This is a genomic window from Xenorhabdus sp. PR6a (genome assembly GCF_028599065.1).
Taxonomy (GTDB): domain Bacteria; phylum Pseudomonadota; class Gammaproteobacteria; order Enterobacterales; family Enterobacteriaceae; genus Xenorhabdus; species Xenorhabdus doucetiae.
Genome location: NZ_JAQRFJ010000020.1, coordinates 1 through 52,339 on the forward strand (window position 1 = coordinate 1; position 52,339 = coordinate 52,339).

Genomic DNA, 52,339 nt, shown 5'->3' on the forward strand with positions numbered 1-52,339 from the left:
AGGGTTGCCATCGCTATGAATCATTTATTGATGGTGATAATTTTATTACTATAGAAATATGGGAAAATCAGCGTCTTTTAGATATTCATTTAGAACAAGAACATGTCAATAAATATGTGCCTAAAATGAGGGTATGTGTTGTTGATGGTGTATTCGATGTAACATTTATAACTAATGGAACCGTAACACAAACTAAAATTTAAATGTTGTCTATAAAAATCATGGTGATATAAAGAGCTATCATCATTCATCACTTATTAAAAATTAGTCGCTTTCCTGTCCATATAAGCCGGAGTGTTGCTTTTTTTACATTGATAGCTTCCGATGAAATCCACCGTAAATTCCTTTCATTAGGTCAGAACGTATAATGTACTGACCTATATCATATTGCGTTCCTGATGAGCTTTGGTACGTGGCAGAGTGGGCATGAAGAGTCTGGCATTTAGTTTAAGTGAGGAACAGGAGCAGCGCCTTAAGGCGTTTAATGGGATATAACGCAAAAAGTTAAGAGGTTTTACTGATTCGCTTATTGAATTTGATAAACCAATTCATTAAAGTGCTCCTGCCATTGGCAAAATCCAATGGTAAGGTTTCGCAGCCTTGTAAGGATTACCCACTGGTAGTAAGTTCCTCTACCAGTGCGTCTGCTATCACCCTTTCAATGGTGGTTCAGGCGGGGGAGGCTTCGGCCTCGCCGGATGGTAATCCCCGGTACTGCGAACCCTGTCTGAATCGCCACCATCAATGTTTAATTAATGGAAGGGGTAGCAGGAATGAATAACGTTAGAAATGACTGGCATCAAGCCGATATTATTGCGGCATTACGTAAACGTGGTACAACGCTTGCCGCAGTCTCCCGCGAAGCTGGACTAAGTTCTTCTACATTAGCAAATGTGTTATCACGCCCTTGGCCTAAAGGGGAATGGATCGTTGCTAATTATCTCAACATTCACCCATCTGAAATCTGGCCTAGCCGTTATTTTGATATGAACGGTAATCTTATAGAACGCAAAGTTCGCGATAAGTCAGCAAAATAATTATTCTGATACCGAAAAACATCAGGGAAATAGTCACCTCGTCTAATTACTCGCTGTGTTATTGGTTTTGATGAGGTGGCACTATCGGTGATTTTGTTACGGAAAGGTCAGGTGATAACCGTGACGGGGAAATCTTCTTACTGGCAGGGCTATCAGTTGGCTGTTACTACAATCTCTTAATAGTTACAGACGGAATGCGTCGCGACCTCCATAGGTCGGAACGTTTTATGTACTGACCACTTTTATTTATCACAAATTCACTCTTAATTCTTTTCTTTCTTTTATATTGTTCTTATCTTATGTTTTGTTTATAGGTTCGTTCAGTGTTTTATGTGTAAACAATTATATAAACAAGTAGTGAAAACTTAGTTAATAAATAAAATTTAATTATTTAATATCAAGTGGTTATGTCTTAACTGTAAGTGAAGACTATATATATTTACTCAAGGCAGTTTTCATGGCGTATACTGACGCACTATTTTCGTTTTTTGTTTAGTGAATTGATGCGGTATACATGGCTGGAAAAAAACCAACTAACAACAGTATGGCTGAACCAAAAGATCGCCAAGTGGAAGGGCTGAAACTTCCACCACACTCTTTGGAAGCAGAGCAATCCGTGTTAGGCGGTTTGATGCTGGATAATGAACGTTGGGATAATGTCTCCGAGCGGGTGACCAGCAATGATTTCTTCAGCCGTCCACACAGGCGTATTTTCGCTGAAATGCAGCGTTTGCTCGAAACGGGCAAGCCTATTGACCTGATCACATTATCGGAATCCCTTGAACAAAATGGCGAACTCGATAATGTCGGCGGGTTCGCTTATCTGGCCGAATTGTCAAAAAACACCCCAAGTGCGGCGAATATCAACGCTTATGCTGATATTGTCCGTGAACGTGCCGTCGTACGGGATATGATCGCGGTGGCAAATGAAATTGCGGATGCGGGTTATGATCCACAAGGGCGAACCAGCGAAGAACTGCTGGATTTGGCAGAATCACGGGTATTCCAGATTGCAGAAAATCGGGCAAATAAAGATGAAGGCCCGAAAGGGATTGAACAGATCCTGGAAGAAACCGTTGAGCGCATTGAGAAGCTCTATCAACAGCCACATGACGGCGTAACAGGGGTTTCTACCGGCTACCAAGATCTGGATAAGAAGACCGCGGGTTTGCAGAAATCAGATTTAATTATCGTGGCGGCGCGTCCTTCAATGGGTAAAACGACCTTTGCGATGAACCTGTGTGAAAACGCCGCCATGATGCAGGATAAACCTGTTCTGATTTTCAGCCTTGAGATGCCCGGCAATCAGATCATGACGCGTATGCTGGCGTCCCTGTCCCGTGTTGATCAAACACGTATTCGTACTGGTCAGCTTGATGATGAAGATTGGGCGCGCCTTTCTAGCACCATGGGAATTTTGCTGGAAAAACGCAATATGTATATTGATGACTCATCAGGTCTGACACCAACCGAAGTGCGTTCCCGTGCGCGGCGGGTTTTCCGCGAACACGGCGGGCTTAGCTTAATTATGATCGACTACCTGCAATTGATGCGGGTGCCTTCTTTATCTGACAACCGAACACTGGAAATTGCGGAAATCTCCCGCTCACTGAAAGCACTGGCAAAAGAGCTTCAAGTGCCGGTTGTTGCACTCTCCCAGCTTAACCGTAGTTTGGAACAGCGAGCCGATAAGCGTCCGGTTAACTCTGACTTGCGTGAATCAGGCTCTATCGAACAGGATGCCGACTTGATCATGTTTATCTATCGTGACGAGGTTTATCACGATAACAGTGAACTGAAAGGCGTGGCAGAAATCATCATTGGTAAGCAGCGTAACGGTCCTATCGGTACAACAAGGCTGACGTTTAATGGTCAATTTTCACGTTTCGATAATTATGCTGGCCCAAGTTATAGCGACGAATAAACCTAAACATAAAAAAAGGGGATGAAATGAAAGCGGCAACTGCTGTTATCGACCGCCGCGCTCTGCGACACAATTTGCAACAGGTGAGGGCGCAAGCGCCTGACAGTAAACTGATTGCAGTTGTGAAAGCAAACGCTTATGGACATGGTTTATTAGAAACTGCGTACACCATGGAAGAGGCTGATTGTTTCGGCGTCGCTCGCATTGGGGAAGCACTTGCCTTGCGCAGTGGAGGGGTTGTTAAGCCCATCTTGCTGTTAGAAGGTTTTTTTGACGCGGCGGATCTTCCCGTTTTAGTCGTCAATCATATTGAAACCGTGGTGCACAGTATTGAACAGCTTGAAGCGTTGGAACAGGCGGATTTATCCCATCCCATTAAAGTGTGGATGAAACTCGATACCGGCATGCATCGTCTGGGGGTCAGGATCGATGAAGCAGACGCATTTTATCAACGTCTGAGCCGCTGTCGTAACGTTGAGCAACCCGTCAATATCATCAGCCATTTTAGCCGTGCAGATGAGCCTACCGTTGAAACGACTCAGCAACAAATTGAGCGCTTTATGGCATTTATCTCGGATAAGACCGGCGAAAAATCCATCTCTGCATCAGGCGGGATTTTATTATGGCCAGAGGCGCATTTGGATTGGGTGCGTCCCGGCATCATGCTGTACGGGGCATCACCAATGGCAGATAACACGGCTGCTGACTTCAATTTACTCCCTGCCATGACGCTGAAATCCAGCTTAATCGCCGTAAGGCAACACAAAGCAGGTGAAGCCGTGGGATATGGTGGTACATGGCGCAGTGAACGTGACACCTGCCTTGGTGTTGTGGCGATGGGATATGGTGATGGCTATCCCCGCAGTGCGCCGGTCGGAACACCTGTCTTTATCAATGGTCGGGAAGTGCCACTGGTTGGCCGTGTTTCCATGGATATGATTACGGTGGATCTGGGGCCAGCATGTCAGGATAGAGTGGGGGATGAAGTCATCCTTTGGGGTAATCCCCTGCCGGTTGAAAAAATTGCTGAGCACTCAGGGATTAGCGCTTATGAATTGATAACGAAACTGACCTCACGTGTTGCAATGGAATATCTAGACGAATAATCCGGTAAGCTATATTGTCTATTATTACCTCTTTTAATCATTCAATAGCAGGGAGTAAACGTTAATGTTCCAACATGTTGATGCGTATGCGGGTGACCCTATCCTGTCGTTAATGGAAGAATTTAAAAACGATCCTCGCGCAGAAAAAATTAATCTGAGCATCGGGCTGTATTATGATGAGCAGGGAATAACGCCAAAATTGCAGGCTGTTGCCACGGCAGAAGAACAAATGAAAGCCTTGCCACAGTCTGCTTCCCTTTATCTCCCAATGGAAGGCTTGCTTGCCTATCGCTCCGCGGTTCAGGAATTGCTGTTCGGCAAAGATCATCCATTATTAAACCAGCAGCGTATTGCCACGATTCAAACATTGGGCGGTTCAGGTGCATTGAAAGTCGGTGCTGATTTTTTACACCGTTATTTCCCTGATTCTGAAGTCTGGTGCAGCGATCCCACATGGGAAAACCATGCTGCTATTTTTGCCGGAGCAGGCATCAAAGTGGATTATTACCCTTATTTTGATGATAAAACCAAAGGGGTAAAATTTGATGAAATGCTGGCAACATTCAAGCAATTGCCGGCAAAAAGCATTATCTTAATGCACCCTTGCTGTCATAATCCAACCGGCTCAGATCTCACCAATGACCAATGGGATCAGGTGGTTCAGGTTGCCAAAGAGCGAGAACTGATCCCTTTCCTTGATATCGCCTATCAGGGATTTGCCGATGGCATGGAACAAGATGCCTACGCGATCCGCGCAATGGCAAACGCGGGGTTACCTTGTCTGGTCAGCAACTCATTCTCGAAAATTTTCTCGCTGTATGGTGAGCGCGTCGGTGGATTATCCATTATCTGTGAGGATACAAAAGCGGCTGAACATGTCTTGGGGCAATTGAAAGCCGGTGTCCGCCGTATTTACTCCAGCCCGCCAAATTTTGGTGCACAGATTGTTGCCAGAGTCTTGGCTAACCCTGAATTAAAAAACCAATGGCTGGATGAAGTTGAACGGATGCGCTTGCGTATTCTGGAGATGCGGACAGTATTGGTCAATGCCCTACAAAAAGCCCTGCCAGAGAAAAATTTTGACCATTTATTAAGGCAGCGTGGCATGTTCAGTTATACCGGATTCAGTCAGGCACAAGTGACTAGATTGCGTGAAGAATTTGGTGTCTATCTGGTCGGTTCTGGCCGCGTTTGCATGGCTGGCGTGAATCACCATAACGTACAGCGCATTGCCGAGGCATTTACTGCGGTGAGTCAGTAATTTTATTCTCTGTGGGATTTAGAAATCTCCCTGCTCTGGTGGGTAGGGGGAAATCTCGTTAAGCAAGTATAGCCTGTAAGATTGAAAATAAATAATATCTTGCATATGGGAGAAAATGAGTTTTTATCTCATAGATATCTCTGTTATAGCTAAAAATAGAAGATTTTTATTGGTTATTTTTATTTGAAGTTTATTCTTCATATCAATCAATAACGGTTTGCTATATAGTAATCAACTCAATTTTTAACACTCCCCTTTGATTTTAATATCAAACCCAATTGAACGTTAACTTAATCTTTTTTATGAGAAGATTAACTGAATGGAAATAAAGAAAATGTAATACCAACTTTTGAGCTCTTTCATCGGTTATTTAGATGAACTTTAGTCTGTAAAGGCACTATTGCGCTTTTATTAGGATAATTACCAAAAGAGTCAAAGCATTATGGATATGCAATCAAGAAAGTATGGTAGAACGTTCCATTATCCGTTCTCGCCAGGTACAACCAGTGACGATCGTATCAACCATCATTGGTGGCACGATATGAAAAAAATTAAGCAGCTTATTCATACTGAGAAGTTAGACGGTGAGAATAACTGTTTGAATCGCTACGGAGTATTTGCCCGTTCACATGCTGCACCAACACAATCAGCATGGACGCAACAGATTCGTCAGCGTTGGCAATTGCTTAAAGATGATTTAGGCGACATTGAGATCTTTGGTGAAAATCTTTATGCCATTCACTCCATTGAATATCGTCATATTGAAGAATATTTCTTTGTGTTTGCGGTGCGCATTCAAGATTGCTGGCTCAGTTGGGAAGAGGTCAAATTTTATGCCACATTATTTGATTTTCCGACTGTGCCTGAAATCAATATTTCTGAAACACGGAATGAATCTGCATTTATACAAAATATTATTGAAACGGCAAAGCAGGACAGTTGCTTTGCTTCGTGGGATACTCAAACCAATCAACCGAGCTCGATGGAAGGTATCGTTAGCCGAGATGCAGGTGAGTATTTGGTAACTGATTTTCCGCATCATGTTTTTAAATATGTGCGAAAAAATCATGTCAAAACGGATATTCATTGGAAGCGGCATTGGCAAAGGGCTCCGTTATATTTCGAACGTACTTCTGAACCGAATAAATATAATGCGAAAGGAGAAAGAGAATGAATTGGGTATTCAGCCACCATAAATCATGGGATTATTTATCTTCAACTTTCTCTTTTATCGCTGATATGAATGGGGTTAAACAAGATCCCATTCACCATGCTGAAGGTGATGTTGCGATCCATACGCAAATGGTATTGGCTGCATTGAAACAATTACCTGAATATTCATTATTGACTCCGGAAGAACAGGAAATTCTTTGGACGGCAGCATTATTACATGATGTAGAGAAACGTAGCACGACGCGGATAGATTGGGATGGACGCATTATTTCTCCGGGACACGCGCGTAAAGGCGAATTAACGACCAGACAAATTCTGTTTCAGCAACGACCAACACCATTTGCAATACGCGAACAGATCGCCGCACTTGTCCGTTTTCATGGATTACCATTGTGGTTAATGGAAAAGCCCAGTCCACAAAAGGTATTATTGGCAGCATCATTGCGTGTTGATACTTATTTATTGACCTTACTGGCAAAAGCGGATGTATTGGGGCGGACATGTCATGATGCATCGGAATTACTGGAACGCATTGAACTATTTGAACTTTACTGCTGTGAACAGGATTGCTGGCGGAAACCACGGGGATTTTCTTCCTGTGATGCCCGTTTCCATTATTTCTCTACGAATAGTGAACAACCAGATTATCAGCCGTATGATAACTATGGCAGTCAGGTCACTTTGTTGTGTGGATTACCGGGCATGGGCAAAGACCATTTTATTTCACTGTATGGTGAAGGAATGCCTGTGATTAGCCTGGATGCGATTCGTCGTGAGTCATCAAATTAGCCCGGAAGATAAAGAGGCTAATGGTTGGGTTGTACAGCAGGTAAAGCAGCAAGCCAGAGAGAAATTACGTAGCAGGCAAAATTTCATTTGGAATGCCACAAATCTGACAAGCCAGATGCGTCAGCAACTGATCAAATTGTTTGTGAGTTATGATGCCAGAGTTAGGCTTGTTTATATTGAACAAGACTATAAGCGCTGGCGTCAACAAAACAGTAATCGCCAATATGCTGTACCGGATAAGGTGATGGATAGAATGCTTGGTAAGCTGGAGGTTCCGACACTTGAAGAGGCGCATGAAGTCTGTTATTTCATTGATTCGAAGATGTTGAATCGATAGCTGTCGAATATATTTCTGGGGATTTTGGTGAAGAGGATCTCATTGAAAATATTCGGTTGAAACCAGTTAAAAAAACAGAAAGCCGCTTAAGTTATGCCGCTTTCTGTTTGAATAATTTCAATATAACAGGATTACTTCTTTAGTAACTGGTAGAACGTTGGATTATCATCACATTGCCCACTACCACATTCCAATACGGTAGAAACCAGATTGGCTGCAATCAAAAATGCGAACAAGCTCATGGCAATTTTGCCCAATGTTGGTGGAGTGTATCTTGCTGAATCCACATTACCTGCTTTCAGGGGCATGATAGCTGCGATGGCAATAATAGTCAGAATAGAGAGAATGGCAGCCCAAGTATAAAAATGCAGGCCGAAGAAAGTTGAACCATACCCGGTATCTCCCGGCATGATATGGAGGGAAACCTGACGCATGGCAATGAAACCTGTCACAATACAGCCAAGCAGTGAAAGGCTATAATGGGCATTTTTTATGCCGAAATAAATATTAAATAAAAAGCCAAAGCCAATCATGATAATGCCTGCCCGCTGCAATAAACATAATGGGCAGGGAAGTTCAAAACGCGCTAATTGATAATAAAACGCGACGATCAAAATCACACTAATACCGAACAGACCCAGAATATTCAAGGCCATTGCGAGGTTAATATTACGCGGTGCTGACAGTGTATTATTCATTACGGCCTCCGGTTAGAAAGAAAGATTCAAGGCATCAGTTGCATGATATTTAAACCAAAATACCGTGATGATAAATAAAGCAAACCAAAGCGTATACGTCAGCTTTTTCTTGCCAGTAATGACAGCGACGATGATCACTAGCGCAATTAAGAACGGTAAAAACATATACATGTTTAATCTCCATTATAAATTTAAAGCATATGTTATGCCATTATGGCATTAATGCTTCGGCAATGTGAGTATTAATAATATTAGATCAACAATACATTGCTAATTTATCAAAGGTTGTTTCGTTCGAAATGATCGTAAAAGAAAGCATTTCCTGCACGTATGAAGATGAAATTAGATAACAATTAGCTAGAAGATGAATAAAAACTCCCCACGAAGTGGGGAGGATTGTAGGTGATTTAGTCAAGAAATTAATAAATTAAACTCGTTCAAGTATCGGCTTTAAAAAACGAGCCGTGTGAGATTTTTCACATTGAGCCACTTCTTCCGGCGTTCCTGAAACCAGTATTTCACCGCCACCGCTGCCGCCTTCCGGGCCAAGATCGACAATCCAGTCAGCCGTTTTGATCACATCCAGATTGTGCTCAATGACGACAATGGTATTGCCTTGATCACGCAATAGATGCAGAACGGACAGTAATTGCTGGATATCCGCAAAATGCAGGCCGGTTGTTGGCTCATCAAGGATATACAGGGTTTGGCCTGTACCTCGCTTGGATAATTCCCGCGCCAGTTTTACCCGTTGTGCTTCCCCGCCTGAAAGTGTCGTTGCAGATTGCCCCAGACGAATATAAGAGAGACCAACATCGATTAACGTTTGCAGTTTGCGGGAGAGGGCTGGGATCGCATCGAAAAACTCCCTCGCCTCTTCGATGGTCATATTCAGCACTTCATTAATATTTTTACCCTTATATTTGATTTCCAGCGTCTCGCGGTTGTAACGCTTGCCTTTGCATTGATCACAAGGCACATAAACATCGGGCAAAAAGTGCATCTCAACTTTAATGACGCCATCACCCTGACAGGCTTCACAACGCCCACCTTTGACGTTGAAACTGAAACGCCCCGGTGTATAGCCACGGGTACGGGATTCAGGAACGCCGGAGAATAACTCCCTGACAGGAGTGAATACGCCGGTATAAGTGGCAGGGTTTGAGCGAGGCGTTCTGCCGATCGGGCTTTGGTCGATATCGATGACTTTGTCAAAATGCTCAAGGCCTTGGATATCGACATAAGGGGCAGGGTTGATATTGGTTGCTCCGTTTAACTGACGTTGTGCGATAGGGAACAAGGTATCGTTGATCAGCGTTGATTTACCGGAACCGGAAACACCGGTGATACAAGTAAACAGGCCAACCGGCAGTTTTAATGTCACTTTTTTCAGGTTATTGCCTTTTGCCCCAATCAATTTCAGCATTTTGTCTGGATTGGCAGGCACACGCTGCGGTGGAATGGCAATTTTATGTTCGCCACTCAGGTATTTTCCGGTAAGGGATTTGGGACTATCCATGATATCGCTAATCGTGCCTTCGGCAACAATCTCACCGCCATGTACGCCTGCGCCTGGCCCGATATCAATAATATGATCAGCCGCACGGATAGCATCTTCGTCATGTTCGACAACGATCACGGTATTGCCTAAATTGCGCAGATGCAGCAATGTTTCCAGCAAACGCTCATTATCGCGTTGATGCAGACCGATGGAGGGCTCATCCAGCACATACATTACGCCGACAAGACCCGCACCAATCTGGCTCGCCAAACGGATACGCTGGGCTTCCCCGCCGGAAAGGGTTTCTGCTGAACGGGAGAGAGACAGATAATTTAATCCAACATTCACCAAGAATTTCAGGCGATCACGGATCTCTTTGATGATTTTTTCGGCAATTTTGGCGCGTTGTCCGCTCAGTTTCATATTTTGGAAAAATGCCATCGCATGGCCGATACTAAAATCCGAAATTTGCGGCAGCGTGGTATTTTCGATAAAGACAAAACGCGCTTCTTTACGCAACCGGGTGCCGTCGCAGGAGACGCAAGATCGATTACTGATATATTTGGCCAGCTCTTCCCGTACTGCGGTGGATTCCGTCTCTTTATAGCGGCGTTCCATATTATGCAGAACCCCTTCAAACGGGTGATGACGCACAGTCACATCACCACGGTCATTGGTATATTTAAATTCGATGGACTCTTTACCTGAACCGTATAAAACTACTTTCCGAATGGCCGGGCTTAATTGATTAAACGGGGCTTCAATATCGAATTTATAGTGTTCTGCCAGTGATCTCAGCATCTGGAAATAGTAGAAATTACGCCGATCCCAACCGCGGATCGCCCCTCCGGCAAGGGAGATACCTTCATTTTGGATAACCCGATCAGGATCAAAAAATTGCTGAACCCCCAGACCATCACAAGTTGGGCAAGCGCCTGCGGGGTTGTTGAAGGAAAACAGGCGCGGCTCCAGCTCACTCATACTGTAGCCACATATCGAGCAGGCAAAATTGGCGGAGAAAACCAACTCTTCGGCCTGTGTATCATCCATATTGGCAATGACGGCAGTACCACCGGAGAGCTCCAATGCAGTTTCGAAGGATTCCGCCAATCGTTGGGCGAGGTCAGCCCGTACTTTAAAACGGTCGATAACGACTTCGATGGTGTGTTTTTTCTGTAATTCGAGTTTTGGGGGATCGGAAAGGTCACACACTTCACCATCAATACGGGCGCGGATATAGCCCTGTGTCGCGAGATTATCCAGCAGCCTGGTATGCTCGCCCTTGCGTTCTTTGACGACAGGAGCCAGCAGCATCAGGCGCTGGCCTTCTGGCAGTGCAAGGACATTATCCACCATCTGACTGACAGTTTGTGCCGCCAGCGTGATATGGTGTTCGGGGCAGCGCGGTTCGCCTACCCGCGCAAATAGCAGACGCAGATAATCGTGAATTTCAGTTATCGTTCCGACCGTAGAGCGAGGGTTGTGGGAAGTGGACTTTTGCTCAATGGAAATCGCCGGGGATAGCCCCTCAATATGATCGACATCCGGTTTTTCCATTAGTGACAAAAACTGGCGGGCATAGGCAGAGAGTGATTCAACATAGCGACGTTGCCCTTCCGCATACAGGGTGTCGAAAGCCAAAGATGATTTACCAGAACCGGATAGCCCCGTAATAACGATCAGCTTGTCACGGGGAATAACTAAATTGATATTCTTGAGATTATGGGTGCGGGCGCCCCGAACTTCGATGTTATCCATGTACCACTTCCCAGATTATTAATAGAGCAAAACGCGTAAACGTATTATTATTGCACAAACGTGGCTGAATGGATATACAGTATTTGATGGCAAATCATGCTGTAACCATAGCAATGTAAAGTACGATGCACTTCGCAAAGTATAATATAACGGGTCTCTGTTTAAAGTTACTCCTCGCATGCTAAACTACTTTGCTTATAATTAGAGACATCCGTTTTTAGCAAAATTCATTTCATCAGGAGTATTCCCAATGGCCAGCAGAGGCGTAAACAAAGTTATTTTAGTGGGTAATTTGGGGCAGGACCCGGAAGTTCGCTATATGCCGAATGGCGGTGCAGTTGCCAACATTACTCTGGCAACGTCTGAGAGCTGGCGCGATAAGCAAACCGGTGAGATGAGAGAGAAAACTGAATGGCATCGTGTCGTGATTTTCGGCAAATTGGCAGAAGTCGCCGGTGAATACCTGCGCAAGGGTTCTCAGGTGTATATTGAAGGGGCTTTGCAGACTCGCAAATGGCAGGATCAGAACGGCCAGGATCGTTACACTACGGAGGTTGTCGTCAATCCTATCGGCGGCACTATGCAGATGTTGGGTAGTCGCGGTGGTGCGAGCCAAGACGCACCAGCACAAGGCGGTTGGGGACAACCACAGCAGCCACAAGCTTCTCAGCAATTCAGCGGCGGCGGTGCACCATCTCGTCCGGCTCCCTCTCCAGCGCCACAGAGCAATGAGCCACCAATGGATTTCGATGATGATATTCCGTTCTAAGTGCGCCGTTTTTCTTTGTAAATCAAGTGATTACCTCAATGCATTGGGATAATCATAGGCTGTTGGAGTGCCTATTGCAAGCCTGACTTATCCTTATCCAGTAATGGGGTTGAACCTCGAAAGAGGGAGGGGAGTGTAGCATGTCAGGAAAAGGCTGGTTGCGGGGAAATAACCTACTTTGCGCCAGTCATTGCAAGTCCCATATGGTTAAGCCTGATTGGTTGAATCATAGTTCATAGTGGGTTTCGGGGGTGAGTTTTTCCTCAGAGAAGTCATCTTTCAGATGGCGACTCATCGTGGTTTCGTGAATACGCAAGGCTTGGGCAATCATCTGAGCAGTCCAGCCCCCAGAAGCTAAAAGGACAGCTTTGGTGCGATCACGCACCCGTCCGTCACGAGTCGTATCACGCATCTTCAATGACGATGCGTGTATATAAATTATATAAGGGTTTCCATTGTTCTACTCAATCACCTAGGCGTCGTCGCGGATGCTGCGGACCAAAGCGATTGTACTAAAGGTTGCGAGGGCGATGATCAAGACGGCTGTTGTCAATCCCACTGCGCTCGCCAGAAAGCCGATTAATGCGGGACCAACAAGGACACCAACATAGCCAAGAGTCGCAACCGCCGCGATGGCAGTACTTGTTGGCATGGTACGATTGCTACCCGCCAAGCGAAAGAGAATGGGAACCACGTTTGAGGCACCCGCGCCAACCAGTGCGAGTCCGGCGAACGCAGTGATTGAAGAGCGGAATCCAACCACGATCGCTAAGCCTATTGCAGCAGTCAGCAACCCACTGCGCAGGATCGCCAATTGACCGAATTTTTTTACCATTCTATCTCCCAATAGACGTCCAACGACCATTAGACACGCAAACGTCATGTAGCCTGCACCCGCTAAGGAAACGGGAACATGCTGAGTTTTTGTCAATATGACGGCGCTCCAGTCGAGCATCATACCTTCTACGAGATAGATCATACAGGCAATAAAACCGAGTAGGACGATGGAGCCGTGCGGGACGGCGAAAGCTGGACCACTTTCACCACCATGCGACAGAAAGCGATGGGCGAATCCCAGCAAGACAACGGCAATAACTGCATCCGCAGCGAGACTCGCCTGGATAGGTGTGATCTGTAGCGACAGTAGCAGCGTCATGCCTCCTGATCCTAAGATGCCACCAACGCTAAAGAGGGCCAAAATTCCAGACATAACTGGACGTGCACAGGCGCGCTCGACCAAAGAAGCTTGAACATTCATGGCAACGCCATTGGCTCCGATCGCACTCCCAAACGCAAATAGGGCGAACGCTAGCTCCACTCTTCCGGTGCAAACAGACAGCAAGGGCAAGCTAAGGCAAAAAATTACGTCGGCGGCGCAGAGTACAACACGGCAGCCGACTCGACTGGTCAATGGACCCGCCAGAGGCATACTGATCAACGAGCCGATGCCAATGCATAGAAGGAACACTCCGAGTTCTCCAGACGTAAGGTGCAAACGCGACTGGACATAAGGTACTAGAGGGGCCCATGCTGACAGGCCAAAGCCACCAAGGAAGAAAGCAGCCCGCGCGGCATTCAGTGAGCGCGCGTCCGAAGTAGTTGAACATTGCTCTGGAACAGCTACGTTCATTGTCAAACACTCCTTTTGCAGTTGGCTATCTATGAACTAAATGAATTCCGCCGAGGGGCAATGCCTATCTCGTCGAAAAGCTTCTGGGACGAGCGAAGAAACTACCTTGATTCGCGGATGGCAAAAAAATCCCTATCCGAATTGAAGATTCATGACAGAGAAAAATACGTAACCTAACCATTTATCACAAACTCTATGCCGAGCCCTGTTTCATAAAATGAATCCTGTTGCATAAAAGATAAAAAATTAAGTTTTATTGTATTGACTGCATTATATGACACGGCGTAATCTTGCTCAACAGGCTGATTTAGCTCTACTATTAAAAATAGTAACTCAATGAACTGATTTAGTTTGTGAATTAAAAATCGTAATTTTGCAGTTGAGTTAACCGAAAAACGGATGTCTTCGTAGTTTACAAATAATATGTCTGGAAATGGATCTCATCCGTATTCGGAATCCGTCCGATACTTTGGTTTTATCGTGACATTTTGGAAACAAGAAAAACAATCTGCCACATAAGGATGACTATGCGAAATTTTATAACAAATGAGGAATATCTCGATGTATTCACTCTGGGTGAACCGCTTGCATGTGTTATGCATGCTTATCGGCGATTACCAGAAACACTAGCAGTTGGTACTATCACTATTTTCGGAGCAGGTCCGATCGGTGCGTTGCACGCGCTATATGCACGAACTCTTTACCCATTTTCTCTCGTGCAGATTGTCGAACCAGATGAGCGCCGCCAAGCGCTAATCAGTAGTAAATTGCCTTTCATTTCCGTTCACGCAACTCCGGACGGAATCCGTCAATCTAACCTGACTATAGTGGCGACCAGCGCTCCTGAGGCGCAGACTGATGCTATTAAGACAGCTGCTGATGCAGCTATCGTTATTCTTTTCTCTGGTATCAACTACAAAACGAAAGACGAATTACCGCATTACGAAGAGGAAGATCTTGAGGCTATTCACCGACGGGAGGAAGTCCGAGTCGTATCAAGAAATATCCGGCTTATCGGATCATCCGGCTATCATCCAAGAGAAATCGACTCCTCAATCGCGCATCTGCGAGCAAATCCCGATTACTACAGCATCGTGCAAACAGGAATCGTGGACGGGTTGGATGGTCGGTTGATCAACAACCTTACGACAATTGAGCCAGCTATCGTCAAACTACTCTCGGATGGCGATTTTGGTCAGAACTATCTCAAAGTATTGTTCCGGCATGACCACAATCCCGTGATTGAGTCCCGTGTTGTATTCGAAGGAGGCGAAGTTAAACTTCAAAACTTTACGCCTGAACAGCCTGGGCCTAACCAGGTCAGGGTGCGTGTTTTACGCTCCAGTATTTGTCAAACTGACCGACGGGTATTGCGTGGGTTAAAGAGCAACAGCCTTCGTGATGGGCTTATTTTTGGTCACGAAGGTGTCGGGGTTGTGCTGTCCGTAGGTCAAGGTGTTAGTGAACAACTGGTGGGAAGTGTATGTTCTATCCTGCCACATTATTTCGCGGGGGAAGACCCGCAGGTAAATATGGGAATGGGATATTTGTCAGCTTCCATGCAGCATCTGGGCATTCATGTCAACGGATGTTTCACAACATCGGCAATATTTCCCGTCAGTTGTATACGACAACACATCGACCCCGATTTTCTGTCTGGTATGGACATGGTTGGACTCAATAATGGGAGGTCTGCTCATCACGTGAGATGAAGCTAATCTTTTACGTGATTGCGAGTCTATTTTAGTTGATAGGAGGAAATTGATGAACAATCTTAGCGAGAAGGCTATTGAGGTCGATGCGATATTATTCGATATGGACGGCACTCTAATAGATTCCAGCGGTGCGTGCGCACGAATCTGGACTCGTTGGGCGCAGCATTATGGTCTGGAACCTCAGTCAGTCATCGACCAGTCGCATGGACGTAGACCAGAAGACACCGCGCGCAGCATCTTAGGAGACGATGCCGATATCAAGGCCGCAGTAGATCTTTTCACTGCTGAGGAGGCGAAAGAAAGTCATGTCACGACGATTCTTGGAGCGAAAGAACTGATTACCACGATTCCAGAAAGCAAGTGGGCAATAGTGACGTCCTCAACCGAGGATATAGCAAAAACAAGGCTCGCTTACTGCGGGATTCCCGAACCCAAGGCATTGGTAACAGCCGAAAAGGTTCAAGCTGGTAAGCCAGATCCTGAGGGATATCTGCAAGCGGCTGAAAAGCTTGGTGTTGATATTCGCCGCTGTCTGGTGGTCGAGGACGCACCGGGAGGAATAGAAGCTGGACACCGTTCGGGAGCGTTCGTCATCGCTGTGGCGACGACGTACAAGCCATCGAAGTTTCCTAGCGAGGTTATCGTGTCCGATCTCAGGGACATTATAGTTACTAATGTTGGCAAGGAAGGGCAAATGCAATTGGCGGTTAAACCAGTCAATAACCGATAACTGTCATGTCTGAGCTAGTACATATAAAGGCCGTCGGACGCTGTAAACACTCGCTCGACGGCTTCGTTTATCAATAGATGTAGTGACCTGCAATTAACGGCAGTTTTCACCCCACATTGCGTGATTCTATCCAAGGGATTTTATTATTTATTTTTATCTCAAAGAGGATCAATTTTGTCTGTCTCTTCATTCAATGCCTTATAAATAGGGTCAGCAATTCTGTCACTTTTAAGAATAGTGGTTGCGGCAGCTATTAAACCAAGTCCATAAACTTGCAGTAAATGTGCAGCAAGATTAGGTGTTTCAAACCCACGTGCTACGTTTTGCGAACGAGTTACAGCAAATTCCTTTAATTGACGAACAAGGCTATCTATTAAACTATCATTCATTCTCGTAATCCTTTTCAACAAAGAGATGGTAACTAAACTATACACAATTAACTTGAAGATGCAGGATCTAAAGTCTGGAAATTATCCGTCAGACGAGTCGTCAGTTCCTATACTTTTTCTGACAATGTGACATGAAAAAAGTGATGAGGTGTTTCACGGAGTGTTTTTGTATCCGGGAAATAGATATTGTTTCGTACCTGCTCATTCGTGTACTTCCATAATCGCTCAATCGGGTGGAGGTTAGGGCTGTAAGGCGGCAGGTATCCGAGAGCAAGAAAAGTCAGATTTAATGCAAGATAAATTAAGTACACGAGAGTATGAAGCCCCCTTCAAGGGGTAGCCAAAGAGGCAAAGACATTTAGCTTGAACGAAGAGAAAGCGGGGTCATTTAGGCGTGGTCGGTCACATTCTCTTATAGGGTAGAGCAAACCACCCGCATAGCGGGTGGTGATGATTTTAATTTTTACATTCACAATCATTGTTAGGCTGTATGTAATTCACCCAATCACTTTACCCAGCACCTGGCGAATATAGGAACCAGCACCCAATAACCCCGGCTTATCATGAGTGATCAGATACACCGGAATATCCTGCAAATAACGTGCAAATCGGCCTTTGCTTTCAAATCCCTGCCGGAATCCCGATTTTTGGAAGAAATCAAAGAAACGAGGAACGATACCACCCGCAATGTAAACGCCGCCAAATGCGCCAATATTCAGTGCCAAATTCCCGCCAAAGCGCCCTAACGCAGTACAGAAGAGTTCCAATGCCTGTTTGCAGGTCGGGCAATTTCCATTCAGTGCGCGGTCAGAAATATCACGGGGGGGAAGATCTTCGGCGGATTGGCCGTTCAGTTTCATCAGGGAACGATAAATGTTCACTAATCCGGGGCCGGAAAGGACACGCTCGGCGGAGACATGGCCAAATTCTTCCCGCAGTACGCTTAGCATGTGATCTTCTTCCACACTGTCCGGCGCAAAATCCACATGCCCCCCTTCACCGGGCAAGCTCATCCATTGGCTTCCTGTGTGAATAAGATGTGCGACGCCCAATCCCGTCCCTGCACCATAAACCGCGATAGGGCGCTTGGCATGTGGCTGTTTTCCGCCAATCTGAATCACATCCTCTGCCCCCAGAACCGGAATGGCGAGGGAAACGGCAGTAAAATCGTTAATCACCTCAAAACGTTCCCATCCCAGCGAGGCTTTCATTTGGCTAACAGAAAAACGCCAACTGTGGTTGGTCATGCTGATAACATCATCTGTCACCGGACAGGCAATGGCAATGCAGCCATAATTGACTTCACAGTTTTGCTGTTTCAGGTATTGGCGGATCACAATTTCAAGCGAGGCATAATACGCACAGGGGTAGAATTCGACTGCGCTCAGTTGCCCAGTATCCACATCACATAATGCCAGCCGTGCATTTGTCCCACCGATATCGCCTACCAGGGCATACGTTGTCATGGTTTATCTCCTTTAATTCTTAGAAATCTATCCTAATGAACCAGTCAAAAGTCGAATTGAGGAGATTCTACACAAGGTCAGGGCGAAAGGCCGCATAAAAATGTCACGCTAACGGCCCGTTTCAGTGAGGCCAAGGCCACGCCGGCCGATGGCGGTTAAGTCGATGGCAGTAAAACGATCTTTCCAGCTCTTTTCATAATCTTCACGGGAAAAATCAGCCGGAGAGATGCCGTTCTCAAGCGATTTTGCCGCTTTATGCGCATAAGCCAGATTTCTGTCGCACAGAGGGGCCGCGGGAATATACATCACATTCCCCCAGCCTTGCTGATTTTCCACAGACGCGACGGCGTGGATAAGATCGCAGTGCCACCAGACAGAATCCCCCGCCTGTAAAGCGGGAATGCTGCATAGCCCGTCAATGAGGTGAGGATGCCATTTCGCCACAGCCGGCAGCGCCTTGCCGGGCGCAACCCCGCAGAGTTCATCTTCAGGCACATCCTTTAGCAAAGGACGTATTAGCAGATAGGCCATCGCTTCCGGCACGGGAACAACATGCAATAGTCCCTGATTGAGCGCCATATCCGACAGTGCCGTCCAACCCTGAAAGGTACGAAAAACCGAGCATCGGGTGACGTTATCCCGTTCATATTCGTTTATCTCCGGACGATACGCGGCATCCCAAGGATCGTATTGGGCAAATTGGTGATTGAAAATATGCCTGAACACTTGTTGATAAGCCGGGTGCAGCCAACGCTCCAGGGCACCGGAGTCGGTATGGGCACCAAGCCCTTTGGAGATTGTGCCCGGCGGCCGGCGGCGAATGCGGTCGGGGTAAATCATGTTGACGTCAGGATCAAACCAACGCACGCCATCAGATTCAAATTTCCACAGGCGATTGAGAAAAGATTGCACCTGCGCAATTTCTTCACTCTGCCGGGCCTGCATCTGGGCCTGAGACCAGTAAATAGGGTAAATTTCCGGGCGGGAGGCTTCAAGGCTGCCAAAATAGTTATCACCCTTGCCTTGATAAACGCCATCAAAATTATTGAGTTCAAGGTAATCGAGCAGGGATTTATCCCATGCCAATGCGGTATCACGGGGAAAATTCTGCCTGACGATGACACATCCCCGTTGTTTAATTTTCTGGCGAAGTTCGGCGGAGATGCAGTTTTCAGCCACATCGCGCCAGTGGATTTCAGGCCAGGCGCTGCCTGTCTTCTTCTCATCTTCTCTGGCAGTCGCGAGTTCTTGTTCTATTTTGTGACAAATCTGCGCGAACAAGCCTTCAACATCACCAATTTGCTTGCGCATAGCGTGTTTCATTTGACGGATGTTCTGGCGGTAATCATCTGGAAAGGTGGCAGAAGTAAAAGAGGTATTCATAGCAGATCCTATTTGTTCACCATGACTTACGCATTATGTTCTGGCGGAGGAATTACATCATATCTTGAGTGTTATAGGTGATGAGGCCCATTTCATCTGCCAGCAAATCCACGGCTTTGATAACTGGGTTAGATGACCAGAGCGATTGTGATTCAATCGAGACGGTCAGTTCGTTTTTTTTCAGCCGATCACCGAATAGCATTATCGCTTTATCACCATGTTGTTTTGAGGCCCACGTAATCGCTTGGGCAGAGGGGTTATCTTGATAGATCTGGCTCGCCAGTGCTTGTGTGTCGGGATAGCTTTTGGCATCGGAAAGCAGAACATCCTTTGGATCGTAACCCCACTTGCGTAATATTCGCATATTGATATCCACCGTGATGAGATCAATGTTAGGGATCAGTTGGCTGTAGACAAGTCTATCCAATTTACTCAGATCGAAAGGCAGAAGATTGCTTTTTGTCGGCACGTCGTGATAAATGGTTTCCATCACAGCGACGGCAATGCTCTCACCCCCATAGATAGTGGGAATGGGGATACCTTGCGCATTTTTGCAGGGGCTGAATCTGGCGTTGCCTTTTCCCGGATTAAACTCGGTACTTTTGTAGGTTTGATGATGAATGCGCTCAATCGTATTTCGGGCTTGCCAGACCCCCGTTTTGACCGATTTTCCATTGGGTGAATTAACCATGCAATGGTCCTTCTGCTTCTTGTCTGGCGGCATTTAATACCTCATCTGGGTGGCTTAACAAAGCGTCTTTCGGTTTTTCTTTGCCTAACCATGAGTTAGGAGTATTAAACCAAATTGCCATGCCCCAAGAGGTTTTTTTTCCCTCAAAAATTTCAATAATCTCTTTGAGAATGGGGAGCGGTAACCCTCCTTCATCTAACGCATATTGCGGGTATAAATCCTTTCCCTTGACCGAAACCGCGAAGATTTTTTTCGCTTGTTTCCAACGATTGGGAGTCGCACTGGGATTTAGCAACGAAAAACCCGCCCCCTGGCTGAGTTCATACGCCGGAAGCCAGTTTGATTCCGCGAGGATTGAATTTTTCAGCGCTTCAATCCGATCTTTTCGGTTGGATGTTCTCCAGGAGTCTTTTGGCGTTTCTTCACGCAAGTTATCTGAATGCACATAACGTTCTGGATTGATTATCTTGGGCGAAGCATTGCGTTTTATGGAGGTCGCTACATTGAGCGCACTTAACAGGGCAATGCGCAGATCCCTGACATCAAGGTTTCCGGCTCTCTCTTCCGGTAATTCAACCAGCAAGAAACGATCGGCTTCATGAGGGGGAATTTCTGTGACGTGAATATGCTCAATATGTTCTTGTTGATGCGAAAGAACATCAAGAAGGGAAATGTAACCTAAGCTGAGTGTTTTTTCTTTTGCCCTGCTTTTTCTTGCTACTTTGCTATTCACTTTTGTGCCCCTTATCCGTATTTGCCTGGGTAATGGATATCGTTGATATGGGTTATATCAACAATATCGCAAGGTCGCACAAAATATAGACAATTGCAATGCTTTCTACAGCAAAACATGCTTGCTGATAACGATCAGGCGGTGGCGGTGAACTTCGGGATCATATCCCCAGCAGAATGTTTCCCATTTTTCAATGAGTTCATCCATTGATGAGACTTGGGTTAACGGACGATTCATTTCTGTTCCATCAGAGACATAGACGTGATATCCCGTTGCGATAGACCATGAAATCATGACCTGCCAAAAACGTTTACCATCGCCTGTTTGTTCTTCATCAGTGACAATAATGTTGTAGTTTTCTAATAGGTATTTGAAAAATTGCCTTGGAAAACCGCTTATCGCGTCTTGGTGTTCCGCAGAAAAAGTACGCCATACCATGATTTGGGTGCATGTTTCTTTATCAATGATAATGTCTTTACGGAACGTAATCATCACAGCATAAACCGTTTCCGGTTTATCACCGGTTGTTATCATACGAAATTGATTTTGTTTGAGTGATTTCACAAAACGGTATCCATAAGGGGCGATGAATCCCGAAAAAGTGAAATCTTGTACGCCATTTTCCAGAAAAGTTTTCGTATGTTCTCGGTTTTTCTCTGAAATACGTAATTTGCGATTGAATTCCGCATCTTGGATCAAATAAGGCATTGTTTGATCTCCGGCGCTATTTTGATCCTCGGTGTTGCTATAACTCGACATGCTTTGCCCCCAATCACTGAAATTACCAGAAAGTTGTGCCAAAACGGTTTAAGACTCATTATACCTACCCTCGTAATTATTGAGCAAATATTCATCAATGTTAACAAATTGCCCGGTAAACATACAGGTGAAATGTGATTATCGCTTGATTCTTATCCCTGATTCACCGGATAATCATCCGCTTTAAATTTTCTCGCCGTTTCTTTATCCGAAAAGCCAAACGATTGCGCAAACGTATGGCTGAGCCAATGAGTGCAGAAGCAAAGAAATAGGGCGAGAGATTTTCAATGCGAAATATTCAACTACAAGCAGGGGAAAAACATGTCTGGCAGGCAGGCACCAACGCAATGCAAACTCGATAAGTATTTTAAGATTACTGAACGCGGATCGACGGTACGTCAGGAAATTCTCGCAGGATTAACGACATTTTTGGCGATGGTCTATTCCGTGATTGTGGTGCCGGGGATGCTTGGGCAGGCGGGATTTCCTCATACAGCCGTGTTTATTTCTGTTTGTCTGGTGACTGGTATCGGTTCGTTATTGATGGGCTTGTGGGTGAATTTGCCCATGGCGATTGGCTGTGCGATCTCATTGACAGCATTTACTGCATTCAGTTTGGTACTAGGTCAACAGATCAGCATTCCGGTAGCACTCGGGGCGGTTTTCCTGATGGGGTGTTTGTTTACGGTCATTTCCGTGACCGGTGTGCGGGCATGGATCTTGCGCAATATGCCAATGGGCATTGCTCATGGAACGGGTATTGGCATTGGGTTGTTTTTATTGCTGATTGCCGCCAATGGCGTTGGTCTGGTGGTTAAAAATCAACATGCCGGCTTGCCGGTGGCCTTTGGTTCGTTGACTTCATTTCCCGTGGCGATGACGCTATTGGGGCTGGCAGGGATTATCGGTCTGGAACGCAAAAAGGTGCCAGGCGGTATTTTGCTGATGATTATCGCGATTTCTATTATCGGTTTGATTTTTGATCCGGCCGTTAAATATCAAGGTTTGTTTAAATTTCCTACATTGGGAGAAGATGGCCTGTCCCTGATGTTCAGTATGGATATTATGGGCGCTTTGCAGCCTATTGTATTACCCAGTGTTCTGGCGCTGGTCATGACAGCCGTATTTGATGCGACGGGAACCATTCGGGCTGTCGCGGGGCAAGCGAATTTATTGGATCAGCGAGGCCAGATTATCAATGGCGGCAAGGCACTGACAGCAGATTCTATCAGTAGTATTTTTGCCGGAGCCATCGGCTCTTCCCCTGCTGCGGTTTATATTGAATCCGCCGCCGGCACCGCGGCTGGTGGTAAAACGGGTTTAACCGCTTCCGTTGTCGGTATTTTATTCCTGCTGATTTTATTCTTGTCTCCGCTGTCGTATCTGGTGCCCGTCTATGCAACGGCTCCCGCTTTAATGTACGTCGGGTTACTGATGCTGGGTAATGTGCGAAAGCTGAATTTTGATGATTTTGTTGATGCAATGTCAGGTTTACTGTGTGCGGTATTTATCGTGCTGACCTGTAACATTGTGACAGGCATTATGCTGGGTTTTAGTACGTTGGTTGCTGGGCGTCTTTTTTCCGGTGAGTGGCGTAAACTCAATATTGGTACAGTTATTCTTACCATTGTATTGGTTGTATTTTACGCCGGAAATTGGGCTATCTAATTAAAAGTGTATGCGCAAACCCCAATCGTTTGCGCATTCCTTCTCTCTGTATCCTTTCAGGCTATCGTCAGAAATAGCCTAAAATGTGTTAATTTTTCAACACAGCCTTGCCGATAAGTATAAAATGGATAAATGAATCAGGACTTATTGATTCATAATGTGATTGCTTTTTGATTTTCTTTAATAACAGTAATATTTATGGTTATTAGCGCTGTTATTAACTGTAAAAAACAGTCACAATCTCTTCACTGACGGATTTTTGGCAATTTGTAAGGGTAACATGGAAATATTCTTTACTATCTTGATCTTGATATTGGTTGTATCAGTTTCTGGTGTGCTTACTAAAATGATTCCGTTCCGTGTCCCCTTGCCGATAGTGCAAATAGCAATGGGAGCGTTGCTGGCCTGGCCTCATTTTGGTCTACACGTGACTTTCGATCCTGAACTCTTCCTCGTTTTACTTATCCCTCCTCTATTATTTGTTGATGGTTGGAAAACGCCGACCAGAGAGTTTTTCCAGCATGGGCGAGAAATCGTTATCCTGGTTTTAGTGTTGGTATTGGTCACGGTGGTTGGCATTGGCTATCTGATTTATTGGCTCTTGCCGGGTATTCCGCTGATTGCGGCTTTTGCCTTGGCGGCAGTCTTATCGCCAACAGATGCGGTGGCATTGTCATCAATTGTCGGCAAAGGGCGTATTCCCAAAAATATGATGAGTGTGCTGGAAGGGGAGGCATTGATGAATGATGCTTCCGGTCTGGTGGCACTGAAATTCGCCGTGGCGATTGCGATGGGCACGATGGTGTTTACCGTCACTGGCGCAACGGTGGAATTTATCAAGGTTGCAATTGGTGGTTTATTATCGGGTATTGCCATCACCTGGTTGTACAGTAAATCACTGCGGCTGATGAGTCGCTGGAGTGGAGATGACCCCGCCACGCAAATCATGTTTATGATGTTGCTGCCATTCGCTTCTTACATGATTGCTGAACATATTGGTGTGTCAGGGATCTTGGCCGCAGTTGCGGCGGGTATGACGATCAGTAAGGCCGGCGTGATCCGCAACGCACCATTGGATATGCGTCTACGTGCCGATAATGTCTGGGGGATGCTGGCCTTTGTCTTCAATGGCCTGGTGTTCATCATGCTGGGGTTGCAATTGCCGGATATCTGGGAAACTTCGGTGGCGCAGGCTGAACTGGATCCCAATGTTGAAACCTGGATGTTATTTGCTGCCGTTGGGATCATTTACGCTGCCTTGGTATTGCTGCGATTTAGCTGGTTATGGCTGATGAAAAATACCAGCAAGATGCTGATAAAGCAAAAACCCCTCCAGTTTGCCACTTATACCACCCGTGAATTGTGTCTGGCTTCGGTGGCGGGTGTGCGTGGGGCCATTACGCTGGCGGGTGCGTTGTCTGTGCCATTGTTCCTGCCGGATGGTGATCCATTCCCGGCACGTTATCAGTTGATTTTTATTGCCGCGGGCGTAATTCTGTTCTCCCTCTTTGTGGGGGTTGTCGCATTACCTTTGCTGCTGCGTGGCATAAAAGTCGGCGATAAGCAGGCCGATCTCAATGAAATCAGAATGGCAAAAGCAGCCATGGCTGAAGTTGCGATTGTCAGTATGAATAAAATGGAAGAACGTCTGTCGGCCAATACGGAAGAAAAGCTGGATGCAGAAGTCATTAGTGAAGTGGCGTCCAGGGTCACTGGTTATCTGCGGCGTCGTACTGCGGGAACGGATGAAATTGAGCATAACTTGCTGGTTGAAGATCTGGAGCGCCGCTTCCGTTTGACGGCATTAAGGGCTGAACGAGGAGAATTATATCACCTGCGTGCAACCCGTAAGATTAGTAATGAAACACTACAAACCTTGCTGCATGATCTTGATTTGCTGGAAGCGCTTTTAGTGGAAAAAGATCAATAAAAAGCAATAAAAAGGTAAAAGACCAATAAATTATGTGGCTGTTAACCATCACGACATTTTTGTGGGCCGCTTCATTCAGCCTGATCGGCGCTTATCTCGCGGGTCAGGTTGATAGCTGGTTTTCTGTTCTTGCCAGAGTTGTTCTGGCAGCAATGGTATTTTTACCATTTTTGCGTTGGCGCGGGTTATCACTGAAAGTCATTTCACTGTATATGGCCGTCGGTGCCTGTCAGTTGGGTGTGATGTATCTGTTTGTATTTCATGCCTATCACTATCTGACGGTGGCAGAATTTTTACTGTTTACCATCATGACGCCGCTCTATGTCACATTAATGTATGATCTGATGGGGCGTCAGCGATTGCGCTGGGGTTATGCCTTGAGTTCTTTATTGGCTGTGGCTGGCGCAGCGATTATTCGCTATGACCGATTAAGCGAATCTTTCTGGATTGGCTTGATGTTAGTGCAATTAGCCAATATTTTCTTTGCGATGGGTCAGGTCGGTTATAAGCGCTTGATGGAGATCCATCCAATCCCGCAGCGGGTGGCATTTTCATGGTTTTATCTGGGCGCGTGTGTTGTCGCCACGATGGGCTGGTTGATATTTGGTGATCCGCAAAAATTGCCCACCACTCAGCTACAGTGGGGCGTCTTGCTTTGGCTGGGGGTTGGGGCATCGGGCATTGGCTACTTTATGTGGAACTATGGGGCAACTCAAGTGGATGCCGGAACACTGGCGATTATGAATAATATGCTGGTTCCGGCGGGGTTGTTGGTCAATTTTGCAATCTGGCAGCAGCACCCTGACTGGCTGAGTTTTACCATTGGAGGCAGCCTGATTGTTGCGTCACTTTGGGTGCACCACCGCTGGATACTGAAACCCGTTTCACCAGCGGCAAATTGTCCACAGCGTGCTGACGCGCAGAACGAATAAAGGTATCAATCGCGGGTTGGCGCTGCTCTCCTTCTCGGCAGGCAGCGTACAATCTGCTCCATAATCCTTCTCCTAACGTTTGGGTGACAACCAATCCTTGCCTTTCGAAGGTTTCCACCGCCCAGTGCGGTAACGCGGCGATGCCCAAACGGGCGGCAACCATCTGAATCAACAGTAACGTATTGTCGACGGTTTTTAAGGTCGGCGTCACATCCGCCGGCTGGAGAAAACGTCGCCAGATATCAAGCCGTTGGCGCTGGACGGGGTAAATCAACAATGTTTCAGCCGCGAGATCTTGTGGGTGAATATCGCGTTTATTGGCCAGTGGATGATCCGGTGCAATCACCAGTTTCACTTCATAATCAAACAGCGGCGTATAGTGCAGATGACTGTCTGCAATAATGTCAGAGGTCAGAACAATATCCAGCTCGCGTTTTTGCAGTGCAGGTTGAGGATCAAACGTCACCCCCGATTTGAAATCCACATTCACCTGCGGCCAACTGTCACGAAAACGCTTGAGTGCCGGGGTCAGCCATTGAATACAGCTATGGCACTCAATGGCAATGCGTAAGTTGGTCTCTTCCGGTTCATGACATTGACGTAAGGAAGCTGTAACCAGCGGTAAGACTTGATCTGCTAACTTTAGTAATACTTCTCCTTGAGGTGTTAGCTTCAAGGGTTGGCTTTTGCGAATGAACAACTTAAATCCCAGCCGATGTTCTAATTCACTGAATTGATGGGAAAGGGCAGATTGTGTCTGATGCAAAGAATTTGCCGCCGCCGCGAGGGAGCCACAATGGTTCAATGCTTGCAGTGTTTTTAAGTGTTTTAGTTCGATCATGAAAAACCTTCAAGTTGATAATGAATAAATTGCGCTTGTGGTTTATACACTACCTGTTGATTATAGAAGTGTAAACATCTAGACGGCTAAAATTTTAGGGGTGACGACATGACAGTTTTGAATCATACATTGGGTTTTCCACGTATAGGCTTGAAAAGAGAGCTAAAAAAGGCACAAGAAAGCTATTGGGCGGGCAAAATTTCTCAACAGGAATTGCTGGAGACCGGCCGTGAATTACGTGCACGTCACTGGCAACAACAACAAGAAGCGGGCGTTGATTTAGTCCCCGTGGGTGATTTTGCCTGGTATGACCAAGTATTGACCACCAGCCTGTTATTGGGCAATGTTCCACCGCGTCATCAAAATGAAGAGGGTAAGATTGATCTGGATACCCTGTTCCGTATCGCCCGTGGCCGGGCACCAACAGGAACACCGGCGGCAGCGGCGGAAATGACGAAATGGTTCAACACCAATTATCACTATATCGTGCCTGAATTTCAGAAAGGGCAGGCATTTAAGCTGGGTTGGACGCAATTGCTGGACGAAGTGGATGAAGCACTGGCATTAGGGCACAAAGTCAAACCGGTTCTTTTGGGGCCCGTGACCTATTTATGGCTTGGTAAAGTGAAAGGTAAGGTTTTTGATCGCCTGTCTTTATTACAGGATATCCTGCCGGTATACCAGCAAGTATTGGCAGAACTGGCAAAACGTGGCATTGAGTGGGTACAGATTGATGAACCGGCTCTGGTGCTGGAGCTACCGGAAGCGTGGCTGGCGGCATTCTCAACGGCTTACCAATCACTTGAAGGGCAAGTGAAATTGTTGCTGACGACCTATTTCGATAGCATCGGCCACAATCTGGAAACCATAAAATCGCTGCCAGTGCAAGGACTGCATGTCGATTTGGTGGCAGGGCACGATTCGCTTGAGAATTTGGATCAATCATTGCCAGAAGATTGGCTGCTTTCATTGGGGGTAATTAATGGCCGCAATGTTTGGCGAGCGGATTTGAGTGAAAAATATCAACTTGTTGCGCCATTGGTGGGTAAAAGAACGGTGTGGATCGGGACTTCCTGTTCATTGCTGCATAGCCCCATTGACCTGAATGATGAAACCGGATTGGATGAAGAAGTGAAAAGCTGGTTTGCTTTTGCCTTGCAGAAATGTGCGGAACTTTCTTTGCTGTCACAGGCATTGAATGAACCAGAAGGCAGTAAACAGGCTGAGCTGGATGCTTATAGCGCCCCCATTCGCGCCCGTCGCAGTTCCACAAGAGTGAATAATTCTGCGGTCGCTGAACGCATTGCAGGCATTAAGCCACAGGACAGTGAACGCCATCAGGCCTATCCTGAGCGTGCCAAGCTCCAGCGTCAACGTTATAACTTACCACTGTGGCCAACCACCACCATAGGCTCATTCCCGCAGACAACAGAAATTCGCAGCCTGCGTCTCGATTTCAAAAAAGGTCGGGTGGACAGTACGCATTACCGAACCAATATCAGTGACCATATCAAACAAGCGGTGCAAGAACAGGAGCGTCTGGGGCTGGATGTATTGGTACATGGTGAAGCTGAACGTAACGACATGGTGGAATATTTCGGTGAACACTTCGACGGCTATGTCTTTACCCAAAATGGCTGGGTGCAAAGTTACGGTTCCCGTTGCGTAAAACCACCGGTCATCATTGGCGATATTAGCCGACCAGAGGCGATAACAGTAAATTGGGCGACCTATGCACAATCTTTAACTGATAAGCCCGTCAAGGGCATGTTAACGGGACCGGTGACCATTCTCTGTTGGTCATTCCCAAGGGAAGATATCAGCCGTGAAACCATCGCTAAACAGATCGCACTGGCTTTGCGTGATGAGGTTGATGATTTGCAAAAAGCCGGCATTGGTATCATTCAAATTGATGAACCTGCATTACGTGAAGGCTTGCCACTGCGCCGGGAAGAGTGGAAGGAATATCTGGCGTGGGCGGTGGATGCTTTCAAACTGAGTGCTGCCATTGCGCAAGATGATACCCAAATCCATACCCATATGTGTTATTGCGAGTTCAATGACATTATGCCATCCATTGCAGCACTGGATGCGGATGTGATCACCATTGAAACTTCTCGCTCGGATATGGAACTGCTGGATTCGTTTGAAGATTTCTCTTATCCGAATGAGATCGGGCCTGGTGTGTATGATATTCACTCACCAAATGTGCCTGGCGTTGAATGGATAGAGGCATTGTTACGCAAAGCAGCTGAACGTATCCCCGTTGAGCGTTTATGGGTAAACCCAGACTGCGGTTTAAAAACCCGCGGTTGGACAGAAACCCGACAAGCGTTGGCCAACATGGTCGAAGCAGCAAAACGCCTGCGTTCTTCATTGAACAGCTAACTTAACCCGAATTTTGTTTAAGCCGTCACTGAAAAATCGTCTTCCGAATCTGAATGGAAAACTTTCCGTGATGGCTTCTTTGACTTAAGGTAATAAGCAATCAACCCCTAAAATGGCCAACCTGAACCCTTTTATACGTCGGTGGCGTGAGTGCGCTATTTGAGAAAGGGGTTTTAATTGCCCATTAATCATTTTAATAATAAAACGCTTTGGTAACATTATCTTATCTCATTCAGCTTGTAGGCGTGCTTTCATATTACGGCGTTTTTGAGTGATTTCCTTCTTTCCATTGCGATTTTTCCCCATCATTTCGTTTTTCAACTATCCCTGTCTTGTAAGATATCCCAACGCGCTATGAAGGCAGGTGCTTGAGATATACTGGTGGCGCAGGTTTTGAGCCAGCAGTAATTTATTCAGTGATGCCATTTGTGCATTTATCGCCAGTAATACAGATTGATGAGGTTTTATGATGGAGTTTTATATTCCAATGATTGGATTGGGAGTGGCGGTATTTACGCTGATTTTTCTGGTCTTACGCACTCGCGTTCATGTGCTTATTGCGATGCTAATTGCAGCCGTAATCGCTGGAATATCCGGCGGGTTGACGATGAGCAATGTCGTTGAAGTGATGACAAAAGGGTTTGGTTCGACATTAGGCAGCATCGGGATCGTGATTGGGTTAGGATGTATGATGGGGCGGATATTGGAAGTCTCTGGCGCAACCGAACGGATCGCCTATAGCTTGATTAAATGTCTGGGTAAAAGACGCGAAGAGTGGGCTTTGGCGATGACAGGTTATATTGTCAGTATTCCCATATTTGTGAATTCAGCTTTTGTGATCCTCTATCCGCTGGTGAAGGCATTGGCGAAACAAGGTAAACGCAATGTCTTGTCCCTTGGGGTGGCGCTGGCTGGCGGGTTAGTGGTGACTCACCATATTGTTCCCCCAACGCCGGGGCCGCTTGCGGTAGCCGGAATATTCGGCGTGAGTATCGGCCAGATGATGCTGGCAGGCATGATACTGGCGGTTCCCTGTGTTATTGGGATCACCTGCTATGCAAAGTGGTTGGAGACGAAATATCCTGAATATCAGCTTGATAATACCGAAAAAAATGCAGAGAGTTTGCAACAAGCTCATCAGCGTTATCTGGCAGAAAAAGAGCAAAAACCGCTGCCGAGCCTGTTTCTTTCCCTTTTGCCGATTGTTGTGCCCATTGTTCTGATGTTTATTGGCGTCATTAATGGAATGGTACTGGGAACGGATGAATTTGCTGGCAAGGAAAATGCTATCTATTTTCAAATCCTTAATTTTCTGGGGTCGCCGATTATTGCGCTGGCAATCAGTGTATTACTGGCGGTTTATACCCTAATGCCAAACGCCAGTAAACACGAAGTCACCGAACATTTGGAAACCGGGCTAAAAAGTGTGGGCATTATTTTGTTGGTGTCAGGCGCGGGAGGGGCATTGGGCGCGGTATTAAATGAAAGCGCCACCGGGACAATATTGGCGCACTATGTCGCCAGCCTGCCAATAACTCCCGTTTTGATCCCGTTTATCATCGCAACGCTGATACGCATAATCCAAGGTTCTGGCACGGTAGCAATGATAACCGCTGCTTCCATTTCAGCGCCTATTATCAAGCAGATACCGGATGTGAATATGTTGGTAGCGGCGCAAGCAGCGGTGATGGGTACCCTGTTTTTCAGTTACTTTAATGACTGTTTTTTCTGGGTGGTTAACCGGATGATGGGGATTACCCATGTGAGGCAGCAGATTATCGTCTGGTCGATTCCTACCACCATTGCATGGGGAATTGGATTATGTGGTGTACTGCTGCTTAATCTCGTTATGTAAATAGCGATGGCGATTTTCTGTTTTAAATGTGATTAAAATCACAAATATGTGTATGCGTTTCTTTATGAAGTTAATTAAAGATGATTTAAATCACTAAAAAGTGTCAGAGTATTGACTAAATTTAGGTATTCATATTTTGAATCATGCCCGTTGAGGAGTCTGATATGTCTGATGTATTTCACTTAGGTATTACCAAAAGCGACCTGCAAGGCGCGACTCTGGCGATTGTGCCAGGCGATCCTAACCGTGTTGAGAAAATTGCACGGCTGATGGATAACCCGGTACATCTGGCTTCCCACCGTGAATTTACCACCTGGCGCGCAGAAATTGACGGAAAGGCCGTTGTGGTTTGCTCTACCGGCATCGGTGGCCCTTCAACGTCGATAGCAGTAGAAGAGCTGGCACAATTGGGCGTGCGTACTTTCCTGCGTATTGGCACAACGGGGGCGATTCAGCCACATATCAATGTCGGCGATGTCTTGGTCACGACCGCAGCGGTGCGGTTGGACGGTGCCAGCTTACACTTTGCCCCAATGGAGTTCCCAGCGGTGGCTGATTTTGCGTGTACCAATGCACTGTACGAAGCCGCAAAAGCCTCAGGCTCTGCTACCCATGTGGGTATTACCGCCTCTTCCGATACCTTCTATCCAGGACAAGAGCGTTACGATACCTATTCTGGCCGTGTGGTTCGCCGTTTTCAGGGTTCCATGCAAGAGTGGCAGGAAATGGGGGTCATGAACTTTGAGATGGAGTCAGCAACATTACTGACGATGTGTGCAAGTCAGGGATTGCGTGCGGGGATGGTGGCCGGCGTGATCGTTAACCGTACCCAACAGGAAATCCCGGATGTTGAGTTGCTGAAAAAAACAGAAAGCAACGCGCTGGGAATTGTTGTGGAAGCCGCTCGCCGCCTGCTGTAATGCCTTTCATCAAGGGTCAGAGCATTCTGGCCCTGTCGTTTATGTTCTCTTCCTTTCATGGCAAAATCTGTTAATGTCATAACGTTTTGTATCTTTTAACCGCAACAAGAGTGACTATGACCACAACATTGCTATCTCATCCTTCACTGCTTCCTTTGAATGGCGGCATTAATTTTCGTGATTTAGGTAATAACACACTGAATAATGGCGCTAAAATTAAATCAGGATTGTTATTTCGTTCCGGTTCACTGGATAAGTTGACAGAAAGCGATCAGGCTTTTTTAATCGGCAAAAACCTTTTACAGATCATTGATTATCGTGATAACAGCGAAATCATGGATAAACCCGATCAGATATGGACGGGAGCGCACTATCACCATGCGCCAGCCAATCCGCTTGCCAAAGAAGTGGATGCTAATCTGGATAAGTTAGGCAAAGAGATACTGGAGCAATTCGACGCGAAAGTCTTTATGTCTCGCTTATATGAATTGCTGCCCATTAATAACCCGGCTTATAAAACGTTAGCGACATTATTGCTGCAACCGGAGAAAGGCGGAATTGTACAACATTGCGCGGTGGGTAAAGACCGGACGGGAGTCGGCTCCGCACTGGTTTTATTCGCATTGGGCGCGGATTTGGATACGGTGATGGAAGATTATTTGTTGACCAATGTCACATTGGCACCGTACCGGGACTATTTATTGAATGAACACGCAAAAATGATGAGTGAAAGCGTAGTTGAAAAATTTGCCTATGTTTATTCAGTCAGGGAAGAGTTTTTAATGACCGCACTCAATAGCATTAACCGGCATTATGGCAGCGTAGATATTTGGCTGGAAAAAGATATCGGGCTGGATATGGCTGCGCGTGAAAAACTACAAGCCTATTTTCTTGAGTAAAAATATCAGGTTAGCATTGGGCTGATTGCTCAGGGCTAACTGATGACATACCACTGATAACACAGGAAAGATTAATGTGAGTCTGCATGAAATCATCGAACTGGTCGTAAACTTCGTAAAAGCCCATGAAATTTGGGCCATTCCCATCATTTTCTTGCTTGCATTTGGTGAATCATTGGCATTTATTTCCCTGTTATTGCCGGCAACGATCATTTTGTTGGGGTTAGGCGCATTAATTGGTGAAAGTGGGTTAACTTTCTGGCCAATCTGGGTCTCTGCGGCTGCCGGTGCTTTCTTTGGTGATTGGGTTTCCTACTGGTTTGGTTTCCATTACAAAGAAAATGTCGGCAAGATGTGGCCACTTTCCCGCCATCCTCACACATTGGTTCGTGGACATCGGTTCTTTGAGCGATGGGGCGTATGGGGCGTTTTCATTGGGCGTTTTTTTGGCCCGTTGAGGGCAGTTGTACCGCTGGTGGCGGGGATTTGTGCTATGCCAAGACGCCATTTTCAGCTCGCCAACTTCTCTTCTGCCTTGATTTGGGCATTCGGTATCTTAGCCCCAGGCGCCTTTGGCCTGCGCTGGTTAGCCAAGTGGATGGGATAATTAAATCAAAATGGTGTTAGCGAGGGTGTTTAGGTGGATATCCAGTGGTTGTATATGCTGATTGGCGGCTTGAGTGGATTGCTGGGCGGAGGGATCTTCGTCTGGCTTTCTGTTCAGCAGAGAATCCGGCAAAAAGAGCAGGAACTGCGTGAATTATATAGCCAACTGGCGGTCAGCCATGAAAAGCTGGAACAATCCCATTATTGGCGTACTGAATGTGATCAACTAAACCAGGCGTTGTTGGCTCAACGCGAAATTAATAGCGTGCAGGAAGCGGAATTACGGGAATGGAGTACCCGGCTTGAAGAAACCCGGTTGGCCGCGGAGGAAAAACAGCGTTTATTGATCAACAGTGAACAACGATTAAGTAGCCAATTTGAAAACCTCGCCAATCGCATCTTTGAACATAATCAACGCCGTACCGACGAACACCATCGCCAAAACCTTAATACTCTTTTGATGCCCTTTCGTGAACAACTTGAGGGATTCCGCCGTCAGGTACAAGACAGTTTTGGGCAGGAGGCGCGTGAACGCCATACTCTGACCCATGAAATTCGTAATCTCCAGCAACTCAATGCACAGATGGCAAAAGAGGCCATCAATCTCACAAAGGCGCTGAAAGGCGATAATAAAATGCAGGGAAATTGGGGAGAAATGGTATTAGCGCGGGTTTTGGAAGCATCCGGCTTGCGTGAAGGGCATGAGTTCGATACACAGGTTAATATCAAAGCTGAAAACAGCGCACGTTTTCAACCTGATGTGATTGTGCATCTGCCACAGGGAAAAGATGTCATTATTGATGCCAAAATGTCGCTGGTCGCTTATGAACGTTATTTCAACAGTGAGGATGAAGAGCAACAGGCACAGGCATTACAGGAACATATTAACTCAATCAAAGGGCATATTCGTGGCTTGGGCCGAAAAGATTATCAGCAATTGCCCGGATTGCGATCGCTGGATTATGTTTTGCTATTTATTCCCGTGGAACCGGCTTATTTGGTTGCGCTCAATCAGGCGCCAGAGTTACTTGATGAAGCATTGAAACATAATATCATGCTGGTTAGCCCCTCCACGTTGTTGGTGGCTATTCGCACGATCAATAACTTGTGGCGTTATGAATATCAAAGCCAAAATGCCCGCCTGATTGCGGATAAGGCGGCCAGAATGTATGACAAAATGCGGTTGTTTGTGGATGATATGCAGGGGTTGGGGCAAAGCCTTAACAAAGCACAGGCAAGTTACCATTTCGCCATGAAAAAGCTGGTTGAGGGCAGGGGAAACTTGATTAGTCAGGCCGAAGGATTTCGTGATTTAGGTGTGGATGTGAAACGTCCTATTGATTCACAGTTCATTGATAAATCTTTCCAATCGTTGCAGATAAATGAGTGAACTCTGAATAGGGTTTTATCGGAAAGGCTGGTACACTGGCTATAAATTTTTTTTGAATAAAAAGCGGACAATTAACATGGCAGATCAATCAAAAGAAACCACTGATTTTGGTTTCCGCACCGTAGCCAAAGAAGAAAAAAAAGAGATGGTGGCAGAGGTGTTTCACTCTGTGGCCGCAAAATATGACTTAATGAATGATTTGATGTCATTTGGCATTCATCGTATCTGGAAACGTTTCACGATTGAAACCAGTGGTGTTCGCCGTGGTCATAAGGTGCTTGATCTGGCCGGCGGAACCGGTGACCTGACCGCAAAATTCTCCCGCATTGTGGGGGAAAAAGGTCAAGTGGTTCTGGCGGATATCAACGACTCCATGTTGAGAGTCGGGCGCGAAAAATTACGCGATATCGGGATCGTCGGCAATGTCAGTTATGTGCAAGCCAATGCCGAAGAGTTGCCTTTCCCGGATAACCATTTTGACTGTATTACCATTTCCTTCGGTTTGCGTAATGTCACGGATAAAGAAAAAGCACTGCGTTCCATGTATCGGGTACTTAAACCGGGCGGGCGTTTATTGGTGCTGGAGTTTTCCAAACCGGTACTGGCACCGTTGAGCAAGGTTTATGATGCCTATTCATTCCATGTCTTGCCTAGAATCGGCCAGATGGTTGTGAAGGATGCGGACAGTTACCGTTATCTGACAGAATCCATCCGGATGCACCCTGATCAGGAAACCTTAAAAAACATGATGGAAGAAGCGGGTTTTGACCAGGTTTATTACACCAACATGACGGGTGGGATCGTTGCACTGCACAAAGGGTTCAAATTCTGACATGGAAACACCCTCATCAAGCCATAGCATGCGTCCTGCGATATCCCATGATCAGGTGCTGTTTCCGGTATTGACCGCCTTTCTGGAAACCACCCTGAATCATCTGTTATACCGTGAAGCGGTACTAAAGCCTGCCCGTTTAAGACTGGCAGGTAAAATACTGTCTATCGAACTAAAAGAAATCGAAACACCTTTGATACTGATATTCAGTGACAGGCGAGTGGATGTTTTGAGCCAATGGTCAGAGCCAGCGGATTGCTCAATGAAAACCACGATCCCGGCGCTGCTCAAGCTACGGGATCGTCAGTGTCTTTCAGCCCTGATTAACAGCGGTGACATTGTTATTGAAGGGGATATGCAGGTTATTCAACAATGGTCTGCTTTGCTGGATATGTCAGAGTGGGACCCGGCTCATCACCTTTCCCCTTATGTCGGTGATATTGCCGCGGAAGGTCTTAGCCGGATGATGAAGAAGGGTTTTGCATTTGCCGGTAATACCCTTGCCAGGAAGAAAACGTATTTTACCGAATCATTGACGGAAGAATGGAACCTGGTTCCCGGTGCATTGGAAGTGGCCTATTTCAGTGAAGAAGTTAATGCGGTTGCCAATCAGGTAAACCAACTCGAAAAACGCTTGGCGGCACTGGAGGGAAAGCATGACGCCCAGTGAAATTAGGCGACTTTACTTTATCATCCGCGTCTTTCTTACCTACGGGCTGGATGAACTTATCCCCAATATTCGCTTGACATGGCCGTTGCGTTTTGGGCGTTATTTCCTGTTTTGGCTCCCTAACCGGCATCAGGACAAGCCTCTCGGCGAACGCTTGCGTTTGGCATTACAAGAACTCGGCCCGGTCTGGATCAAGTTTGGTCAAATGCTCTCCACGCGCCGTGACCTATTCCCGCCGGCGATCGCCGATCAACTTTCGATGTTACAAGATCGGGTGGTTTCTTTTGATGGCGCAGTGGCGCGAAAATCGATTGAAACGGCATTAGAGGGGCCGCTGGAAACGTGGTTTGAGGATTTTGATCCCCAACCACTGGCTTCTGCTTCTATCGCTCAGGTACATACTGCCCGGTTGAAGGAAAATGGCAAAGACGTAGTCCTGAAAGTGATCCGCCCGGATATTCTGCCCGTCATTAAAGCTGACGTGCGGTTAATGTATCGTTTGGCAAATCTGGTTCCGCTTTTGCCTGATGGTCGTCGTCTTCGCCCACGTGAAGTGGTGAGAGAATATGAGAAGACGCTGCTTGATGAGCTGAATTTATTACGTGAAGCCGCAAACGCAATCCAATTGCGCCGTAATTTTGAAGATAGCCCGGTGCTCTATGTGCCAGAAGTCTATCCTGATTATTGCCGGGAAAATGTTTTGGTTATGGAACGTATCTATGGCATTCCGGTGTCCGATGTGGCGGCTTTAGAGGCGCAAAACACCAATATGAAATTATTGGCGGAACGCGGGGTTCAGGTCTTCTTCACCCAAGTATTTCGCGATAGTTTTTTCCATGCAGATATGCATCCCGGTAATATTTTTGTCAGTTATGACAAGCCGGAAGATCCGACTTATATCGGCATCGATTACGGTATTGTCGGCTCTTTGAATAAAGATGATAAACGCTATCTGGCCGAAAATTTCATTGCTTTCTTCAATCGTGATTATCGTCGGGTCGCTGAACTGCATGTCGATTCGGGTTGGGTGCCAGCCGATACCAATGTGGAAGATTTTGAATTTGCCATCCGTACCGTTTGTGAGCCGATTTTTGAAAAACCGCTGGCTGAAATCTCGTTTGGGCATGTTCTGCTGAACCTTTTCAATACCGCCCGGCGTTTTAATATGGCGGTTCAGCCTCAGTTGGTTCTGCTACAAAAAACCCTGTTGTATGTTGAAGGCTTGGGTCGTCAACTTTATCCTCAGCTTGATCTGTGGAAAACAGCAAAACCTTTTCTGGAAGATTGGCTGCATGATCAGGTTGGTCTTCCCGCTATCGTTCGTGCCTTTAAAGAGAAGGCGCCTTATTGGGCGGAAAAGCTACCGGAGCTGCCGGAACTGGTGTATGGCACGCTCCAACAGCACCGACGTTTACAGAGCAGTATTGATCAGATATCGCAACAATTCAGGGAGCAACAGATCAGGCAGCGCAAATCGCTTTATTTATTGGGGATTGGTGCAACGCTCTTTATCTGTGGTAGTTTGTTTTTTATCGTCGATCAGAAACACTTGGCATGGGGCATGATAGGGGCTGCAATAGCAGCATGGGGATTGGGCTGGCGTCATTTAAACAAGCGTCAGTCATAACCCCGCAGCGCGGGGAGAGAATAAATGCATCTTGAAGTGCGACGCGTATATAATTAAATCACTAGTAATATTCTGATGAATAGAGGTAGGTCAGTATGGGTGGTATAAGTATTGGGCAATTACTCATCATTGCTGTCATTGTCGTTTTGGTGTTTGGTACGAATAAACTTCGCACCTTGGGTTCAGATTTGGGTGAATCCATCAAAGGCTTTAAAAAGGCCATGAGTGATGATGAAAAACCCGAACAGCCGGAAAAAATGAGTCAGGATGCTGATTTTGACACGAAAAACCTCACTGAAAAGTCTACGGCAGCGCAATCTGAAAAATCAGAGAATAAAAGTAAAGACAAAGAGCAGGTATAAACCGTGTTTGACATTGGTTTTGGTGAACTACTGTTAGTGATGGTCATCGGCTTGGTTGTTCTGGGGCCGGAGCGTTTGCCTATTGCCGTCAAAACAGTGGCCGGGTGGATTCGGGTATTGCGCTCGCTGGCGGCGAATGTCCAGAATGAACTGGCTCAGGAACTGAAATTGCAGGAGCTTCAGGACACGCTGAAAAAAATGGAAGAAAAAGCCGATATGCAGTCATTGTCGCCAGAATTGAAGGCAACCATGGAAGAATTAAAGGAAGCGGCGGAATCATTGAAAAAACAGTATCAGTTGCAGCCGGACGAAATGAGTGAATTGGAAGAAGACGAAACGCATTTTCATTCTTCGACATCCCAATCGGCTGAAAAACCAGAGCAACAGAAAAAAACATCTCCTGAACAAGCAAATGGCGAACACTGAAAACATGTCTGTGGATGATACCCAACCTCTTATCAGTCACTTGATTGAACTGCGTAAGCGGATTTTAAATAGCTTAATTACCGTGCTGATCGTGTTTCTGGCATTGGTCTATTTTTCCAATGATATTTATCGGCTGATTGCAGCGCCTTTAATGGATCAATTACCGAAAGGCGCAAACATGATTGCGACAGATGTTGCATCCCCTTTTTTTACCCCGATTAAACTGACTGTGATGGTGTCTATCTTTGTTTCGGCACCGATGATCCTTTATCAAGTATGGGCATTTATTGCACCGGCACTGTATAAGCACGAACGCCGTTTGATTATGCCTCTGCTGTTTTCCAGTAGTGTCTTGTTTTATATGGGAATGGCATTCGCCTATTTTGTCGTTTTTCCCATTGCATTTGGTTTCTTTGTCAATACTGTGCCAGCCGGGGTGGTGATCTCGACGGATATCAGCAATTACCTGAGCTTTGTCATGGCGCTGTTTATGGCTTTTGGCGTTTCATTTGAAATACCCATTGCCATTATTCTGCTGTGTTGGAGTGGCGTAGTCACGCCACAATCGCTGAAAAGAAAACGGCCTTATATTTTAGTCGGGGCGTTTGTGGTGGGGATGCTGTTAACACCGCCTGATGTTTTCTCACAAACTTTGTTGGCGGTTCCCATGTATTTGCTGTTTGAACTGGGGATTTTGCTTTCACAGTTTTATGTTGGCAAAAATGTTGGCAAAAAAAAATAATCTGATGCCAAACATTCATGGTTATCGCTAACTGATTGAGGGTGTTAACATCATTATCACGAAGCGATGCTTATTGACCCAGTCACCCAGCGCGTTGTCGCTGGGTTTTTTTACATTAGGAGAATGTATGAGCTATGTATTTCCGGGCGCATTTCCCGGTCGTCGTATGCGCCGTATACGCCGTCATGATTTTTCCCGCCGCTTGGTTGCTGAAAATCAACTGACGGTTAATGACCTGATTTATCCCGTATTTGTTATGGAAGGGTCAAATCAACGTCAGGAAGTACCGTCAATGCCAGGAGTGTATCGTCTGACAATCGATCTTTTGCTGAAAGAAGCAGAAGAGATTGCCCGACTGGGTATTCCTGTTTTGTCTCTGTTTCCGGTAATTGAAGCAGACAAAAAATCACTGGATGCGAAAGAAGCCTATAATCCAGACGGTTTGATCCAGCGTTCTGTGCGTGCCCTGAAAGATGCGGTGCCTGAATTGGGCCTTTTGACCGATGTCGCACTCGATCCATTTACGACCCACGGTCAGGATGGGGTGATTGATCAGGATGGCTATGTTATCAATGACATTACCAAAGATATTCTGGTCAAGCAGGCATTGTCCCATGCGGAAGCCGGCGCTGAAATTGTCGCCCCAAGCGATATGATGGATGGCCGTATTGGTGCTATCCGTGAGCAGCTTGAGCTGGATAATTACATCAATACCCAAATCATGGCTTATTCTGCCAAATACGCTTCTTGTTACTATGGGCCATTCAGGGATGCCATTGGTTCCAGCGGCAACCTGAAAGGGGGGAATAAGATGACCTATCAAATGGACCCCGCCAACAGTGATGAGGCATTGCAGGAAATTGCGCAGGATTTGCAGGAAGGTGCCGATAGCGTCATGGTGAAACCGGGTATGCCGTATTTGGATGTGCTCCGTCGGGTGAAAGAGACTTTTGGTGTGCCGACATTTGCTTATCAGGTTTCTGGCGAATATGCCATGCATATGGCAGCCATTCAAAATGGTTGGTTGAAAGAGCAACCCGCGATTATGGAATCGTTATTGTGTTTCAAACGAGCGGGTGCCGATGGCGTGCTGACCTATTTTGCCAAGCGTGTGGCACAGTGGCTGCATGAACAAAAATATTGATTATCGCTATAGCGTGGTTATAAAAGAAAACGGGCAATTTTGCCCGTTTCTTAATTAGACTTTGATGAAGTGCTTATTATCCAAAACCTTAGAAACTTCTTTATTGAGAATATTCAGTAAGAGAATAGAACGGGTTTCCCCATCCGGTTCGTTATAAATGGCTTGAATACCCTCGAAGATCCCCTCAGTGATCAAGACCGTATCACCCGTAATTGGGGTCTCAGGTGCGATATATTCTTGCTCAGTCACAGACATTAATTCATCGATTAATGTCTGTGGAACAATGGCCGGATAAGTGCTGAACCGAACAAAATTATTTACACCACGGGTTGAGTTAACGGTAGTGGTATGAATAACTTCGGGATCAAAGTGAACAAACAAATAATTGGGAAACAATGGTTCAGTAACGGTGGTTCGTTTACCCCGAATGATTCTTTCAATTTTGGCTGTAGGTGTTAGGCAAATAACATCTTGTCTCTCTAAGTTCTCTATTGCCCGAGAGATTTGCCCACGTTTACAGTAAAGAAGATACCAATTTCCCATAATATTTTGACTCCGTTACGTAGAATGTCTAGCATAACAAAAGCAGTACTCAAGGGTCATCAATAAAAATAGAAGTCATTTAAAGTGTAAGTCGTATTTTTTTATATTCTACCGCTTTTATTTCCATACAAGTCTGTATATTACGTTTTAGGTATTTTTTTCAGCGGCTAAGTTACCTAATGTCATATCATATCTGCGGACACAGGTGCAATGCACGATGAGCAAATTGCAGCGTTTTGCATCATTTCCCAGTATCTGAGGAATCTGCCCCACAAGATTGCACTAAATCCATTGCCTTTTAGCGGGTTATGAGTTTACCTTGTAACCCTCATGAGAGGGTTTATAATGACTTTCCCTCCTAAAAAATCGGCACAAATGAATAACATGAAATATCGCGATTTAAGAGACTTTCTTGCCTTGTTAGAACAATCAGGTGAATTAAAACGAATTCAGATGGAAGTCGACCCCTATCTGGAAATGACTGAAATTGCAGATCGTACTCTTCGTGCCGGTGGCCCTGCCTTATTATTTGAAAATCCTAAGGGATATTCGATGCCTGTGTTATGCAATTTGTTTGGGACACCTAAACGTGTTGCCATGGGAATGGGGCAGGATGATGTTAAGGCACTGCATGATGTAGGTAAGTTATTGGCTTTCCTTAAAGAGCCTGAACCACCAAAAGGTTTTCGTGATTTGGTCGATAAGCTGCCTAAATTCAAACAAGTATTGAACATGCCAACCAAGCGCCTTAATGCTGCACCTTGTCAGGAGCAGGTTTGGGTGGGAGATGAGGTGGATCTCACCCGTATTCCGGTCATGCATTGTTGGCCAGAAGATGCCGCGCCATTGATTACATGGGGATTGACGGTGACCAAGGGGCCGAATAAAGAGCGCCAGAACTTGGGTATCTACCGTCAGCAGGTATTGGGTAAAAACAAACTGATTATGCGCTGGTTATCACATCGTGGCGGTGCACTTGATTTTCAGGAGTGGTGTCAGGCATATCCAGGGGAGCGTTTTCCGGTGGCTGTTGCGTTGGGGGCTGATCCTGCCACGATATTGGGTGCGGTGACCCCAATTCCTGATACGTTGTCTGAATATGCGTTTGCTGGATTGTTGCGTGGGCATAAAACGGAAGTTGTAAAATGCCTATCCAATGATCTGGAAGTGCCTGCCGGCGCTGAAATTATCCTTGAAGGTTATATTGAGCCGGGTGAAATGGCACCGGAAGGGCCATATGGTGATCATACCGGCTATTACAATGAAGTCGATATGTTCCCCGTCTTGACGGTAACCCATATTACCCAACGCAATGATGCTATCTATCATTCCACTTACACCGGTCGTCCGCCGGATGAACCAGCGGTGCTGGGTGTTGCGTTGAATGAAGTTCTGGTGCCAATTTTACAAAAACAATTTCCTGAAATTGTGGATTTTTACTTGCCGCCAGAGGGCTGCTCTTATCGACTCGCGATCGTGACAATGAAAAAACAGTATGCAGGTCATGCCAGGCGAGTGATGATGGGCGTTTGGTCATATCTGAGGCAATTTATGTATACAAAATTTGTTATCGTTTGTGATGATGATATTAATGCGCGAGATTGGAATGATGTCATCTGGGCGATAACAACGCGAATGGATCCGCAGAGAGATACTGTCTTAATGGAAAATACCCCCATTGACTATCTCGATTTTGCCTCTCCTGTTTCTGGATTAGGTTCAAAAATGGGGTTAGATGCAACCAATAAATGGCCAGGAGAGACACAAAGGGAATGGGGGCGCCCGATAGTGATGAGCGATGAGGTTCGGGCCCGTGTCGATGAAATTTGGGATCAATTAGATATTTTGAAGCGATAAGAGGGAACGCATGACAATATTAAGTTGTAAAGTAACATCGGTTGACTCCATTACAGATACAGTTTATCGGGTTCGTTTATTACCTGACTCGCCTTTTTCTTTCCGTGCAGGGCAATATTTGATGGTGATTATGGATGAAAGGGATAAGCGCCCTTTTTCCATGGCATCACCACCGTCAGAAAAACAGCTCATTGAGCTGCATATTGGGGCTTCTGAGCTAAATCTCTATGCGATGGCAGTCATGGATAGGATCTTGGATCAGAAAGTCATCGATATTGATATTCCACACGGTCAGGCATGGTTTCGTGAAGACAGCGAAAATCCGATGTTATTGATTGCGGGTGGAACGGGGTTCTCATATACACGTTCTATCTTATTGGCGGCATTGGAAAAAAATCCCAACCGTGAAATTGCTATCTATTGGGGCGGACGAGAGCTGCAACATCTTTATGATTTAAATGAGTTGCAGTTATTGAGTGAACGTTATCTCAATTTGACCGTTGTTCCGGTGGTTGAACAGGTTGATGAACACTGGCGCGGGAGAACCGGCACCGTGCTGAGCGCAGTTTTAGAAGATTTCGGCAGTTTGGCAAATCATGATATCTATATTGCCGGTCGCTTTGAGATGGCTAAAATTGCCCGTGAACGGTTCTGTAGTGAACGTGATGCCTCTGTTGATCGTATGTATGGCGATGCGTTTGAGTTTATTTGAGCCGTTTGTCGATAAGTCGTTTTACTGAATAAGAAATAAAAAACCCGCCCCTGACAGGCGGGAAACTACGGCAACAACTTATCAGAGTGATGCAATAGACAAGACAGACAAGGGAAAAACCGTTAAATTTCAATCATCAAGTCGGCTACGTTCTCTATTCCAGTAGCCAACTTCTGATCGTTAGACTCTTTCAATAATCGTGGCGATACCTTGGCCTAACCCGATGCACATGGTTGATAGCCCGAACTGAACATCTTTACGTTCCATCAAGTTAAGCAGGGTAGTGGTAATGCGAGTACCAGAACAGCCTAATGGATGACCAAGAGCAATTGCGCCACCATTCAGGTTGATTCTGTCATCCATACTCTCCAGCAGATTCAGCCCTTTTACACAAGCCAGGGATTGTGCCGCAAATGCTTCGTTCAATTCCATGACGCCAATGTCCGCAAGACTTAATCCGGCTTTCTTCAAGGCCATTTGGGTAGCAGGCACCGGGCCATAACCCATGATAGATGGATCACAGCCGACAACTGCCATTGAGCGGATACGAGCGCGAGGCTTTAACCCTAACTCTTTCGCTTTGCTTTCGCCCATGATCAGCATGGCTGAGGCGCCATCAGAAAGCGCTGAGGAGTTACCCGCAGTCACACTGCCGGTGACGGGATCAAAAACAGGACGTAGCGCAGCCAAATCTTTTAGATTAGTCTCTGAGCGGATCACTTCATCGAAAGTGACGAGTTTTATATTCCCGTCGGCATCATGTCCATATATCGGCACGATTTCGTTGGCGAACGCCTTTGATTCGGTGGCTTGTGCTGCGCGTTGATGAGAACGCAGGGCAAACTCATCCTGCATTTCACGGCTAATGTTATACATTTTGGCCAGCATTTCGGCTGTCAGCCCCATCACACCGGCTGCTTTGGCAACATTGCGGCTTAACTTAGGATGAAAGTCGACACCGTGTGTCATGGGAACATGCCCCATGTGCTCAACACCGCCAACCATCACAATACTGGCATCACCCGTCATAATCATGCGGGCACCGTCGTGCAGTGATTGCATTGAAGAACCACAAAGGCGGTTAACCGTGACGGCGGGGACGGAATGGGGTATCCCTGCCAGCAATGCAGCGTTACGTGCGATATTGAACCCTTGTTCCAGGGTTTGTTGCACACATCCCCAGGAAATATCATCGATATCTTCAGGTTTAACGGCAGGATTGCGCTTAAGTATGGATTTCATCAGATGTGCAGAGAGATCTTCGGCACGGACCTGACGGAATACACCCCCTTTTGAGCGCCCCATTGGGGTACGGATACCATCAATAATAACTACGTTTTCCATGTTTTCAGACCTCACGCTTTTTCACCTGGATTAACAGCAAGTTCTGCCGGTGCAGGGTAGTAACTTTCATTGCTTTCGGATTTTGCTTTCAGGCCCGCGGGTACGTGATACAGGGCGCCTAAATGCGCATAGCTTTCTGCCATCTTCACGTAGGCTGCGGTTCCCATAGTATCCAAGTAACGGAAAACACCACCGTGGAATGGCGGGAAGCCCAAGCCATATACCAGTGCCATATCTGCTTCTGCCGGGCTGGCAATGACACCTTCTTCCAAACAACGAACAACTTCGTTAATCATCGGGATCATGGTTCGGGCAATGATCTCTTCGCCAGAGAAAGCCTGTTTCGGTTTGCTGATACCAGCCAGTAACTGATCGGTCGTTTCATCCTGCGCTTTTTTCGGTTTGCCTTTTTTATCCTGGACATATTGATAAAAACCGACGCCATTCTTCTGACCATAACGCTGATTTTCAAATAATACATCAATGGCATCCCGATAATCGCGGCTCATGCGGTCTGGGAAACCTTGGGCCATAACCGCCTGTGCATGGTGAGCGGTGTCAATGCCGACAACATCAATCAGATAAGCGGGACCCATTGGCCAGCCAAACTCTTTTTCCATGATTTTGTCGATTTGGCGGAAATCACCACCATCACGCAGCAACATGCCAAAACCCGCCAGATAAGGGAACAATACGCGGTTGACAAAGAAGCCAGGGCAGTCGTTAACCACGATGGGGGTTTTACCCATTTTACTGGCATACGCGACAACGCTGGAAATCGTCTTATCTGAGGTTTTTTCTCCACGGATGATTTCGACCAACGGCATACGATGCACTGGGTTAAAGAAATGCATGCCACAGAAGTTTTCCGGGCGTTTGAGTGATTTTGCTAATTCAGTGATTGGGATGGTGGAGGTATTAGAAGCTAAAATGCAGTCATCGCTGAGATGGGATTCTGCTTCTGCCAAAACCGCCGCTTTGATTTTAGGATTCTCAACCACAGCTTCAACCACAATCTGGGATTGCTCAATACCGGCATAATTCAGGGTGGGTTGAATCGATGCCAGAATCTTGGCCATCTTCATGGCATCTAAGCGCCCACGCTCAAATTGTTTATTCAGCAACTTGGCTGCTTCGTTGACACCTAAATCCAGCGCTTTTTGATTGATGTCTTTCATCAGAACAGGAATGCCCTTGCGCGCTGATTGATAGGCAATACCGCCACCCATAATCCCTGCACCCAATACCGCCGCATGTTCAGGTGTCGTAACGGCTTGCAGGTGTTTTTTCGCCAGCCCCTTAACATATTGGTCATTCAGGAAGATACCGACTAAAGCACGGGCGACAGGGGTGTGTGCCAATGATACAAAACTGGCGGATTCCAGTTTCAGGGCTTCATCGCGACCCAGTGTCGCCGCTTTTTCAATGGTTTTTACCGCAGTGATGGGTGCCGGATAATGAGAACCGGCCACTTTCATTACTAACCCTTTTGCTACGGTGAAACTCATGGTACGTTCGATCTCATTGAGATTCAGTGGCATCAGTTTAGGCTGGCGAGCCGCTTTCCAATCCAAATCTCCCCGAATGGCTTGCTCCAACACTGAAACCGCAGAATCACGTAATTTTTCGGCAGAAACGACAGCATCAACCAAACCATTTTTCAACGCTTCTTCAGCGCCAATATCTTTTCCGGCGGAAATGATTTCGAGAGCATTATCCGTACCAATCAAGCGCGGCAGACGGACAGAACCCCCGAACCCTGGCATGATGCCCAGTTTTGTTTCGGGCAATCCGATACGCAGATCCGGGGAGGCGACACGAAAATCGGTTGACAGGACTAATTCACATCCCCCGCCAAGGGCGTAGCCATTGATAGCGGAGAGAGTTGGAACAGGGAGATCTTCTATGCGGTTAAAAATATTGTTGGCGAGATCCAGTAATTCGTGCAGTTTTTCTGCGGGTGCATTAAATAGCGATAAAAATTCTGTGATGTCTGCGCCGACAATAAACGCGGGTTTTTCAGAACGTATCAGCAACCCTTTTAGTTCAATTGCTTGCTCAAGGGCGGCAACGGCCTGATCCAGTGACGTCACCGTTTTTGTATCTAATTTATTAATTGCAGCCGGTGCATTGAAGATCAGTTCAGCAATGCCATCTTTTAGCCATTTTACTTGAATAGTTTCACTTAGGTAGAGCATGTCATTCTCCTCAATGAGTGCATACCATCTGGTATGACCAGATGAGATTGATTGTGATTAATGTGTTAATTTAATGCAAACTAATGATTATTTTTTTGTAGGGCGGATCACAGGTAAGATTTATGACGGGAAGCAATATATTTTGTTAGTGCTTTGAAAAATATAAATATATTTACTCAACTTCAGAAACAGTGTTTTTCACGTGCTAGCTCCCACTATCGTGAATTGTGGTAATATTTAACCTCCTGCCAAAAAATCAAAAGGCTAGTTAAGATGGAAAAGTTGGCATCTCTGTATCAGGAACACATTAAAACCTTACAAAAACGTGTCCGCGAAATCTTGGCACGAACTCAGCTTGACGCCCTGTTGATTCACTCAGGTGAATCATTAAGGGTTTTTCTTGATGACAGCCATTACCCGTTTAAGGTCAATGCCCACTTTAAGGCTTGGGTGCCTGTGACCAAAGTGCCGAATTGCTGGTTGTGGATTGATGGTGTCAGTAAACCTAAACTCTGGTTTTATTCACCGGTAGATTATTGGCATAGCGTGGAACCCCTGCCCAACGGCTACTGGACTGATGAAATAGACTTGTTTCATTTGGCAAACGCTGACGATATCAGCACCAAACTAAATGGATTATCAAAACAGAACACCGCTTATATTGGTGAACAAACTGAGCGTGCCAAATCTTTAGGCATTCTTGATCGCCATATCAACCCCAAAACCGTCTTGGACTATTTAGATTACCATCGTTCCTATAAAACAGATTACGAATTGGCGTGTATGCGTGAGGCGCAGAAAACGGCCGTCAATGGTCATCAGGCCGCCTATGATGCCTTTTTGTCTGGCGTGAGCGAATTCGAAATCAATATGTTTTATTTGATGGCAACCGGGCACCGCGATACTGATGTTCCCTATGATAATATTATCGCCTTAAATGAAAATGCCGCAGTTTTGCATTACAACAAATTACAACAAAGGGTTCCGGCTGAAATTCGCAGCTTCTTAATTGATGCCGGTGCGGAATATCATGGTTATGCTGCGGATATCACCAGAACCTATGCTGCAAAACCGAATAATAATTTCGCTTCACTGATAAAGGATCTGAATGAAGAGCAGCAAGCGCTCATCGGCACAATTAAAACGGGAGTCCGCTATACCGATTACCATATTAATATGCATCAGCGTATAGCCAAGATACTGAAAAAACATGATATTATTCATGGTATCAGTGAAGAGGGCATAGTTGAGAAAGGATTGACAATCCCCTTTTTTCCGCACGGGCTTGGTCATCCCCTGGGTTTGCAGGTACATGATGCGGCTGGATTTATGCAAGATGACAGAGGAACCCATCAGGCGGCTCCGCAAAAACATCCTTATTTGCGTTGTACCCGTATCTTAGAACCAAGAATGGTGTTGACCATTGAGCCTGGGCTCTATTTCATTGAAACGTTATTAGCGCAGTGGCGTGAAAGCGAATATCGCCAGCATTTTGATTGGAGAAAAATCGATATGTTGAAACATTATGGCGGGATTCGTATCGAAGATAACATCGTTATTCACGATGGAAAAATTGAGAATATGACCAGAGATTTACAATTATCCTGATGAAGCCTTATTTGATCCCTGCGGCTTCAGTCAGCTTTACTGAAGAAATAAAAAAGAGTCGTTTCATTACCCTGCTGGAACATACCAGCGGGGTGGATGAAGCTAAGTTATTTATCCAAAGCATCAAGGAACAATATCCTGATGCCCGGCATCATTGCTGGGCTTTTGTGGCAGGTGCGCCGGATGATTCCCAACAGTTGGGGTTTTCTGATGATGGTGAACCTACCGGAACGGCCGGTAAGCCTATGATTGCCCAATTAATAGGAAGTGGCTTGGGCGAAATTACCGCGGTATCCGTTCGCTATTTTGGCGGCATAAAACTGGGTACAGGGGGGTTGGTAAAAGCCTATGGCAATGGTGTGCAGCAAGCGCTGAAATTGGTGCAGACCGAATATAAAGTGCCGCAGAAGTTGTATCAGTTACAGTGTGAGTACTCGCATATTTCAATGGTAGAACAGTTGCTACACCAATTCTCAGGGCAAGTGATCGCCAGTGATTATACTGAAAATGTCACGCTGCAAGTCTCGCTGCCCGCTACCCTTGTCGGGGAGATAGGTGATAAATTACGGGATTTGAGCCGTGGTGCGCTGTTTTTAACACCAAAATCATAATTATTTCGTCATATCGGATTCTTAAGGAACCAGCCGAATGCATTTTCGCGCCATAACCCGTATTGTTGGGCTACTTGTTATTCTTTTCTCTGTCACAATGATTATTCCGGGCTTGGTGGCATTGATTTATCGCGATGGCGCAGGCAGGGCATTCAGCCAGACATTTATCTTTGCTCTCGTCATTGGCTTAATCTTGTGGGTGCCTAATCGGGAACAAAAAGCTGATCTTAAACCGAAAGAGGGCTTTTTGATTGTCGTCCTATTTTGGACGGTGTTGGGAAGCGTGGGGGCATTGCCATTTATTTTTTCTGAAAAACCTAACCTTTCAATCACAGATGCCTTTTTTGAATCATTTTCCGGCTTGACGACAACCGGGGCGACAACGCTTGTTGGCCTTGATTCCCTGCCCAAAGCGATTCTGTTCTACCGACAAATGTTGCAATGGTTGGGGGGCATGGGGATCATTGTGCTGGCTGTGGCGATCTTACCGCTGCTTGGCGTTGGAGGAATGCAGCTTTATCGGGCAGAAATGCCGGGGCCATTGAAAGATAATAAAATGCGTCCGCGTATCGCAGAAACGGCCAAAACACTCTGGCTGATTTATGTCTTGCTGACCATCGCCTGTGCGCTGGCACTTTGGGGCGCGGGGATGTCGGTATTCGATGCGATTTCCCATAGCTTCTCTACCATCGCGATTGGTGGGTTTTCCACTCATGATGCCAGTGTCGGTTTTTTCAATAGTCCGGTTATCAACACGATTATTGCCATTTTCTTGTTAATTTCAGGCTGTAATTTCGGTCTGCATTTTGCGGTGCTGTCTGGACGAAGTTTGAAAGTTTATTGGCGTGATCCAGAATTCCGTATGTTCATTACTATCCAGTTGGCATTATTGGTAATCTGTATGCTGATACTGTGGCAACATTCCGTTTATGAATCAGAATGGGAAGCATTGAATCACGCTTTTTTTCAGGTTGTCTCTATGGCGACAACGGCTGGGTTTACTACGGACACTTTCGCCCATTGGCCACTGTTTTTACCTTTCCTGCTGTTATGTTCTGCATTTATCGGGGGATGTGCGGGTTCGACGGGCGGCGGTCTCAAGGTTATCCGTATTTTGTTGTTGTTCCTGCAAGGCTCGCGTGAATTAAAGCGCTTAGTGCATCCGAACGCGGTCTATACCATTAAATTAGGGCGGCGAGCCTTACCGGAACGAATTATTGAAGCCGTATGGGGATTTTTTTCAGCTTACGCGCTGGTCTTCGTCATTAGCATGTTGCTACTGATCGCAACGGGTGTTGATGAATTTTCTGCTTTTTCTGCCATCGCAGCCACATTGAATAACTTGGGGCCAGGATTGGGTAGCGTTGCTGATAACTTTACGACGATGAATCCGATGGCTAAATGGATATTGGTTGTCACTATGTTATTTGGACGTTTGGAAGTGTTCACATTATTAGTCCTGTTTACCCCAACTTTTTGGCGCGAATAATGCTGGTGTGAACAATGTTGGCGTGAATAGTGATCCATCTTTATATGTGAAATTCTGTTTAATAAGGGCGTATCTATGAGCTATTTGTTGCTCTATTCTACTCAGGATGGGCAGACTAAAAAAATTGTTACCCGTATCGCAGAGAATCTCCGCCGTGCTGGTATTCAGTGTGACTTAAGAAATCTTTCGACAGTGAAGCAGGTCAACTTGCAGTCTTATCAAAAAGTCATGATAGGGGCATCAATACGTTATGGTCGTTTCAATTCCGTACTGCATCATTTTGTCATTCACCATCAAAAACTACTGAACCAAATGCCAACGGCCTTCTTTGGTGTCAATCTAACGGCGAGAAAGCCAGAAAAAAGAACACCAGAGACGAACGCTTATGTCCGTAAGTTTTTAATCAAAAGCCCGTGGCAACCTGATTTATGTGACGTCTTTGCGGGAGCGCTACGTTATCCACGCTATCGTTGGTTGGATCGCATCATGATTCAGTTCATTATGCGTATGACCGGAGGAGAAACAGATACAACAAAAGAAATCGAATACACCGATTGGGAGCAGGTCGATCGTTTTTCGGAGGCGTTTTTACAAATATCGTGTGATAAAGCGCCTTAAAAATCGTCTTTTTGCTGATTATTGCCCCGTTTTGAGGAAAAAAAACACGAACGGAAGAAAAATCAAAAAAAACTATTGTCAGCGCCGTAAAACTCCCTATAATGCGCCACCACTGACCGACGCCAAGCTGAGAACAGCCGCGAAGGGAAGCGGAAAGAAAGCGAAAATAAACACTTGACTCCGGAGGCAAAAAGCGTAAGATACGCAGCCTCGCAACCCGGCACAAACACCCGGTTGCCAACGCTCTTTAACAAATTAATCAGACAATCTGTGTGGGC

46 protein-coding genes and 5 pseudogenes are annotated in these 52,339 nt (G+C 46.0%); 33 read left to right on the forward strand and 18 right to left on the reverse strand.

Going from position 1 to position 52,339, the window contains the following annotated elements; genetic code table 11:
• From PSI15_RS07605 to PSI15_RS07635, 7 genes and pseudogenes are all read left to right on the forward strand, one after another.
• The coding region (locus PSI15_RS07605; protein WP_273582997.1) for a putative quinol monooxygenase at nt 1-203 on the forward strand (203 nt) is incomplete at its 5' end.
• 570 nt (nt 204-773) lie between these two features.
• Nucleotides 774-1,037 (forward strand): helix-turn-helix domain-containing protein, encoded by a 264-nt coding sequence (locus PSI15_RS07610; protein WP_045960475.1) that lies wholly within the window; start codon nt 774-776, stop codon nt 1,035-1,037.
• A 514-nt stretch (nt 1,038-1,551) separates the two neighbouring features.
• Nucleotides 1,552-2,961, forward strand: coding sequence for a replicative DNA helicase (dnaB, locus tag PSI15_RS07615; RefSeq protein WP_273582998.1), 1,410 nt, complete (start codon nt 1,552-1,554; stop codon nt 2,959-2,961).
• Between the two features lie 26 nt (nt 2,962-2,987).
• The gene (alr, locus tag PSI15_RS07620; protein ID WP_273582999.1) at nt 2,988-4,067 is read left to right on the forward strand and encodes an alanine racemase; all 1,080 of its coding nucleotides are present in this window, start codon (nt 2,988-2,990) and stop codon (nt 4,065-4,067) included.
• 64 nt (nt 4,068-4,131) lie between these two features.
• Nucleotides 4,132-5,328, forward strand: coding sequence for an amino acid aminotransferase (locus PSI15_RS07625; protein ID WP_273583000.1), 1,197 nt, complete (start codon nt 4,132-4,134; stop codon nt 5,326-5,328).
• Nucleotides 5,329-5,770: 442 nt separating this feature from the next.
• Nucleotides 5,771-6,502 (forward strand): RNA ligase family protein, encoded by a 732-nt coding sequence (locus tag PSI15_RS07630; protein ID WP_273583001.1) that lies wholly within the window; start codon nt 5,771-5,773, stop codon nt 6,500-6,502.
• Nucleotides 6,499-7,627: pseudogene (locus PSI15_RS07635) on the forward strand (AAA family ATPase). The gene PSI15_RS07630 and the pseudogene PSI15_RS07635 overlap by 4 nt, the downstream one beginning before the upstream one ends.
• Nucleotides 7,628-7,758: 131 nt before the next feature.
• On the opposite strand, the gene PSI15_RS07640 reads toward PSI15_RS07635, so the two are convergent.
• From PSI15_RS07640 to uvrA, 3 genes are all read right to left on the reverse strand, one after another.
• Nucleotides 7,759-8,325 (reverse strand): disulfide bond formation protein B, encoded by a 567-nt coding sequence (locus tag PSI15_RS07640; RefSeq protein WP_273583002.1) that lies wholly within the window; start codon nt 8,323-8,325, stop codon nt 7,759-7,761.
• Nucleotides 8,326-8,337: 12 nt separating this feature from the next.
• Nucleotides 8,338-8,496 carry a DUF5993 family protein gene (locus PSI15_RS07645; RefSeq protein WP_045972394.1) on the reverse strand — a complete coding sequence of 53 codons (159 nt, stop codon included), beginning with the start codon at nt 8,494-8,496 and terminating at the stop codon, nt 8,338-8,340.
• A gap of 256 nt (nt 8,497-8,752) precedes the next feature.
• Complete coding sequence (uvrA, locus tag PSI15_RS07650; RefSeq protein ID WP_273583003.1) at nt 8,753-11,584, reverse strand: excinuclease ABC subunit UvrA; 2,832 nt, start codon at nt 11,582-11,584, stop codon at nt 8,753-8,755.
• Between the two features lie 250 nt (nt 11,585-11,834).
• Between uvrA and PSI15_RS07655 the strand changes: the two genes are divergently transcribed.
• A complete protein-coding gene (locus tag PSI15_RS07655) occupies nt 11,835-12,353 on the forward strand; it encodes a single-stranded DNA-binding protein (protein ID WP_273583004.1) in 519 nt (172 codons plus the stop codon).
• A 244-nt stretch (nt 12,354-12,597) separates the two neighbouring features.
• On the opposite strand, the pseudogene PSI15_RS07660 reads toward PSI15_RS07655, so the two are convergent.
• Together PSI15_RS07660 and PSI15_RS07665 are read right to left on the reverse strand one after the other, a co-directional pair.
• Nucleotides 12,598-12,765: pseudogene (locus PSI15_RS07660) on the reverse strand (IS630 family transposase); the annotation flags it as partial.
• 60 nt (nt 12,766-12,825) lie between these two features.
• A complete protein-coding gene (locus PSI15_RS07665) occupies nt 12,826-13,983 on the reverse strand; it encodes an MFS transporter (protein ID WP_273583005.1) in 1,158 nt (385 codons plus the stop codon).
• 527 nt (nt 13,984-14,510) lie between these two features.
• On the opposite strand from PSI15_RS07665, the gene PSI15_RS07670 reads away from it, so the two are divergent.
• Together PSI15_RS07670 and PSI15_RS07675 are read left to right on the forward strand one after the other, a co-directional pair.
• Nucleotides 14,511-15,695, forward strand: coding sequence for an alcohol dehydrogenase catalytic domain-containing protein (locus PSI15_RS07670; protein ID WP_273583006.1), 1,185 nt, complete (start codon nt 14,511-14,513; stop codon nt 15,693-15,695).
• 52 nt (nt 15,696-15,747) lie between these two features.
• Nucleotides 15,748-16,428, forward strand: coding sequence for an HAD-IA family hydrolase (locus tag PSI15_RS07675; RefSeq protein WP_273583007.1), 681 nt, complete (start codon nt 15,748-15,750; stop codon nt 16,426-16,428).
• Nucleotides 16,429-16,586: 158 nt separating this feature from the next.
• On the opposite strand, the gene PSI15_RS07680 is transcribed toward PSI15_RS07675, so the two are convergent.
• Together PSI15_RS07680 and PSI15_RS18465 are read right to left on the reverse strand one after the other, a co-directional pair.
• Complete coding sequence (locus tag PSI15_RS07680; protein ID WP_273583008.1) at nt 16,587-16,817, reverse strand: hypothetical protein; 231 nt, start codon at nt 16,815-16,817, stop codon at nt 16,587-16,589.
• A 107-nt stretch (nt 16,818-16,924) separates the two neighbouring features.
• Nucleotides 16,925-17,092, reverse strand: a pseudogene (locus PSI15_RS18465) (transposase); the annotation flags it as partial.
• Between PSI15_RS18465 and PSI15_RS07685 the strand changes: the two are divergent.
• Nucleotides 17,080-17,157 (forward strand): annotated as a pseudogene (locus tag PSI15_RS07685) (IS200/IS605 family transposase); the annotation flags it as partial. The pseudogenes PSI15_RS18465 and PSI15_RS07685 overlap by 13 nt on opposite strands.
• 157 nt (nt 17,158-17,314) lie before the next feature.
• On the opposite strand, the gene glk reads toward PSI15_RS07685, so the two are convergent.
• From glk to PSI15_RS07710, 5 genes are all read right to left on the reverse strand, one after another.
• The gene (glk, locus tag PSI15_RS07690) at nt 17,315-18,283 is read right to left on the reverse strand and encodes a glucokinase (RefSeq protein WP_273583009.1); all 969 of its coding nucleotides are present in this window, start codon (nt 18,281-18,283) and stop codon (nt 17,315-17,317) included.
• Nucleotides 18,284-18,391: 108 nt separating this feature from the next.
• Entirely contained in the window at nt 18,392-19,666 is a 1,275-nt protein-coding gene (locus PSI15_RS07695) for a DUF1479 domain-containing protein (protein WP_273583010.1), read from the reverse strand.
• A 52-nt stretch (nt 19,667-19,718) separates the two neighbouring features.
• Entirely contained in the window at nt 19,719-20,357 is a 639-nt protein-coding gene (locus PSI15_RS07700) for an RES family NAD+ phosphorylase (RefSeq protein WP_273583011.1), read from the reverse strand.
• A complete protein-coding gene (locus PSI15_RS07705) occupies nt 20,350-21,090 on the reverse strand; it encodes a hypothetical protein (protein ID WP_273583012.1) in 741 nt (246 codons plus the stop codon). The genes PSI15_RS07700 and PSI15_RS07705 overlap by 8 nt, the downstream gene beginning before the upstream one ends.
• A 105-nt stretch (nt 21,091-21,195) precedes the next feature.
• Nucleotides 21,196-21,798: a hypothetical protein gene (locus PSI15_RS07710; RefSeq protein ID WP_273583013.1), complete on the reverse strand. Its 603-nt coding sequence runs from the start codon at nt 21,796-21,798 to the stop codon at nt 21,196-21,198.
• A gap of 372 nt (nt 21,799-22,170) precedes the next feature.
• Here PSI15_RS07710 and PSI15_RS07715 point away from each other — a divergent pair, with 372 nt between their 5' ends.
• The 3 genes from PSI15_RS07715 (at nt 22,171) to PSI15_RS07725 (ending at nt 26,379) form a co-directional block, all read left to right on the forward strand.
• Nucleotides 22,171-23,517 (forward strand): NCS2 family permease, encoded by a 1,347-nt coding sequence (locus PSI15_RS07715; RefSeq protein ID WP_273583014.1) that lies wholly within the window; start codon nt 22,171-22,173, stop codon nt 23,515-23,517.
• A gap of 280 nt (nt 23,518-23,797) precedes the next feature.
• The gene (locus PSI15_RS07720) at nt 23,798-25,447 is read left to right on the forward strand and encodes a Na+/H+ antiporter (RefSeq protein ID WP_273583015.1); all 1,650 of its coding nucleotides are present in this window, start codon (nt 23,798-23,800) and stop codon (nt 25,445-25,447) included.
• Nucleotides 25,448-25,479: 32 nt separating this feature from the next.
• Nucleotides 25,480-26,379, forward strand: a complete 900-nt coding sequence (locus PSI15_RS07725; protein WP_273583016.1) for a carboxylate/amino acid/amine transporter — start codon at nt 25,480-25,482, stop codon at nt 26,377-26,379.
• Here the strand turns inward: PSI15_RS07725 and metR are convergent.
• Entirely contained in the window at nt 26,264-27,220 is a 957-nt protein-coding gene (gene metR, locus PSI15_RS07730; RefSeq protein WP_273583017.1) for an HTH-type transcriptional regulator MetR, read from the reverse strand. The two genes, PSI15_RS07725 and metR, sit on opposite strands and share 116 nt — an antisense overlap.
• A gap of 108 nt (nt 27,221-27,328) precedes the next feature.
• Between metR and metE the strand changes: the two genes are divergently transcribed.
• Complete coding sequence (gene metE, locus PSI15_RS07735; RefSeq protein WP_273583018.1) at nt 27,329-29,608, forward strand: 5-methyltetrahydropteroyltriglutamate--homocysteine S-methyltransferase; 2,280 nt, start codon at nt 27,329-27,331, stop codon at nt 29,606-29,608.
• Between the two features lie 17 nt (nt 29,609-29,625).
• Here the strand turns inward: metE and PSI15_RS07740 are convergent.
• Nucleotides 29,626-29,884: pseudogene (locus PSI15_RS07740) on the reverse strand (transposase); the annotation flags it as partial.
• Nucleotides 29,885-30,077: 193 nt separating this feature from the next.
• Between PSI15_RS07740 and PSI15_RS07745 the strand changes: the two are divergent.
• From PSI15_RS07745 to hemB, 12 genes are all read left to right on the forward strand, one after another.
• Nucleotides 30,078-31,463, forward strand: coding sequence for a GntP family permease (locus PSI15_RS07745; RefSeq protein ID WP_273583033.1), 1,386 nt, complete (start codon nt 30,078-30,080; stop codon nt 31,461-31,463).
• Nucleotides 31,464-31,627: 164 nt separating this feature from the next.
• Complete coding sequence (gene udp, locus PSI15_RS07750; protein WP_045972356.1) at nt 31,628-32,383, forward strand: uridine phosphorylase; 756 nt, start codon at nt 31,628-31,630, stop codon at nt 32,381-32,383.
• Nucleotides 32,384-32,499: 116 nt separating this feature from the next.
• The gene (locus tag PSI15_RS07755; protein WP_273583019.1) at nt 32,500-33,282 is read left to right on the forward strand and encodes a tyrosine-protein phosphatase; all 783 of its coding nucleotides are present in this window, start codon (nt 32,500-32,502) and stop codon (nt 33,280-33,282) included.
• A gap of 76 nt (nt 33,283-33,358) precedes the next feature.
• Nucleotides 33,359-33,889: a DedA family protein gene (locus PSI15_RS07760; protein WP_273583020.1), complete on the forward strand. Its 531-nt coding sequence runs from the start codon at nt 33,359-33,361 to the stop codon at nt 33,887-33,889.
• 54 nt (nt 33,890-33,943) lie between these two features.
• Nucleotides 33,944-35,278: a DNA recombination protein RmuC gene (gene rmuC, locus PSI15_RS07765; RefSeq protein ID WP_273583034.1), complete on the forward strand. Its 1,335-nt coding sequence runs from the start codon at nt 33,944-33,946 to the stop codon at nt 35,276-35,278.
• 76 nt (nt 35,279-35,354) lie between these two features.
• A complete protein-coding gene (gene ubiE / locus PSI15_RS07770) occupies nt 35,355-36,110 on the forward strand; it encodes a bifunctional demethylmenaquinone methyltransferase/2-methoxy-6-polyprenyl-1,4-benzoquinol methylase UbiE (protein ID WP_273583021.1) in 756 nt (251 codons plus the stop codon).
• 1 nt (nt 36,111) lies between these two features.
• Complete coding sequence (ubiJ, locus tag PSI15_RS07775; protein ID WP_273583022.1) at nt 36,112-36,780, forward strand: ubiquinone biosynthesis protein UbiJ; 669 nt, start codon at nt 36,112-36,114, stop codon at nt 36,778-36,780.
• A complete protein-coding gene (gene ubiB, locus PSI15_RS07780) occupies nt 36,767-38,407 on the forward strand; it encodes a ubiquinone biosynthesis regulatory protein kinase UbiB (protein WP_273583023.1) in 1,641 nt (546 codons plus the stop codon). Before ubiJ ends, ubiB begins: the two co-directional genes overlap by 14 nt.
• A 95-nt stretch (nt 38,408-38,502) precedes the next feature.
• Complete coding sequence (gene tatA / locus PSI15_RS07785) at nt 38,503-38,769, forward strand: Sec-independent protein translocase subunit TatA (protein WP_273583024.1); 267 nt, start codon at nt 38,503-38,505, stop codon at nt 38,767-38,769.
• 3 nt (nt 38,770-38,772) lie between these two features.
• Nucleotides 38,773-39,195 carry a Sec-independent protein translocase protein TatB gene (gene tatB, locus PSI15_RS07790; protein WP_045972344.1) on the forward strand — a complete coding sequence of 141 codons (423 nt, stop codon included), beginning with the start codon at nt 38,773-38,775 and terminating at the stop codon, nt 39,193-39,195.
• Nucleotides 39,196-39,199: 4 nt separating this feature from the next.
• Complete coding sequence (gene tatC, locus PSI15_RS07795) at nt 39,200-39,937, forward strand: Sec-independent protein translocase subunit TatC (RefSeq protein WP_045973674.1); 738 nt, start codon at nt 39,200-39,202, stop codon at nt 39,935-39,937.
• A gap of 127 nt (nt 39,938-40,064) precedes the next feature.
• Entirely contained in the window at nt 40,065-41,081 is a 1,017-nt protein-coding gene (hemB, locus tag PSI15_RS07800; protein WP_045972342.1) for a porphobilinogen synthase, read from the forward strand.
• Between the two features lie 54 nt (nt 41,082-41,135).
• On the opposite strand, the gene rfaH is transcribed toward hemB, so the two are convergent.
• Nucleotides 41,136-41,624, reverse strand: a complete 489-nt coding sequence (rfaH, locus tag PSI15_RS07805) for a transcription/translation regulatory transformer protein RfaH (RefSeq protein WP_273583025.1) — start codon at nt 41,622-41,624, stop codon at nt 41,136-41,138.
• 384 nt (nt 41,625-42,008) lie between these two features.
• On the opposite strand from rfaH, the gene ubiD reads away from it, so the two are divergent.
• Both ubiD and fre read left to right on the forward strand, forming a co-directional pair.
• Nucleotides 42,009-43,481, forward strand: coding sequence for a 4-hydroxy-3-polyprenylbenzoate decarboxylase (ubiD, locus tag PSI15_RS07810; protein WP_273583035.1), 1,473 nt, complete (start codon nt 42,009-42,011; stop codon nt 43,479-43,481).
• Between the two features lie 10 nt (nt 43,482-43,491).
• Nucleotides 43,492-44,193: an NAD(P)H-flavin reductase gene (fre, locus tag PSI15_RS07815; protein ID WP_273583026.1), complete on the forward strand. Its 702-nt coding sequence runs from the start codon at nt 43,492-43,494 to the stop codon at nt 44,191-44,193.
• A gap of 180 nt (nt 44,194-44,373) precedes the next feature.
• On the opposite strand, the gene fadA is transcribed toward fre, so the two are convergent.
• Together fadA and fadB are read right to left on the reverse strand one after the other, a co-directional pair.
• Nucleotides 44,374-45,537: an acetyl-CoA C-acyltransferase FadA gene (fadA, locus tag PSI15_RS07820; RefSeq protein WP_273583027.1), complete on the reverse strand. Its 1,164-nt coding sequence runs from the start codon at nt 45,535-45,537 to the stop codon at nt 44,374-44,376.
• 11 nt (nt 45,538-45,548) lie between these two features.
• The gene (fadB, locus tag PSI15_RS07825) at nt 45,549-47,735 is read right to left on the reverse strand and encodes a fatty acid oxidation complex subunit alpha FadB (protein WP_273583028.1); all 2,187 of its coding nucleotides are present in this window, start codon (nt 47,733-47,735) and stop codon (nt 45,549-45,551) included.
• 273 nt (nt 47,736-48,008) lie between these two features.
• Here fadB and pepQ point away from each other — a divergent pair, with 273 nt between their 5' ends.
• From pepQ to hemG, 4 genes are all read left to right on the forward strand, one after another.
• A complete protein-coding gene (gene pepQ / locus PSI15_RS07830; RefSeq protein WP_273583029.1) occupies nt 48,009-49,343 on the forward strand; it encodes a Xaa-Pro dipeptidase in 1,335 nt (444 codons plus the stop codon).
• The gene (locus PSI15_RS07835) at nt 49,343-49,954 is read left to right on the forward strand and encodes an IMPACT family protein (RefSeq protein WP_273583030.1); all 612 of its coding nucleotides are present in this window, start codon (nt 49,343-49,345) and stop codon (nt 49,952-49,954) included. The genes pepQ and PSI15_RS07835 overlap by 1 nt, the downstream gene beginning before the upstream one ends.
• 37 nt (nt 49,955-49,991) lie before the next feature.
• Nucleotides 49,992-51,443 (forward strand): Trk system potassium transporter TrkH, encoded by a 1,452-nt coding sequence (trkH, locus tag PSI15_RS07840; protein ID WP_273583031.1) that lies wholly within the window; start codon nt 49,992-49,994, stop codon nt 51,441-51,443.
• 75 nt (nt 51,444-51,518) lie between these two features.
• Nucleotides 51,519-52,061 carry a menaquinone-dependent protoporphyrinogen IX dehydrogenase gene (hemG, locus tag PSI15_RS07845; protein WP_045972323.1) on the forward strand — a complete coding sequence of 181 codons (543 nt, stop codon included), beginning with the start codon at nt 51,519-51,521 and terminating at the stop codon, nt 52,059-52,061.
• Between the two features lie 62 nt (nt 52,062-52,123).
• On the opposite strand, the gene PSI15_RS07850 is transcribed toward hemG, so the two are convergent.
• On the reverse strand, nt 52,124-52,339 hold a 216-nt coding region (locus PSI15_RS07850; RefSeq protein WP_273583032.1), incomplete at its 5' end, for a hypothetical protein.

Bases quoted from the DNA above. Each gene is read 5' to 3' on its own strand.
- ubiB (WP_273583023.1), top strand. From the start codon at position 36,767: ATGACGCCCAGTGAAATTAGGCGACTTTACTTTATCATCCGCGTCTTT.
- PSI15_RS07675 (WP_273583007.1), top strand. From the start codon at position 15,748: ATGAACAATCTTAGCGAGAAGGCTATTGAGGTCGATGCGATATTATTC.
- trkH (WP_273583031.1), top strand. From the start codon at position 49,992: ATGCATTTTCGCGCCATAACCCGTATTGTTGGGCTACTTGTTATTCTT.
- PSI15_RS07700 (WP_273583011.1), bottom strand. From the start codon at position 20,357: ATGGTTAATTCACCCAATGGAAAATCGGTCAAAACGGGGGTCTGGCAA.
- tatA (WP_273583024.1), top strand. From the start codon at position 38,503: ATGGGTGGTATAAGTATTGGGCAATTACTCATCATTGCTGTCATTGTC.
- hemG (WP_045972323.1), top strand. From the start codon at position 51,519: ATGAGCTATTTGTTGCTCTATTCTACTCAGGATGGGCAGACTAAAAAA.
- PSI15_RS07835 (WP_273583030.1), top strand. From the start codon at position 49,343: ATGAAGCCTTATTTGATCCCTGCGGCTTCAGTCAGCTTTACTGAAGAA.
- fre (WP_273583026.1), top strand. From the start codon at position 43,492: ATGACAATATTAAGTTGTAAAGTAACATCGGTTGACTCCATTACAGAT.
- hemB (WP_045972342.1), top strand. From the start codon at position 40,065: ATGAGCTATGTATTTCCGGGCGCATTTCCCGGTCGTCGTATGCGCCGT.
- glk (WP_273583009.1), bottom strand. From the start codon at position 18,283: ATGACAACGTATGCCCTGGTAGGCGATATCGGTGGGACAAATGCACGG.
- metR (WP_273583017.1), bottom strand. From the start codon at position 27,220: ATGATCGAACTAAAACACTTAAAAACACTGCAAGCATTGAACCATTGT.
- PSI15_RS07630 (WP_273583001.1), top strand. From the start codon at position 5,771: ATGGATATGCAATCAAGAAAGTATGGTAGAACGTTCCATTATCCGTTC.
- PSI15_RS07720 (WP_273583015.1), top strand. From the start codon at position 23,798: ATGGAAATATTCTTTACTATCTTGATCTTGATATTGGTTGTATCAGTT.
- PSI15_RS07610 (WP_045960475.1), top strand. From the start codon at position 774: ATGAATAACGTTAGAAATGACTGGCATCAAGCCGATATTATTGCGGCA.
- PSI15_RS07755 (WP_273583019.1), top strand. From the start codon at position 32,500: ATGACCACAACATTGCTATCTCATCCTTCACTGCTTCCTTTGAATGGC.
- PSI15_RS07745 (WP_273583033.1), top strand. From the start codon at position 30,078: ATGGAGTTTTATATTCCAATGATTGGATTGGGAGTGGCGGTATTTACG.
- dnaB (WP_273582998.1), top strand. From the start codon at position 1,552: ATGGCTGGAAAAAAACCAACTAACAACAGTATGGCTGAACCAAAAGAT.
- fadB (WP_273583028.1), bottom strand. From the start codon at position 47,735: ATGCTCTACCTAAGTGAAACTATTCAAGTAAAATGGCTAAAAGATGGC.
- pepQ (WP_273583029.1), top strand. From the start codon at position 48,009: ATGGAAAAGTTGGCATCTCTGTATCAGGAACACATTAAAACCTTACAA.
- ubiE (WP_273583021.1), top strand. From the start codon at position 35,355: ATGGCAGATCAATCAAAAGAAACCACTGATTTTGGTTTCCGCACCGTA.
- PSI15_RS07670 (WP_273583006.1), top strand. From the start codon at position 14,511: ATGCGAAATTTTATAACAAATGAGGAATATCTCGATGTATTCACTCTG.
- PSI15_RS07645 (WP_045972394.1), bottom strand. From the start codon at position 8,496: ATGTATATGTTTTTACCGTTCTTAATTGCGCTAGTGATCATCGTCGCT.
- ubiD (WP_273583035.1), top strand. From the start codon at position 42,009: ATGAAATATCGCGATTTAAGAGACTTTCTTGCCTTGTTAGAACAATCA.
- PSI15_RS07695 (WP_273583010.1), bottom strand. From the start codon at position 19,666: ATGAATACCTCTTTTACTTCTGCCACCTTTCCAGATGATTACCGCCAG.
- udp (WP_045972356.1), top strand. From the start codon at position 31,628: ATGTCTGATGTATTTCACTTAGGTATTACCAAAAGCGACCTGCAAGGC.
- metE (WP_273583018.1), top strand. From the start codon at position 27,329: ATGACAGTTTTGAATCATACATTGGGTTTTCCACGTATAGGCTTGAAA.
- PSI15_RS07715 (WP_273583014.1), top strand. From the start codon at position 22,171: ATGTCTGGCAGGCAGGCACCAACGCAATGCAAACTCGATAAGTATTTT.
- ubiJ (WP_273583022.1), top strand. From the start codon at position 36,112: ATGGAAACACCCTCATCAAGCCATAGCATGCGTCCTGCGATATCCCAT.
- tatC (WP_045973674.1), top strand. From the start codon at position 39,200: ATGTCTGTGGATGATACCCAACCTCTTATCAGTCACTTGATTGAACTG.
- uvrA (WP_273583003.1), bottom strand. From the start codon at position 11,584: ATGGATAACATCGAAGTTCGGGGCGCCCGCACCCATAATCTCAAGAAT.
- PSI15_RS07640 (WP_273583002.1), bottom strand. From the start codon at position 8,325: ATGAATAATACACTGTCAGCACCGCGTAATATTAACCTCGCAATGGCC.
- PSI15_RS07725 (WP_273583016.1), top strand. From the start codon at position 25,480: ATGTGGCTGTTAACCATCACGACATTTTTGTGGGCCGCTTCATTCAGC.
- PSI15_RS07710 (WP_273583013.1), bottom strand. From the start codon at position 21,798: ATGCCTTATTTGATCCAAGATGCGGAATTCAATCGCAAATTACGTATT.
- rmuC (WP_273583034.1), top strand. From the start codon at position 33,944: ATGCTGATTGGCGGCTTGAGTGGATTGCTGGGCGGAGGGATCTTCGTC.
- rfaH (WP_273583025.1), bottom strand. From the start codon at position 41,624: ATGGGAAATTGGTATCTTCTTTACTGTAAACGTGGGCAAATCTCTCGG.
- PSI15_RS07680 (WP_273583008.1), bottom strand. From the start codon at position 16,817: ATGAATGATAGTTTAATAGATAGCCTTGTTCGTCAATTAAAGGAATTT.
- fadA (WP_273583027.1), bottom strand. From the start codon at position 45,537: ATGGAAAACGTAGTTATTATTGATGGTATCCGTACCCCAATGGGGCGC.
- PSI15_RS07665 (WP_273583005.1), bottom strand. From the start codon at position 13,983: ATGAACGTAGCTGTTCCAGAGCAATGTTCAACTACTTCGGACGCGCGC.
- PSI15_RS07625 (WP_273583000.1), top strand. From the start codon at position 4,132: ATGTTCCAACATGTTGATGCGTATGCGGGTGACCCTATCCTGTCGTTA.
- alr (WP_273582999.1), top strand. From the start codon at position 2,988: ATGAAAGCGGCAACTGCTGTTATCGACCGCCGCGCTCTGCGACACAAT.
- PSI15_RS07655 (WP_273583004.1), top strand. From the start codon at position 11,835: ATGGCCAGCAGAGGCGTAAACAAAGTTATTTTAGTGGGTAATTTGGGG.